Origin of the sequence: Azospirillum oryzae (assembly GCF_008364795.1) — a bacterium.
In the GTDB taxonomy this organism is placed as follows: Bacteria; Pseudomonadota; Alphaproteobacteria; order Azospirillales; family Azospirillaceae; genus Azospirillum; species Azospirillum oryzae.
Genome location: NZ_VTTM01000008.1, coordinates 1 through 57,671 on the forward strand (window position 1 = coordinate 1; position 57,671 = coordinate 57,671).

At 66.0% G+C, this 57,671-nt stretch carries 41 protein-coding genes (1 of these 41 running past the window's edge); 21 read left to right on the top strand and 20 right to left on the bottom strand.

All coding sequences use genetic code 11. The annotated features are described in order from the left end of the window. Positions 1 to 283: 283 nt before the first annotated feature. From FZ938_RS20385 to gmd (FZ938_RS20395), 3 genes are read right to left on the bottom strand one after another with little or no spacing between them, the layout of a single operon-like run. Positions 284 to 712, bottom strand: coding sequence for a hypothetical protein (locus FZ938_RS20385; RefSeq protein WP_149200278.1), 429 nt, complete (start codon positions 710 to 712; stop codon positions 284 to 286). A gap of 40 nt (positions 713 to 752) precedes the next feature. Continuing rightward, a complete protein-coding gene (locus FZ938_RS20390; protein WP_149200279.1) occupies positions 753 to 1,748 on the bottom strand; it encodes a GDP-mannose 4,6-dehydratase in 996 nt (331 codons plus the stop codon). Positions 1,749 to 1,793: 45 nt separating this feature from the next. Continuing rightward, positions 1,794 to 2,849, bottom strand: a complete 1,056-nt coding sequence (gmd, locus tag FZ938_RS20395; protein WP_149200280.1) for a GDP-mannose 4,6-dehydratase — start codon at positions 2,847 to 2,849, stop codon at positions 1,794 to 1,796. A gap of 326 nt (positions 2,850 to 3,175) precedes the next feature. Here gmd (FZ938_RS20395) and FZ938_RS20400 point away from each other — a divergent pair, with 326 nt between their 5' ends. The 3 genes from FZ938_RS20400 to FZ938_RS20410 are packed head-to-tail and all read left to right on the top strand — an operon-like array spanning position 3,176 to position 6,851. Beyond that, positions 3,176 to 5,125 carry a tetratricopeptide repeat protein gene (locus tag FZ938_RS20400; protein WP_149200281.1) on the top strand — a complete coding sequence of 650 codons (1,950 nt, stop codon included), beginning with the start codon at positions 3,176 to 3,178 and terminating at the stop codon, positions 5,123 to 5,125. Between the two features lie 54 nt (positions 5,126 to 5,179). Beyond that, the gene (locus FZ938_RS20405; protein ID WP_149200282.1) at positions 5,180 to 5,938 is read left to right on the top strand and encodes a class I SAM-dependent methyltransferase; all 759 of its coding nucleotides are present in this window, start codon (positions 5,180 to 5,182) and stop codon (positions 5,936 to 5,938) included. After that, positions 5,931 to 6,851, top strand: a complete 921-nt coding sequence (locus tag FZ938_RS20410; RefSeq protein WP_149200283.1) for a class I SAM-dependent methyltransferase — start codon at positions 5,931 to 5,933, stop codon at positions 6,849 to 6,851. Before FZ938_RS20405 ends, FZ938_RS20410 begins: the two co-directional genes overlap by 8 nt. 26 nt (positions 6,852 to 6,877) lie before the next feature. On the opposite strand, the gene FZ938_RS20415 is transcribed toward FZ938_RS20410, so the two are convergent. Beyond that, positions 6,878 to 8,497 carry a tetratricopeptide repeat-containing glycosyltransferase family protein gene (locus FZ938_RS20415; RefSeq protein ID WP_149200284.1) on the bottom strand — a complete coding sequence of 540 codons (1,620 nt, stop codon included), beginning with the start codon at positions 8,495 to 8,497 and terminating at the stop codon, positions 6,878 to 6,880. 227 nt (positions 8,498 to 8,724) lie between these two features. Between FZ938_RS20415 and FZ938_RS20420 the strand changes: the two genes are divergently transcribed. Next, positions 8,725 to 10,536, top strand: a complete 1,812-nt coding sequence (locus FZ938_RS20420; protein ID WP_246457188.1) for a tetratricopeptide repeat protein — start codon at positions 8,725 to 8,727, stop codon at positions 10,534 to 10,536. Positions 10,537 to 10,630: 94 nt separating this feature from the next. On the opposite strand, the gene FZ938_RS20425 is transcribed toward FZ938_RS20420, so the two are convergent. The 3 genes from FZ938_RS20425 to FZ938_RS20435 all read right to left on the bottom strand — a co-directional run bounded on the left by FZ938_RS20425 (position 10,631) and on the right by FZ938_RS20435 (position 14,608). After that, positions 10,631 to 11,317, bottom strand: coding sequence for a formyltransferase family protein (locus FZ938_RS20425; protein WP_149200286.1), 687 nt, complete (start codon positions 11,315 to 11,317; stop codon positions 10,631 to 10,633). Positions 11,318 to 11,342: 25 nt separating this feature from the next. Next, positions 11,343 to 12,539, bottom strand: coding sequence for a glycosyltransferase family 4 protein (locus FZ938_RS20430; RefSeq protein ID WP_149200287.1), 1,197 nt, complete (start codon positions 12,537 to 12,539; stop codon positions 11,343 to 11,345). A gap of 98 nt (positions 12,540 to 12,637) precedes the next feature. Continuing rightward, positions 12,638 to 14,608 carry an O-linked N-acetylglucosamine transferase, SPINDLY family protein gene (locus tag FZ938_RS20435; protein WP_149200288.1) on the bottom strand — a complete coding sequence of 657 codons (1,971 nt, stop codon included), beginning with the start codon at positions 14,606 to 14,608 and terminating at the stop codon, positions 12,638 to 12,640. A gap of 361 nt (positions 14,609 to 14,969) precedes the next feature. Here FZ938_RS20435 and FZ938_RS20440 point away from each other — a divergent pair, with 361 nt between their 5' ends. From FZ938_RS20440 to FZ938_RS20450, 3 genes are read left to right on the top strand one after another with little or no spacing between them, the layout of a single operon-like run. Then, entirely contained in the window at positions 14,970 to 17,126 is a 2,157-nt protein-coding gene (locus FZ938_RS20440) for a peptidase domain-containing ABC transporter (protein WP_149200289.1), read from the top strand. A 12-nt stretch (positions 17,127 to 17,138) separates the two neighbouring features. Beyond that, positions 17,139 to 18,572 carry an HlyD family type I secretion periplasmic adaptor subunit gene (locus FZ938_RS20445; RefSeq protein WP_149200290.1) on the top strand — a complete coding sequence of 478 codons (1,434 nt, stop codon included), beginning with the start codon at positions 17,139 to 17,141 and terminating at the stop codon, positions 18,570 to 18,572. Between the two features lie 2 nt (positions 18,573 to 18,574). Continuing rightward, on the top strand, positions 18,575 to 19,927 hold the full coding sequence (locus tag FZ938_RS20450) for an SEL1-like repeat protein (protein ID WP_149200291.1): 1,353 nt from the start codon (positions 18,575 to 18,577) through the stop codon (positions 19,925 to 19,927). Between the two features lie 502 nt (positions 19,928 to 20,429). Here the strand turns inward: FZ938_RS20450 and FZ938_RS20455 are convergent. Next, positions 20,430 to 21,878: a YncE family protein gene (locus tag FZ938_RS20455; protein WP_149200292.1), complete on the bottom strand. Its 1,449-nt coding sequence runs from the start codon at positions 21,876 to 21,878 to the stop codon at positions 20,430 to 20,432. Positions 21,879 to 21,901: 23 nt separating this feature from the next. Here FZ938_RS20455 and fcl point away from each other — a divergent pair, with 23 nt between their 5' ends. Continuing rightward, positions 21,902 to 22,921 (top strand): GDP-L-fucose synthase, encoded by a 1,020-nt coding sequence (fcl, locus tag FZ938_RS20460; protein ID WP_149200293.1) that lies wholly within the window; start codon positions 21,902 to 21,904, stop codon positions 22,919 to 22,921. 37 nt (positions 22,922 to 22,958) lie between these two features. Here the strand turns inward: fcl and FZ938_RS20465 are convergent, their stop codons facing one another. From FZ938_RS20465 to FZ938_RS20475, 3 genes are all read right to left on the bottom strand, one after another. Continuing rightward, positions 22,959 to 23,246: a hypothetical protein gene (locus FZ938_RS20465; protein ID WP_149200294.1), complete on the bottom strand. Its 288-nt coding sequence runs from the start codon at positions 23,244 to 23,246 to the stop codon at positions 22,959 to 22,961. Between the two features lie 44 nt (positions 23,247 to 23,290). Beyond that, a complete protein-coding gene (locus FZ938_RS20470) occupies positions 23,291 to 24,181 on the bottom strand; it encodes a hypothetical protein (RefSeq protein WP_149200295.1) in 891 nt (296 codons plus the stop codon). 119 nt (positions 24,182 to 24,300) lie between these two features. Beyond that, positions 24,301 to 24,606, bottom strand: coding sequence for a hypothetical protein (locus tag FZ938_RS20475; RefSeq protein ID WP_149200296.1), 306 nt, complete (start codon positions 24,604 to 24,606; stop codon positions 24,301 to 24,303). Between the two features lie 587 nt (positions 24,607 to 25,193). Here FZ938_RS20475 and FZ938_RS20480 point away from each other — a divergent pair. From FZ938_RS20480 to FZ938_RS20520, 9 genes are all read left to right on the top strand, one after another. Then, positions 25,194 to 26,132, top strand: a complete 939-nt coding sequence (locus tag FZ938_RS20480; protein WP_149200297.1) for a class I SAM-dependent methyltransferase — start codon at positions 25,194 to 25,196, stop codon at positions 26,130 to 26,132. 468 nt (positions 26,133 to 26,600) lie between these two features. After that, positions 26,601 to 28,082, top strand: coding sequence for a mannose-1-phosphate guanylyltransferase/mannose-6-phosphate isomerase (locus tag FZ938_RS20485; protein ID WP_149200298.1), 1,482 nt, complete (start codon positions 26,601 to 26,603; stop codon positions 28,080 to 28,082). 71 nt (positions 28,083 to 28,153) lie between these two features. Continuing rightward, complete coding sequence (locus FZ938_RS20490) at positions 28,154 to 29,395, top strand: class I SAM-dependent methyltransferase (RefSeq protein ID WP_149200299.1); 1,242 nt, start codon at positions 28,154 to 28,156, stop codon at positions 29,393 to 29,395. Between the two features lie 108 nt (positions 29,396 to 29,503). Next, the gene (locus tag FZ938_RS20495) at positions 29,504 to 30,502 is read left to right on the top strand and encodes a GDP-mannose 4,6-dehydratase (protein ID WP_246799078.1); all 999 of its coding nucleotides are present in this window, start codon (positions 29,504 to 29,506) and stop codon (positions 30,500 to 30,502) included. A 66-nt stretch (positions 30,503 to 30,568) separates the two neighbouring features. Further along, complete coding sequence (locus tag FZ938_RS20500) at positions 30,569 to 32,899, top strand: glycosyltransferase (RefSeq protein WP_149200301.1); 2,331 nt, start codon at positions 30,569 to 30,571, stop codon at positions 32,897 to 32,899. 40 nt (positions 32,900 to 32,939) lie between these two features. Beyond that, positions 32,940 to 35,096, top strand: coding sequence for a glycosyltransferase (locus FZ938_RS20505; RefSeq protein WP_174756945.1), 2,157 nt, complete (start codon positions 32,940 to 32,942; stop codon positions 35,094 to 35,096). 305 nt (positions 35,097 to 35,401) lie between these two features. Continuing rightward, positions 35,402 to 36,946 (top strand): sulfotransferase, encoded by a 1,545-nt coding sequence (locus tag FZ938_RS20510; protein WP_149200303.1) that lies wholly within the window; start codon positions 35,402 to 35,404, stop codon positions 36,944 to 36,946. A 258-nt stretch (positions 36,947 to 37,204) separates the two neighbouring features. After that, positions 37,205 to 38,284: a GDP-mannose 4,6-dehydratase gene (gene gmd / locus FZ938_RS20515; protein ID WP_149200304.1), complete on the top strand. Its 1,080-nt coding sequence runs from the start codon at positions 37,205 to 37,207 to the stop codon at positions 38,282 to 38,284. After that, positions 38,281 to 39,327, top strand: coding sequence for a GDP-mannose 4,6-dehydratase (locus FZ938_RS20520; RefSeq protein WP_149200305.1), 1,047 nt, complete (start codon positions 38,281 to 38,283; stop codon positions 39,325 to 39,327). Before gmd (FZ938_RS20515) ends, FZ938_RS20520 begins: the two co-directional genes overlap by 4 nt. A gap of 15 nt (positions 39,328 to 39,342) precedes the next feature. Here FZ938_RS20520 and FZ938_RS20525 read toward each other — a convergent pair whose 3' ends face one another. From FZ938_RS20525 to FZ938_RS20550, 6 genes are all read right to left on the bottom strand, one after another. Next, a complete protein-coding gene (locus tag FZ938_RS20525; protein ID WP_149200306.1) occupies positions 39,343 to 41,292 on the bottom strand; it encodes a glycosyltransferase family protein in 1,950 nt (649 codons plus the stop codon). Next, on the bottom strand, positions 41,289 to 43,958 hold the full coding sequence (locus tag FZ938_RS20530; RefSeq protein ID WP_149200307.1) for a glycosyltransferase family 2 protein: 2,670 nt from the start codon (positions 43,956 to 43,958) through the stop codon (positions 41,289 to 41,291). The genes FZ938_RS20525 and FZ938_RS20530 overlap by 4 nt, the downstream gene beginning before the upstream one ends. A gap of 35 nt (positions 43,959 to 43,993) precedes the next feature. Further along, positions 43,994 to 46,303, bottom strand: coding sequence for a glycosyltransferase family 4 protein (locus tag FZ938_RS20535; RefSeq protein ID WP_149200308.1), 2,310 nt, complete (start codon positions 46,301 to 46,303; stop codon positions 43,994 to 43,996). 370 nt (positions 46,304 to 46,673) lie between these two features. Further along, positions 46,674 to 48,659: an O-linked N-acetylglucosamine transferase, SPINDLY family protein gene (locus tag FZ938_RS20540; protein WP_149200309.1), complete on the bottom strand. Its 1,986-nt coding sequence runs from the start codon at positions 48,657 to 48,659 to the stop codon at positions 46,674 to 46,676. After that, positions 48,656 to 50,209: a tetratricopeptide repeat protein gene (locus tag FZ938_RS20545; RefSeq protein ID WP_149200310.1), complete on the bottom strand. Its 1,554-nt coding sequence runs from the start codon at positions 50,207 to 50,209 to the stop codon at positions 48,656 to 48,658. The genes FZ938_RS20540 and FZ938_RS20545 overlap by 4 nt, the downstream gene beginning before the upstream one ends. A 73-nt stretch (positions 50,210 to 50,282) precedes the next feature. Continuing rightward, complete coding sequence (locus FZ938_RS20550) at positions 50,283 to 51,107, bottom strand: class I SAM-dependent methyltransferase (protein ID WP_149200311.1); 825 nt, start codon at positions 51,105 to 51,107, stop codon at positions 50,283 to 50,285. 191 nt (positions 51,108 to 51,298) lie between these two features. Between FZ938_RS20550 and FZ938_RS20555 the strand changes: the two genes are divergently transcribed. Together FZ938_RS20555 and FZ938_RS20560 are read left to right on the top strand one after the other, a co-directional pair. Beyond that, complete coding sequence (locus FZ938_RS20555; protein ID WP_149200312.1) at positions 51,299 to 51,550, top strand: type II toxin-antitoxin system ParD family antitoxin; 252 nt, start codon at positions 51,299 to 51,301, stop codon at positions 51,548 to 51,550. 8 nt (positions 51,551 to 51,558) lie between these two features. After that, positions 51,559 to 51,957: a type II toxin-antitoxin system RelE/ParE family toxin gene (locus FZ938_RS20560; RefSeq protein ID WP_149200313.1), complete on the top strand. Its 399-nt coding sequence runs from the start codon at positions 51,559 to 51,561 to the stop codon at positions 51,955 to 51,957. Here the strand turns inward: FZ938_RS20560 and FZ938_RS20565 are convergent. Further along, positions 51,936 to 53,645: an O-linked N-acetylglucosamine transferase, SPINDLY family protein gene (locus tag FZ938_RS20565; RefSeq protein ID WP_149200314.1), complete on the bottom strand. Its 1,710-nt coding sequence runs from the start codon at positions 53,643 to 53,645 to the stop codon at positions 51,936 to 51,938. The two genes, FZ938_RS20560 and FZ938_RS20565, sit on opposite strands and share 22 nt — an antisense overlap. A gap of 8 nt (positions 53,646 to 53,653) precedes the next feature. Next, positions 53,654 to 54,241, bottom strand: coding sequence for a D-sedoheptulose-7-phosphate isomerase (locus tag FZ938_RS20570; RefSeq protein WP_149200315.1), 588 nt, complete (start codon positions 54,239 to 54,241; stop codon positions 53,654 to 53,656). Positions 54,242 to 54,459: 218 nt separating this feature from the next. On the opposite strand from FZ938_RS20570, the gene FZ938_RS20575 reads away from it, so the two are divergent. Next, positions 54,460 to 55,011 (top strand): hypothetical protein, encoded by a 552-nt coding sequence (locus FZ938_RS20575; protein ID WP_246457189.1) that lies wholly within the window; start codon positions 54,460 to 54,462, stop codon positions 55,009 to 55,011. Positions 55,012 to 55,045: 34 nt separating this feature from the next. Here FZ938_RS20575 and FZ938_RS20580 read toward each other — a convergent pair whose 3' ends face one another. Next, entirely contained in the window at positions 55,046 to 56,389 is a 1,344-nt protein-coding gene (locus FZ938_RS20580) for a tetratricopeptide repeat protein (protein ID WP_149200316.1), read from the bottom strand. 186 nt (positions 56,390 to 56,575) lie between these two features. Here FZ938_RS20580 and FZ938_RS20585 point away from each other — a divergent pair, with 186 nt between their 5' ends. Further along, a protein-coding gene (locus FZ938_RS20585) for a tetratricopeptide repeat-containing glycosyltransferase family protein (protein WP_149200317.1) crosses the window boundary here: on the top strand, positions 56,576 to 57,671 show its 5' portion. The gene runs 506 nt beyond the window's last position; the window shows 1,096 of its 1,602 coding nt (coding positions 1-1,096); the start codon lies at positions 56,576 to 56,578; the stop codon falls past the right edge of the window.

Sequence of the window (57,671 nt, forward strand, 5' to 3'; positions counted from 1 at the left end):
GTCCGAGGTTCGCCTGCTCGGCGTCTACAACAGCACGGTGCTCTCGCTCTCCGACATCAACCTCGGTTGATCCGGCGACAAAGCATCGCGGTAAAAGGGAAGGGCGCCCGAAAGGGCGCCCTTTTCCTTTTGAGGATGATGGGGGAATCGGTTCTTCGCCCCAGCCATGCCGGGCCTGTCGGGCCCGTTGGACAAAAGAAAAGGCGGCAACCGGGGAGACCGGTTGCCGCCTTTTTGCTTTACAGCTCCTCCCGCCGTCGCAAGGGGAGGGCGGGGGACGGGATCAGTGGGCGGGTTGGGCCGACAGCCGGTCCACCAGGCGCAGGATGCCTTGAGCCAGCCGGATTATGGCGGGCGAGCCGATGAACAGCTCGCGCAGGGCGTCACCTTCGCCGAAACGCAGGACGAAACCGTTCGGGTTGAACACCACGGCGACCTTCGCGGTCTCCGACAGGACATGCTGGGTCCGCCCCTGGAACACCGCGTCCAGGATCGACCGTGCCAGCTCGCGCGCGTCTTCCTCCGGCAGGGTGGCGATCTCCGGTCCCAGCCTGCTTTCGTTGAACAGGAAGACACCCTCCATCCGGACTGCGCCGTCCTGTGCCGACCCTTCTTCGGTCAGGGCGATATGGGACAGGAACTTGCCGTCGGGAAACAGGACGGTGCGGTCGTCGACCTCGACATTGATGACCAGCCTGCTTTTGGCCGACATGGGGTGTGTTCTCCGGAAGAAACGGGGTCGAAAATCAGGATCAGTCGGCGGCGCGGCGCGCCATCTCGGCGTCGGCCAGCCCGATGACCACCTCGGCCATCCGGCGTTCGGCGCGCCAGCCCAGCAGGCGCTCCGCCTTGGCGGGGTTGCCGACGCTGAAGGCGATGTCGGAGGGGCGCAGCAGAGCGGCATTGCCGTGGACATGCCGGCGCCAGTCCAGCCCGAAATAGGAGAAGGCCTGTTCGACGAAGTCTTCCAACCGGTGTGCCTCGCCGGTGGCGATGACGAAGTCTTCCGGCTGGTCATGGGCCAGCATGCGGGCCATGGCATCGACATATTCCGGCGCCCAGCCCCAGTCGCGGGCAATCGACAGCGTTCCCAGTTCCAGGCTGTCGGTCTTGCCTTCGGCGATGTCGGCGGCGCCGCGGATGATTTTCTGGGTGACGTAGCGGACCGGGCGCAACGGCGATTCATGATTGAACAGGATGCCGGAGCAGGCGAACAGCCCGTAGGCCTCGCGATAGTTGGCGACCGCCCAGTAGGCCGCCGCCTTGCCCACGCCATAGGGGCTGCGGGGATGGAAGGGAGTCGATTCGTCGGCCGGCGTGCCGGTGTTGCCGAAGCATTCGCTGGACGACGCATTGTAGAAACGCGCGTCGAGCTTGAGGAAGCGGATCGCTTCCAGGATGTTGATGGTGCTGTTGATGGTGCTGTTCAGCGTCTCGACCGGCTGGTCGAAGGACAACCCGACCGAGGCCTGGCTGGCGAGGTTGTAGATCTCGGCCGGGCGGACCCGGGCGATCACCTCGACCACGCTGCGGAAGTCGGTCAGCACGGCGGAATGAAGGATGACCCGGCCGAAGATGCCGAGCCGCCGCAGGTTGGCGAAGCTCGCCATCTCCCGGTCGCGCGAAGTGCCGTGGACCGTATAGCCCTTGTCCAGCAGAAGCTGGGCGAGATAGGCGCCGTCCTGACCCGAAACGCCGAAGACCAGCGCGGTCTTCGGTTCGCTCCGGGTCGTCGTTCCGATGATCATGAACAGCGCCCTATCGGTCGCGGTGCAGCGGTCGCGGAAGCGGGATCAATGGTGATCGTCGCCGTTGGCTGCCAGCCGCATGTCCGATTCGACCATGTCCCGCACCAGATCGCGGAAGGCGGTGGTGTGGGTCCAGCCCAGCTTCGCGCGCGCCTTGCTGGGGTCGCCCAGCAGCAGGTCGACCTCGGTCGGGCGGAAATAGCGCGGGTCGATGCGGACCACCACCTTGCCGGTCTTCTGGCAGATGCCTTCCTCGTCCACGCCCTCGCCGCGCCACTCGATCCCGCGGCCGATATGGCCGAAGGCCAGCTCGACGAACTCGCGCACCGAATGGGTCTCGCCGGTGGCCAGCACGTAGTCGTCGGCCTCGTCCTGCTGCAGGATGCGCCACATGCCCTCGACATAGTCGCGCGCATGGCCCCAGTCGCGCTTGGCGTCCAGGTTGCCCAGATACAGGCAATCCTGCCGGCCATGCTCGATCGCCGCCACCGCACGGGTGATCTTGCGGGTGACGAAGGTCTCGCCGCGGGTCGGGCCCTCGTGATTGAACAGGATGCCGTTGCTGGCATGCATGCCGTAGGCTTCGCGGTAGTTCACCGTGATCCAGTAGGCGTACAGCTTGGCGGCGGCATAGGGGCTGCGCGGGTAGAAGGGCGTGGTTTCGCGCTGCGGCGTCTCCTGCACCTTGCCGTACAGCTCCGATGTGGAGGCCTGATAGAAGCGCGCGGTCTTCTCCAGGCCCAGGATGCGGATGGCTTCCAAGAGGCGCAGCGTGCCGATGCCGTCGGCGTTGGCGGTGTATTCCGGCGTCTCGAAGCTCACATGGACGTGGCTCTGGGCGGCCAGATTGTAGATCTCGGTCGGTTGGATCTGCTGGACCAGACGGATCAGGTTGGTGCTGTCGGTCAGGTCGCCGTAATGCATGAAGAAGCTGACATCCTCTTCATGCGGGTCGCGGTAGAGATGCTCCACCCGCCCCGTGTTGAACGACGACGACCGGCGCTTGACGCCGTGGACGACATAGCCCTTCCCCAGCAGAAGCTCGGCAAGATACGCGCCATCCTGGCCGGTGGCGCCGGTGATGAGGGCAACTTTGCGCAAAGGACCGACCCTTGATCTGTACGGGGGTTGATGATCGGGCACTATCGTCAAGTCATCCAACGAAGGCAAGGCCCTTGGTTTTTCGCCTTTTGAGGGTTCCAAGGACAATATCGAGACCGATCGAAGATGTGCGTGACATGGCACGAACGCTGTTGATGCGCTCAACCTGGGGCGATAGGGTGCGCCCCGAACAGGCTGGGCCTTTCCCGCGGCGGTTCCATGGGAATGTTCCATGGGGATGTTCCCGGGTGGAGCGGTCGGGTTGAAACGGCTTCCCGGCCGCATCGTCCAGGCCGCATCGCCCCGGCCTCATCGCGTGGATCACCATGGCAACCGTCGCCGAAGCATTGCAGATCGCTGTTGGACTCCAGCGCTCCGACCGTCTGGGCGAAGCGCGCGCTCTGTATCTTCGGATACTGGAGGTCGATCCGCGCAACGCCACCGCCTTGCATCTGCTGGGGCTGATCGAACGGCGGGAGGGACGCCGGGACAAGGCGCTGGAGTTGATCCGCAGCGCGCTGGAGGTCGCGCCGCAGATGGCCGACGCCTGCTGCAATCTCGCCTCCACCCTGTCCGAACTGGGCCGGATCGACGAGGCGGCGGCGGCGCAGCGCCGGGCTCTGGCGATCGACCCGGCATTGGAACCGGCGCATCATGGCCTTGCCACCCTGCTGTGCGGACGCGGCGGTCCGCGCGACTGGGCGGTGTCGGCTGCGTCCTTCCGCCGCGCCCTGCGCCTTACCCCCCAGCGCCCCAACCTCTACCACGACCTGGGCATCGCGCTGCGCCAGGGCGGGGCGTCCGATGCCGGCGCCCTGGCTCTTGCCGTGGACAGCCAACGCAACGCGCTCGCCCTGCAGCCGGACTTCGCCGCCGCCCACATGAATCTCGGCAACCTGCTGGTCGAACTCGGCCGGCTGGACGAGGCGCTGGTCTGCTTCCGCCGCTCGCTCACGATCGAGCCGGAGCAGGGCGGCGCCCTCTACAACCATGGCAATGCCCAGCATGCCGCCGGCCTGGCCGATGCGGCGGTCGACAGCTATGTCCGTGCGGCGCGCGCCGGCGTCAACCTGTCGCTGACCCGGCTGGCCGACGTGCTGACCGGCCTGGGCCGCGAGGCCGAGGCGGAGCAGGTGCTGCGGCTGGCGCTGACCAGGCCGGGCAGCGACGTGGCCGGCGCCATCGACATGCTGTCGGCGCTGCTGGTCCGCCAGGGACGTTACGAGGAATCGCGGCGCTTCTTCGCCGACTACCGCTATCCCCACATCGCCGATCCCAACGCCTTCCGCATCGAATGCCTGACCGCCATCGCCGAAAGCTGGCTGGCCGCCGGCGAGGTCGACCGTGCGGTGGAGGTTCTGGCCGGCGTCCATGGCCACGGCAGCCGCTTCTTCACCGTGAAGTCGATCGCCGGGCTGCAACAGGTCCTGGCCCGGCAGGGAAAGCGGCTGGAGCGGCCTGCCAACCCCGATCCTTCCGCGCCGCGCATCTGCTCCTCCACGCTGGCCACCCACGGGCGCTTCGCCCACAACGTGCTGGAATATGTGCTGCTGCGGCTCTACGCCGAGAAGTTCGGCTACCGGCTGGAGACGCCGGACTGGGTCGGCGGCTATTACTTCGACCTCGACGATCCCAAGCCCAGCGGCGGGCTGAAGCCGATGCATTTCGCCCGGCGCATCCTGAACGATCTGGTGACCGGGCGGCGCGACGATCCGCGTCCGGACGTCGACATCCTCTCGCCGCTGTTCCTGTTCGAGCATCGCGAGGAGTGGCGCGAGCGGGTGCGGTCCTGGCTGCGGCCGCGGCCGGAATGGCTGCCCCATGTCGATCCGGTGATGCAGGCGCTGAAGGCCCGCGGCAACACGGTGGTGGCGCTGCACATCCGCCGCGGCGACTTCGTCTGGTTCCGCTACACCATCACCGAGACCGCCTGGTACGTCGACTGGCTGAAGGCGCTGTGGCCGACGCTGGACCGGCCGGTGCTCTACATCGCCACCGACGATCCGGCGACCATCGCCGACTTCGCGGAGTTCGCCCCGGTCTCGCTGGACGATTTGGCGAGGGACGGGGCGGTGCAGCCGTGGAAGGGGCTGGAGTTCCTGCAGGACTTCCACGTGCTGATGAACGCCGACGTGCTGGGCGTCAGCGCCCAGAGCGGCTACAGCCAGTTGGCGGCGTTGCTGAACCGCAACGCCCGCCTGTTCGTCGAGCCGGATGCGGCGGCGCGGCGGATCAGGCCCTATTCCCCCTGGACGAGTTCGTCCGGCACCCCTTAAAGACCACCATCATCACGACCAAAGGACGCCCTCAGCGGGCGGGAGGGCAGCCCCATGGATCTCGCGACCAAGGAATTCTACGACGACTTCTGGCCCCGTTTCGTGCCGATCTACGACGAGACCAAGAAGTACATGCTGGAGACGCTGACCGAGCGGCAGATCGGCCGGGCGCTCGACGCCGGCTGCGGCCACGGCATCTGCTCGGTCATCCTGTCGGAGATGGCGGAGCAGGTGGTGTCGGTCGACGTGTCGTCGGACAGCCTCGCCACCGCGCGCCAGCAGGCCCAGCGCTTCGGCCGAGACAACATCGAGTTCCATCACCAGGACCTGCAGGAGCTGGACACGAACCTCGGGCCGTTCGATCTGGTCTGGTGCTGGGGCGTGGCGATGATGGCGCCCGACCCGATGAAAGTGATGCGCAACCTGATGGCCGTCACCAAGCCGGGCGGCACCGTCTATCTCGGCCTCTACCTGAAGACCTGGCTGTCGCCGGTGCATGAGGGCGTGCGCCATTTCTGCCGCGCCTACATGGACACGCCGGCCCGGCGCAAGCTGGTCGGCGGCTTCTTCACCGGGCTGACCAAGGTCGCCTGCGTCCTCAAGGGGCAGGAGATCAACCGCCGCGCCGACAACGTGTCGATCCAGGCCCAGGTCGAGGACTGGTACTATCCGCCCTACAAGACCTTCTATTCGATCGAGGAGATCATTGCGCTGTTCGAGCGCAACGGCTTCAAGGCGGAGTGCATCCAGGACCGGCTGGGCCGGATGAAGAGCGCCACCATCTTCGTGATCCGGGCGACGAAGAATGCCTGAGGCGGCGGCGGGCCGGCAGGACGGGACGGCTCCCCCCGATTGGGAGGAGTTGGGCCGGCTGCTGTCCCGCGGCTACATCGACAGCGGCTTCATCGGCGGCGTCACCCGCGTGCCGGTGAAGGACGTCGTGCGCGACATGCTGTCGGAGGCGCGCGCCGACGAGCAGGTGGCGGAGCTGCGGCGCACCGCCGCGGCCGCCGGCGTCGATGCCGACAAGGCCCGCATCCTGGAGGTCGGGTCCGGCTGCGGCATGACCGTGGTGCGCGGACGCACCGCCCATGGGCTGGACATCCACGGCATCGAGCCCAGCATGGGCGAATACAGCTCCACGCTCGACGTCTGCCGCCGGCTGATCGACCATTACGGCCTGCCGGCCGACGCGGTGCAGGACGCCACCGGCGAGGCGATCCCCTTCGCGGATGCCAGCTTCGACATCGTCTATTCCTCCAACGTGCTGGAGCATGTCGGCGACCCGGCGGCGGTGTTGGACGAGGCGCTGCGCGTGCTGAAGCCGGGCGGGCTGCTGCTGATCGTCGTGCCGAACTACGGCTCCTGGTGGGAGGGGCATTACGGCATCCTGTGGCTGCCGCGGATGCCGGCCGGGATGGCGAAGCTCTATGTCCGGCTGTTCGGGCGCGACCCGTCCTATGTCGACACCCTCAACCTGATCGACCGCCCCTGGTTCGACCGCTGGCTCGGCCGCCATCCCGGCCGGCTGGAGGTGCTGGACTGGGGCTGGGGCGTGTTCGAGCAGCGCTTGCGCACTCTGGGCTTCGGCGACTGGGCGGCGTTGTCGGTCGCCAAGCGCATCGTCACCTTCGTCCACCGCTCCGGCCTGCTGGAGCCGGCGATCTGGCTCGCCCGGCGCCTGCACTGGGAAACCCCGATCATCTTCGCGGCGCGCAAGCGCTGAACGGGGCCGCCCGCCGGCTGCTCTCATCACCCCGCCGGCAGCAGGTCGGGGGCCAGCCCGGCGGCCTTCGCCTCGGCGGCGCGGGCGAGGTCGCGGGCGATGCGGGCCATCGAACCGGACCAGTCCCATTGGCGGTCCTGGCGGTAGATGCGCAGAGACGGGTACCAGATGCTCTTCTCGGCGTCGTTCATCCAGCGCCAGTCCATCCGGTAGGGCGCCGGCAGCCAGCTCGGGACGCCCAGCGCGCCGGCGACATGCAGGACGGAACTGTCGATGGCAATCACCAGATCCAGCGTCTTCATCACCGCTGCGGTGTCGAGGAAGGCGTCCGGCCCGGCGTCGAAATCCGGACCCAGCCGGTGAAGCAGCGCCTCGTCGGCGTCGGCCAAGCGCTTGGCGGCGTTGTCCTGCTTGTGCAGGTCCACCAGGGTGACGCCGGGGATGGCGGCCAGGGGGCGCACGAACTCGAAGGGGACGGAGCGCTTGGGGTCGGCGTCGCGGGTGGCGTCGCCGTTGCTCCAGCACAGCCCGACGCGCAGGCCGCCCAGCCCGGCCAGCCGGTCCGTCCACAGCCGCACCCGCTCGGGATCGGCCGACAGATAGGGGCGGTTCGGCACGGCGTCGGCGGTCGACCCCAGCAGATGGGGCAGGCTGAGGAACATCGACCGCGCCCGGATGGCGGGCATGCGCTCCGGGTTGAAGCGGATGTTGCCGGGGTTGGGCACGGTCGACAGCAGGCGCTGCAGCCGCGGCGGGCAGACCACCACCACCTCGCCGCAGATGCGGGCGACCTGCGGCACGAAGCGGACGAAATGGATCATGTCGCCCCAGCCGCCTTCGGCTGCCAGGGCCACCGTGTCGTCGGGCAGCGGCCGTCCGTCCCAGATCGGGATCGGGCTGCCGTCGGCCTGGAACCAGACATTGTTCTTGCGCGCTTCGAAATCGGCCATGCCGCCGACGAAATCGCCGAGCCGCAACCGGTTGATGCCGGCGATGTGGCGGGCGTCGGTCATGGTCGGCTGCACGCGCAGCGCCCGGCGGCAGGCCGCCAGGGACTCCGTCGCGTGGGCCATCTCCTCCTGCACCAGCGCGATCTGCAGATGGGCCACCGGGTTGCCGGGCCCCAGCATGACCGAGGCCCGGGCGTTGCGCAGCGACTCCTCGAACTCCGCCCCCTGCGAGGCGGGATCGAGCAGCAGCGCCTCGCTGAGGGCGATGCGGGTTTCCAGATGGTCCGGGCGCAGCATCGCGGCCCGGCGCAGCGGTCCGGCGGCCTCCTGCCGCCGCTCCTGCCGCAGCAGCGTGCCGCCCAGCTGGTACAGGGTCTCGGCGTCGTCGGGAAGTTCGGCCGCCAGCTGCCGAAGCAGGACCAGGGAGCCTGCATGGTCGCCGATCCCCTGCAATGTGCGGCACAGGTTCTGCCGGACCGCGGTGAAGCCGGGGGCCAGCCGCAGGGACCGGCGCATCAGCGCCACCGCCTCGCCGGTCCGAGCGAACCGCTTCTCCACCAGCCCCAGCAGTTGCAGCCCGTCATACTGGGCGGGATCGACGGCGAGCGCCTTGCGGTAGAGTTGCCGGGCTTCGTCCAGCCGGTCGGTCTGGTGGGCCTGGACGGCGGGGATGAGAAAGGGCTGCGGCTGGATCATGGACTGGCTCGCGAAGGGCAGGGCGCCTTTATGGCCGCTGGACGGCGCCGATTGCAATTCCGGAAGCCGTCCCAGGCAAGCGGGCCGCCGCCGGTTGACCCGAAAAAACATGCCGTGCTATGGCCGCGAACCGGAAGACCGTGCCGCCCGCCCGACTTCCGCCCGCCCGACTTCCGTTCGTCCGCCTTCCGGCCCTTTTCCCCGCAAAGCCAATGGATAGCCGCTTCATGGGTCAAGACATCGCGCGCGCCATAGAGCATTACCGGGCCGGTCGCCGCGACGACGCCCTGGCCCTGGCCGAACAGGTTCTGCGCGAGGGTCCCGGCGACAGCGGGGCGCTCAACCTTGCCGGCGTCATCCTGTACGAGCTGGGCCGGCTGGACGAGGCGGAGGAGCGGCTGTCGCGTCTGGTGGCGCTCGACCCCTTCTTCTTCCAGGCGCGCGTCAATCTGGCGGTGGTGCTCCAGGCGAAGGGTGCCCGGATGGACGCCGTCGCCCAGTTCCGCATGGTCGCGGCGCTGCTGCCGGACCAGCTGGAGGTGCAGGACCGGCTGGGCAGCCTGCTGCATGGTTTGGGCGATCATGACGGGGCGTTGCGCCATCTGCGCCGCGCCGTCCGGCTCGCCCCCGACGACCCCAACCGCCGGGTGCTGCTGGCGGTGTCGTTGATGTCGAACGGCGCTCATGCCGAGGCCGCCGCGATCCTGTCCGATGTGCTGGCGCAGCAGCCCGGCCATGCCGACGCCCGTGGCCATCTGGCCGCGGCCCGGCTGTCGTCCGGCCGGCCGGATCTGGCGGAGGCGGTGCTGGCGGAAGGCGGTGCCGTGACCGGCGAGGCGGCGAACACCCTGGCCCGCGCCCGGCTCTACCGCCGGATCGCCGAAGAGGCCGGCCGGCCGCAGCTTCCCCACGGGCTGCTGGTGCGCGCGCCCTTCTCGGTTCTGTCGGGCTACGGCGACTTCGCCCAGCATTTCGTGCGCAGCCTGATGGAACGCGGACAGACGCTGCGGCTGGCCGGGCTGATGGGCGAGGAGAGCTGGCGCCCTTCCTTCGCCGACCCGATCCTGCAGGCGGCGGCGCGGCGTCTGGATGCGCCGCTGCGGCCCCGTCTGGCGCTCAGCGTGCTGACCCCGCCGCTGGTCGAGCCGATTCCCGGCGTGCCGACCGTCAATTACACCATGTTCGAAGGGCCGCGGATTCCGCCCGTCTTCGCCGCCTGCAGCCGGGCGCATGATCTGGTGATCGTGCCGACCGAATCCTCCCGGCTGGCCTGGGTCGCCTCCGGTCACCCGGAGGACCGCATCCGCGTCTGTCCGCCCGGCATCGCCCCCAACCCGGCGGACGCCGGAGCGCGGCCGCTGCCCATCATGGGGCCGCGCGGCCGGGGGGTGATGGACTATCGGGTCCGTGTGCTCAACATCTCCGACTTCGTCGCGCGCAAGAACCTGGACGGGCTTCTGCGGGTCTGGCTGCGCGCCACCCGCGCCGACGACGACGCGATCCTGATCCTGAAGGTGGGCAAGGGCGGCTCGTCCCTGATCGGCGAGGTCCGCCGGCTGCTGGAGCAGGGCATGCACGCCACCGGCCGCCGGATGGAGGAGGCGGCCCCCATCGCGCTGCTCACCGACCGCTACAACGAGCAGGGCATCGCCTGCCTCTACGCCATGGCGACCCATTATTTCAGCCTGTCGCACGGCGAGGGCTGGGACCTGCCGATCACCCGGGCGGGCTGCCTGGGCGCCGGCCTGATCGCACCCAGGCACAGCGCCTATACCGCTTATCTGAACGACGAGGTCGCCCACCTGATCCCCTGCACCACCGGTCCGGCGCTGATGCCCTACAGCAGCGCCTACTACCCGGCTTTCCACGGGCTGGACTGGTGGCACCCGGACGAGGATGCGGCGGCGGAGATCCTGTCCCGTGTCGTCCGCAACCCCGAGGGCGAGCGCCGGGACGCCGCCCGCCACCTTACGGAAACCTTCACCTGGGATGCCGCCGCGTCCCGGCTGCTGGATGTCCTGGATGGGGTGGGAGGCTAATACCAGCGGTCATTGATCATGACCGCTGGTATCCGCGCCGACTGGCGCGGCGGCGGCACATGCCGCCGAAGCTTTTGATCCTGACAGGTCAGGATCAAAAGCCGTTTGTATAATTGTCCTCCAGCGCGAAGCGGCGGCCGTGCAGGGTCAGATGAGGGCGGATGCCCTCGTGCCGGACGCTGCGCAGCGCCCGGATGCGGCGCTCCATCTCCTCGCTCCCGATGTCCGGCGGCAGGGCGCGCAACGCATCCAGCGCCTTGCGCGTGCAGCGCCTGCTCTGGTCCCAGGCCAGACCTGTACGGGGCAGCGGCGTGCCGGTCAGCGCCAGCTGCGGCGCCAGCATCACGAACAGCTGGATCAGTGCCGTATAGGTCCGGTCGATCAGCCAGTCCGCATCCGGCAGTTCCGGCAGCGGGAAGGACAAAGCGCCGACGATGGGTCCGGCGTCCACCCGTTCCGTCATCTCGTGCGCGGTGACGCCATACTGCGCCGCCCCGTCATACAGCGCGAAGGCGAAGGGATGCCGGCCCGGATAGCCGGGCGGGCCGGGGTGGAAGTTGTAGGAGGGACCCGGAATCCGCTGCAGCAGGGCCGCCGGCACGATGCTGTTGGTCCGGAAGGCGACGATGCGGTCGACTCCTCCGGTTTCGGCCACCGCCCGCTCCAGCCCTGCCGCGTCGGCCGCCGTGACCACCACCAGATCCCGGTTGGCGGTGGCGAGGATGGCGCCGAGGTGGCGGGCATCTTCCTGCGGGCACAGCAGGGCCAGGGTGGCGGGCATGCGGCGGGGCTCTTCGTCGGATGCCTTACCGGGCGGCGGCGTCCTGGGTGGCATCGACGAACGCCTCGGCGAAGGCACGCCAGGTGCGCTCGGTGCGGATGAAGGCCTTGGCGCGGGCGGCACGGGCCTTGGCGGCGGCGCGGTCGGTATAGAGGCGCTCCAGCGCTTCCACCAGTTCGTCGACCGAGGATTCGCCCCAGCCGAAGCGGCTGCCGTCGCGGTCGGCGACCGGAACCTGCCGGTCCAGCGTCAGGCACAGGTCATCGCCCTGGGTCGGGCTCTTCAGCAGGTCGCGGTGGCCGGTGTTGTTGGACAGCACCACCGGAACGCCGCAGGCCATCGCCTCCATGGCGACGAGGTTGGTCGCCCCCTCGCAGCGGTTGGGGAAGACGGCGGCATGGCAGTCGGCCAGGATCCCCGCGATCTGGTGGCGGCCAAGGAAGCCCAGGTCGACGAAGCCCTCCTCGTCGGCGCCGTTCTCCAGCGCCCAGGTCTTCACGTCGACCATGTTGTTGGGCAGGACCCGCGGGGGCTTCGGCGCCAGGGGCGATTCCGCCATGGTCATGCCGACCTCCGGCCAGGCGTTCTGCCAGGCGGTGACGAGCAGCGCGTCGGGATGGCGCTGACGGAAGGCGCGGAAGGCGGCCAGCACGATGTCCTGACCCTTGCGGAACTCCAGCTTGCCGCCGGAGAAAATGACGAAGCGGTCGCCGAACCGGCCGCTCGGCTCCGTCTCCACCATCTCGGTCGGGTCGATGCCCTGGAAGGCGAGGCCGACATTGTCGAAGCCCCAGATCTCCAGAAGCTGCCTGTTGTAGGTCGAATGCACGACGATGCGGTCGTACTGGCGGGCGCGGGCCATCACCTCGGGCGTGAAGCGGGTTTCCTCATAGGCGATGACGCCGATGTTGCGCCGGCCGCGGAAGCGCCCCGACGGGCCGCCGGCGGTGAAGCCGTTGCCCAGCGCGTGCAGGACGTCGAACTCCTTCAGCAGCAGCATGTGGCCCTTGGCATTGTCGGCCATGGCGGCGACCTGCTGGTAGGGACCCTCCAACGATTGCAGCTTGGCGCGGTTCTCCGGACGCAGGGTCCCCATCAAAGGCTTTTCAAGCAGCAGCGGCGGCCGGCCCATGTCGGCGAGGTAGAGGGCGGTGTGGACACCCACCAGTCCCCAGCCGTGGACCTCCGTGAGCTGCCAGGTGAAAGCCAAGTTCGGAATCATGATGGGAAACCCTGTTCTGGCCGCCCGCATCGGCGGTCCCTGTCGGCAAGCGCCGGGACGGCTGCCGGGCGGACGATCCCGTGCCGGGCCGGCGCTTGTCAAGTCGAGGACTGCGAGGCTCCGCGTGCCACCCAGTCGCGCCACATCGCGCGGTAGGCTGTCTCGACCCCCCGGGCGAAGCCCTTGTAGTCGGTCAGCGGGGCGGCGTTCAGCCGGTCGCGCATGGTCCGGCGCAGCCCGCTCAAGCGCTCCGGGTCCCCGGCGAGCGCCACCGCGGTGGCGATGTAGCCCGCCTCGTCGGATGCCACCAGCTCGCTCAACCCGCAATGGGTCAGCAGGCTGGCGCCGACGCGGGCGACATGGCTGGCACCCGTCACCGTCACCACCGGCACGCCCATCCACAGCGCCTCGCAGGTGGTGGTGGTGCCGTTGTAGGGGAAGGGATCAAGGCCGATGTCGATGCGGTCGTAGGCGCGCAGATGCCCATCGGCGGCGTCGATGCGGGCCAGCAGCTCGACGCGGCCGGCATCGATCCCGAACTGGACGAAGGTGTTCAGGTAGCGCCGGCGCGTTTCCTCGTCGCCCATCTGGGCGCTCTTGACGATCAGGCGGGAGTTCGGGACCCGCTTCAGGATCTCCGACCAGACCCGCACCACATCCCCCGTCACCTTGGAGGTGTTGTTGAAGGACCCGAAGGTGACATGGCCGTTGGCGAGCAGAGGCGGTTCGGCCGGCGGGGCGACGTCCACCGGCGGGCGGTAACTGTGGAAGCCGTGCGGCAGCCGGACGATGCGCTCGGCGCTCAGCCGGTCGGCCTCGCCCGGCGGTTCGGCGACGGCGTCGCTGAAGCGCCAGTCGATGGCGCGCATGCCGGTGGTGTCGGGATAGCCCAGCCACGTCGCCTGGACCGGCGCCGGCTTGCGGGCGAACAGGGTCAGCCGGTTGTTGGCGGTGTGGCCGGTCAGATCGACCAGGATGTCGATGCCGTCCTGCTCGATCAGCGCGGCGGCGCGGGCGTCGTCCACCCCGACCAGCGACCGCCAGCCCTCGGCCAGCCCCTTCAGCCGTTCGGTGACCACATCCGACCTTGCGGCGGCATGGTAGCAGAACACCTCGAACTGCTTGCGGTCATGCTCGCGGATCAGCGGCTCGGCGAAGAAGGCGACGGAATGGGCGCAGAAATCGGGCGAGACGTAGCCGACGCGCAGGCGGCGTTCGGGATCGCGCGGGTTGGCGTGGCGCTTGCCGGCGGGCAGCAGCGGATCGGCATGGCGCTGCGCCCACGCCACATGCGCCTTGAAGATGGTCTGGGGTGGGACGGCCGGGGTGTAGTGCAGGGCCAGCAGCAGGTTGGAATGCATCAGGGCGTGGGTGGGGTGCGCCTCCAGCCCTTTTTGGAAGACGCCGATCGCCTCCTCGATGCGCCCCATCTCCTTCAGCGTCTCGCCCAGATTGTTCCAGGCCTCGGCCGACTTCGGATCGGCCTTCAGCGCGGCGACGAAGCACTCCACGGCCCGGGCCAGTTCGACCGCTCCCTTGTGCAGATCGCCCAGGTTGCACAGCGCGGCCGCCATGTCCGGCTTCAGGCGCAGCGCCTCGCCATAGGCGGCGCGTGCGCCCTCGCGGTCGCCGCGGTTGCGCAGGATGTTGGCGAGGTTGAAATGGGCCTCGGCATAGTCGGGCTTCAGCCGGATGGCGGTGCGCAGCGCCTCTTCCGCCTCCGCAGACCGGCCCATGTCCAGCAGCAGGCAGCCGTGGTTGCTGTGGACGAACGGATCGGCGGCGTTGCGGGCGAGCGCCCGGCGGTAGCAGCCCAGCGCCTCCTCCCAGTCGCCGCGGGCGCGCAGGATGATGGCGAGGTTGTTGTTGGCGTTGGGGTGGCCCGGATCGGCGGCCAGCACGGCGCGGTATCCGGCCTCCGCCTCGGCGGTCCGGCCTTCCCGGTGCAGGGTCAGCGCACGGGCGAAGCCGGCGTCCGCTGCCGCTGCGGCCGGCGCCGCATGTCGCAGGGAGGGGGCCGGAGAGGCCGGGTGTCTGGCCTTGGCCTGCTTGCGTGAAGGCTTTTTCATCGGGCTGACCGCCTGGCGTTAGATCTCTGTCGGCAAAGAACCGTCCTTGCTGGTCGATAGCAATGACCATGCGATATCCGCAAGCGGCATCTCATCCCTGGACGGATGTGCCGCAATGGACACATCGGACGGAGACATATGATGGATGGCGGATGCCCCCTGGGACAGATGGCTTGCTGCTGTTGGGCCTCTTCTGCTATTCCAGCGGAATCGCGTGGTTATGCATCGTCCGCAAGTGGCGGACGCACGCGCTTCGTCGCGCCCCGGGGCCAAGGAGCGCATGGTCGATCGAGACCGGGTGATCGAACGGTATGAAGACCTTGCTTTCGCGGCGTGTTTCACATTTTTCACGGCGGTTCCCATGACCCTTGCTGCGGAAGTCCCCTGCGCTCACACCGGGCTGCATTCCCTGGCCGCCGTCGCGCGCCAGCGTGGTCTCGACGTTTCAGCCGAGCGGCTTCAGCACAGCAACGTCATCGGGAACGAGGAACTGGACACCGCCCGCCTCCTGCGCGTTGCTAAGTCGATCGGCCTGAAGGCCGAAGCGACGACGCTGGACTGGGAGGATCTGGGCAAGCTCCACGACGCCTTCCCTGCCATCCTGCGCCTGCGCAACGGCAATTCGATGGTGGTGCTCGGCTTCGGCAAGCAGGGCGACACCGACGTCGCCATCCTGCAGGATCCGCTGGCCGGGCAGGAGGTCATCCTGCCGGTCGACCGCATCCGGTTGAGCCAGGCCTGGGCCGGCGAGATCGTGCTGCTGAAGCGGGATTACGGCCTGGCCGACACCGAGCAGCCCTTCGGCCTGAAGTGGTTCCTGGTGGAGATCCTGCGCCATCGCCGCATCTTCCGCGACATCGGCATCGCGGCGATCCTGATGAGCCTGTTCGCGCTTGCCGTGCCGATCTTCTTCCAGCTGGTGGTCGACCGTGTGCTGGTCCACCGCAGCTTGGGCACGCTCAGCGTGCTGATGATCGGCATGGTCGGCGTCATCCTGTTCGAGACCGCCTTCTCCTACCTGCGCCAGTACCTGATGCTCTACGCGACGAAGAAGATCGACGCGAAGATGAACGTTCAGGTTTTCAACAAGCTCGTCGGCCTGCCGATGCATTATTTCGAGCGGGTGTCGTCGGGCGAGATCGTCAAGAACGTCCAGCAGGCGGAGCGCATCCGCAACTTCCTGACCGGCCAGCTCTTCATGACGCTGATCGACATGGTCTCGCTGGTGATCTTCCTGCCGATCATGTTCATGTACAGCGTGCCGCTGACCTTCCTGGTCCTGGTCTTCGCCGTGCTGATGGCGATCAACATCGGCATCATGATCCCGCTGATCAAAGGCCGGTTGAAGGACCTCTATCAGGCGGAAATCCGCCAGCAGTCCTTCCTGATCGAAAACATCCATGGCATGCGGACCGTGAAGTCGCTGGCGCTCGATGCCCGCCAGAAGCAGGAGTGGGACCACCGCGTCGCCCGCGCCGCCGAACAGCGCTTCGACGTCGGCCGCATCATGATCATCGGCCAGACGGTCGCCATGCCGCTCAACCAGCTGATGATGGCCTGCCTGCTGGGCCTGGGCACCTATCTGGCGCTGAACGGCGATCTGATGATGGGCGCGCTGATCGCCTTCTACCTCCTGGCCGGCCGCGTCACCCAGCCGCTGCTGCAGATGGCGCAGCTGGTGCAGCAGTTCCAGGAAGTGTCGATCTCGGTCCAGATGCTGGGCTCGATCATGAACCATCCGCCGGAGGAAGGGCGCACCGGCCGCGGCCTGCGGACACCGCTGCGCGGCACGGTGGAGTTCCAGGACGTGCGCTTCCGCTATGCCGCCTCGGCCCCGCCGGCGCTCGACGGCGTCTCCTTCACCGCGGCCGAAGGCATCATCCTCGGTGTCATGGGCCGCAGCGGTTCGGGCAAGACCACGGTGACCCGGCTGCTGCAGGGTCTGCACCGGGCGCAGGAAGGGCTGATCCGCATCGACGGCCACGACCTGCGCGAATACGATCTCGACCACCTGCGCGCTTCGATCGGCGTGGTGCTGCAGGACAATTTCCTGTTCACCGGCACCATCCGCGAGAACGTCTCTGCCGCGAAGCCGGGAGCGACGACCGAAGAGATCCTGAAGGTCATCCATCTGGCCGGCGCCGACGAGTTCGTGGAGCGGCTGCCCAAGGGCCTGGACACGATGCTGGAGGAAGGCTCGTCCAACCTGTCCGGCGGTCAGCGCCAGCGTCTGGCCATCGCCCGCGCCCTGCTGACCAATCCGAAGATCCTGATCATGGACGAGGCGACCTCGGCGCTCGACGCCGAGAGCGAGGCGATCGTCCAGGCGAACCTGATGAACATCGCGCGCGGCCGTACCGTGATCATCATCTCGCACCGCCTGTCGTCGCTGGTGCCGTCCGATACCATCCTGGTGATGGACCGCGGCAAGGTGGTCGACAGCGGCAAGCACGATGAACTGCTGGAGCGTTGCGACATCTACCAGCATCTCTGGCACCAGCAGAACCGGCACATCTAGGAGCGCGCGCCCTTGTCCGCACAGAAGCCGACCGCACAGAAGCTCGCGAAAATTGAGACGGCACGCGTTCCCGCCAACGATGCGGTGCCGCGGGGACCGGCCCAGCCGCTCGACAAGCGGGCGAAGGCGCGGGGGAAGGCGGCCATCGGTGCCTTCCAGAAGGATACCGAGGCGATCCAGAACGCCCCCGATCCCTTTCTGGCGCGCATCACCCTGCATCTGCTGGCACTGTTCTTCATCGGCCTGATCGTTTGGATGACGCTGTCCTACCTGGACAAGATCGTCGTCGCCCAGGGCAAGATCATCTCGGTCGAATCCAACGTGATGGTCCAACCGCTGGAAATGGCGGTGATCAAGAAGGTGCTGGTGCGTCCGGGCGACGTCGTCCGCAAGGGCGAGGTCTTGGCGACACTGGACCCGACCTTCACCCAGGCCGACGTCCAGCAATTGGAATCCCGTCTTGCCAACGCCGACGCGGAGATCGCCCGGCTGGAGGCCGAGCATGACGGCAAGCCCTTCGTGCCGACTGCGGATCGCTATGGCTATGGCACGCTGCAGCAGTCGCTGTTGCGCGAGCGGCAGGCGCAGTACCAGTCCCAGATGCTGAATTACGAAGAGAAGCTCGCGCGTCTGCAGTCCAACGTCACCAAGTACGAGATGGACCGCGTCCACCTGAACGAGCGGCTGAAGGTGGTGCGCGAGATCGAGAACATGCGCTCCTCGCTGCTGGCCACCCAGGTCGGCAGCAAGCTGAACCTGCTCCAGGCCACCAGCGACCGCATCGACATCGAACGCAACCTGGTCCTGAACCAGAACGAGCTGCAGGGCAACCGCCACGACCTGCAGGCCCTGCTGGCCGAGCGCGACGTCTTCATCCAGCAATGGAACGGCAAGATCATCGAGGAGCTGACCACCCAGCGCAACGAGCGTGAGGCGCTGCGCGAGCAGCTGATCAAGGCGCGCAAGCGCCAGTCGCTAGTCCAACTCGACTCGCCGGTCGACGCCATCGTGCTGGAGGTCTCGCCCAAGGCCGCCGCCGGTTCCGTCGCCAAGGAAGCCGAGCCGCTCTTCACCCTGGTGCCGGTCGGTTCCGCGCTGGAGGTCGAGGCCAACATCGATGCGCGCGACCTCGCCTTCGTTCAGGTCGGCGACAAGGTGCGCGTCAAGCTGGAGGCCTATCCCTACATGCAGCACGGCGCGCTTGACGGAGAGGTGGAGACGATCAGCGAGGACTCCTTCTCCAACAAGGACAACGCGAACGGCGCACTCTTCTATCGGGCGCGCATCAAGCTGCTGACGACCACGCTGGACAATGTGCCGTCCAACTTCCGCCTGATCCCCGGCATGCCGCTGTCGGCCGACATCAAGGTCGGCGAGCGCCGCATCATCACCTATTTCCTGCGTCCCATCCTGCGTGGGGTCGACGAAAGCCTGCGGGAGCCTTGATCTTGTTCGGCAATCTGCTGAAGCGAAGCAAATCCACCACCTCCCGCAAGCCGGACTTCCAGCGCGGCCTCGCCGCCTTCGAGGCGGAGGACTATGCCGCCGCCGTCGCGGACTGGATGCCGCTGGCCGAACGCGGCCATGCCGAGGCGCAATACCGCATGGGCCAGCTCTACGCCCGCGGCCAGGGGGTGGTGCGCGATTTCGGCGACGCGGCCCACTGGTTCCGCAAGGCAGCCGAGCAGGGCCATGTCGAAGCCCAGTTCTCGCTTGGTCTGTGCTATGCGAACGGCGAAGGAGCGCCGCAGGACAGCGCCTTGCCGGTGCGCTGGTACAAGACCGTGGCCAAAACCAACCCGGCGGCGGCCGAGGCCAATCTGGCCCTGCTCTATCCCAATGGGCTGGGCATCGGTCCGGACATCTCCCAGGCGCTGCACTGGTACCGGCTGGCCGCCGAGGCCGGACATGCCGAAGCGCAGCATCACATGGGCCTGCTCAATGCCTTCGGGCAGGGGGTGCCGCAGGACCATGCTGCCGCCGCCTCCTGGTACAGGATGTCGGCCGAGCAGGGCTATGCCGTCGCCCAGCATGCCCTCGCCTCCCTCTACGCCAACGGCCAGGGGGTGGAGCGCGACATGATCCAAGCGGTCGCCTGGTACGGGCGGGCCGCCGAGCAGGGCTTCGTCAATTCCCAGCTGGCGCTCGCGATCATCTACGAGCATGGCTCCGGTGTGCAGGCCGATCCGGCCCGTGCCGCGGAGTTCTACCGTCAGGCCGCCGAACAGGGGCATCCGGTGGCCCAGGTCAATCTGGGCCTGCTTTACGCCCGTGGACACGGGGTGCCGCAGGACTACCGCGAAACCCTGAAATGGTGCCGGCTGTCGGCGGAGCAGGGGAACGTCAATGCCCAGTTCAACCTGGGCCTGATCCATTCCAACGGGCTGGTCGGCGCGCCCGACCATGCCGAAGCCGCGGTCTGGTACCGCAAGGCGGCGATGCAGGGCAATGTCGGCGCTCAGGTCAATCTCGGCCTGATGCTTGTCCATGGCTGGGGCGGCCGGCCCGAACTGGTCGAAGGCGTGGACTGGCTGCGCAAGGCCGCGGCCCAGGGCCACACCGGCGCCATGACCAATCTGGGCGCCCTTTACGCCAACCGTGACGGCAAGGCCTACAACCCGATCCAGGGCTATGTCTGGTACATCATGGCTGCCGCCACCACCCAACCCGGCCCCGACCGCGACGCGCTGGAGGCCAAAGCCCATGAATTGGGAGGCGTCTTGACCAGCGAGGACCGCCATAAGGCTCAGGTCATCATGGAAGACTGGAAGAAGAACCCCAAGCTGATGGCGACGGGCTGATCGACAGGACCGGTCGGGGCAGGGCGGTTTCGGCCCCCGTCCAGCTTTGCTTCAACCGGTGCTGGAGGCGCGGTCTTCCGGCGACCGGTCAAGATCCGTCGCCGGACAAAGTCGATCAGGGCGACGGTTGTTCCCGGGGTTGCCCGGCTTCAGCCGACGGTTCGGCAGACGTCACGATGCAGGGGTGGGAATGGTCGATGCCAAGCCATTGACGCCCCTCGACAACCAGATCGAAGATTACGCTCCAGTCGCCCGGAGAATCGGGCAGAACCACCCGCGCTTCGACCGTGCAGGATTCCCCTTGGGCAAGGCGGTTCGGCAAAGGCGAACGCGGGCCATCGAAGAGGACGATCCTCCCGTCGCTGTCGGCGAGGTGATAGGAGAGCAGAAGGGGCGGGGAACTGACGCTGGACAGCGGCCCCGGTCCCGTATTCTGAGAGAATACCGAAGTATTGGCGTTTTAACGCTAAGTAGGGTTGTTTTTCAAAAAGAAAATGATCTCTTAGATTTTGGTGCCGGCGGCCTCAGTCCAGACCTCCTCGACGAAGACGCCGAGGCCGCGGCTGTCCGCGCTTCCTGCGATCGTCTTGTCGGGGTGCCAGAGGCGATCGACCCGGATCTCCAGCGTGCATTCGCCGGTCAGGCCGGCGGGGATGGTGCAGCGTTGCGTCCTGCCGCCTGCCTGCCGGAAGGCGAAGGATGCGACCGGAATGTCCTGGAGAAGGATGGAAACCTTGATGCCGCGGATCGGCGTCGCCAGCCTTACGCACAGCCGGCGGCTGCCTGGATTGACCACGATCCTCATCCCGGCCCGGCGTGCCGCCGTCCAGCGGCCGTTTCCTTCGGCCCGGTGCCATTCGTTCCGGTTCAGCAGGCCGTCGGTCTGCGGTGAACCCAGTTCATAGGACGGAGCCGGAAAGCTGGAGCAGTACCCGCCCTTCACGAATTCGGCGCCGGGGAGTTCCGGCAGATGGGCGGTGTGGATCGGGAATCCGTCCAGCGGTGCGATCTGGAAGATCATGCCCACGTCCGGTAATCGGATGTTCCCGACCAGGGTCCAGTCTGCATTGAAGATCCGGACCGTTGCCGACTGGTCCTTTCTCGCCTGCCTGGGTGCGAAGGTGGAGATGCCGACATAGAAGCGCCCGTCGTGGAAGGCGAAGCCGCGCGGGTAATGGCCGGTAAAGACTTTCGCTGTCCTGTTCGCCAGGACCGTCCCGTCGAACGAACTCAGGCAATGGAGGTCCCCGTCCCGGATCAGCAGGTCGTGGGTGTGTACGCCCATGTCCGTCGCCTGAAGAAGGTCGAGGCCGGGATAATGGTATTCCAGCAGACTGGAGGGGCCGCGATTGTGGGCGACCAGCAGGAGACGGCCATCGAACGGTTGCAGCGTGTTGAAATGATGGACGTCCCGGTGCCGGTCCTCGGGGTTGGGGGCGGGATACCAGCGGTCCCACGTTCCGGTCCGCAGGTCGTGGACCGCGACCATGTTGTCGTAGGAGCAGACCACCCACAGCTTCCCGTCGAACAGGGTCGCCGCATGCATGTCGCGCAGGGGAAAATCAGGCGCCAGATTGGCGATCACCGCCATCCGGTCGTTCAAGACCAGCATGCTGCCCCGTTCGCCGGCCCTGGACACCTCGTCATAGGGACCGGAGGCGGAATTCCGGGCGCCGACATACAGGACCCCTGCCTTCGTATCGGCGCAAAGACCGTAGTAGATGCCTGCCCGGCTGTTGGCAATGCGCACCGTAAAGGTTTCAGTATCGAGGACGAGAAGATGCTTCGACGTGGTGATTGCAAGGTTCATGCGACACTCCCCCAGTGCATCTTCTCTGTCAGCCATGTCATGAACCAAGGGCTTAACCCAATTCGTTTCGTGCATCGCCGATGGTGAGGTGATGTATAGATCGGAGGATCCATATCCACAATGGTAGTTGGGGATCGACACCTACTGGACCGGCGGCGTGCCCAATGCTAGGAAGCGGCGGTAATGAATCAGAAGCGAGAACCGGTGTGAGCGACGAGTCCCTCCTGTTCCCCTTGCGTGGCAAGCGCGTCTGGGTGGCTGGCCACCGCGGCATGGCCGGGTCTGCGATCGTGCGTCGTTTGAACCGCGAGGGATGCGACATTCTCACCGTCGGCCGCGACCAGGTGGACATGCGCCGGCAGGCGGAGGTGGAGGCCTGGATGGCCGAGGCACGTCCCGACGCCGTCTTCATGGCCGCGGCGACGGTGGGCGGCATCCATGCCAATTCCACCCGCCCGGCCGAATTTCTCTACGACAACCTGGCGATCGAAACGAACATCATCCACGGCGCCTACAAATCCGGCGTGAAGAAGCTGGTCTTTCTCGGTTCCTCCTGCATCTATCCGCGGCTCGCCGAGCAGCCGATGCGCGAGGAGGCGCTGCTGACCGGGCCGCTGGAGCCGACCAACGAATGGTACGCGGTTGCCAAGATCGCCGGCATCAAGCTGTGCCAGGCCTATCGCCGCCAATATGGCTGCGACTTCATCGCGGCGATGCCGACCAACCTCTATGGTCCCGGCGACAACTTCGACCTCCAGCAGGGCCATGTCGCGGCGGCGCTGATCGCCAAGATCCATCGTGCCAAGGAGACCGGTGCCGACACGGTGGAACTGTGGGGCAGCGGCAAGCCGCTGCGCGAGTTCCTGTTCGTGGACGATCTTGCCGACGCCCTGGTCTTCCTCGCCGAACGTTACTCCGGCGAGGAACACGTCAATGTCGGGACCGGCGCGGAGATCAGCATCCGTGGGCTGGCCGAGCTGATCGCTGAGGTCGTCGGCTGGAGCGGCCATTTGCAGTTCGACCCCGGCAAGCCGGACGGTTCCCCCCGCAAGCTGATGGACAACAGCCGCATCGCCACCATGGGCTGGACGGCGCCCACCAGCCTGCGCGACGGCTTTGCCCAGGCTTATCGCTGGTATGCGGAGAACCTGAAGGCGGGCAGGCTGCGCGGCGCCGGACTCTGATCCGGCGCGCGGCCCCCAGGATCGGGCCTTTCCGGCGTCAGGCTGTCGCCGGGCTGTCCGCCCCGGACGCCGTCAGTTCCGCGAGACGCTCGGCCAGGGCGTCCCGCTCGGCCAATGCCGCGGCTTGCAGGGGGGACAGGATGTCGGTCAGCGGAAAGCCGGCCGACCCTGCGACCGCGACCGGCTCCGCCGCGCCGATGAACTCGCCGATCATGGTGCCGTCATCGGCGGTGGTGATATAGCGGAACTGCGCATGCGCGCCGCAGAGCCGGCCCGTATGGTCCCAGCGGACCAGGAATTCATAGGGTTGCCTGGTGGTCTGCATCTTCATGCTCCTTCTCGGGGAATAAGGGGGCGGTATGTGAGGGATCAGGACGCGATGGCCCCGTCGGGCCACCGCCAGTTCGTTCCGTCGCTGACCGCCAGCCGTTTGCCGCCGGCCCCGTCGGACACATAGATCAAGCCGCGCGCCGCAGCGCTCGGCAGGGTGGCGACCGTGTAGCTGGGCAGCATGGGGATGGCGCCGAAGGACAGCCGGCCGGCGGTGGTGGCGATCACCGGGTCACCACCGCTGCTGCCCGCGACGGTGACGGCGCGGTTCGACCCCGCCGCCGGCAGCACCCGCAGGCTTTCCGTACCCGGCGCGCCGCCGAACGTGAGGGTGCCGTCCGCCCCGACCCTGGCCCGTTCGGTGGCGAAGGAGGTGCCGCCCTGGGCGGTGGCGATGCGGACCTCCTGGCTGCAGTAGGTGCCGTTGTGGGTGTTGTGGACGAAGACGCCCGACGCCCCGCCGCCGTCCGCAACCACCAGCCCGATCGACGAGACGTTGCCGGCCAGATGCGGCGTGGCCGGGACGATCCCCAGATAGCTGCTGCCGCCGGGCCGGAGCTGGAGCGTCCCGTCGGGGGCGATGCGCAGGCGTTCGATGCCCGCGGTGGCCAACGCCGCCGTATTGGCGGCCGGAAAGAACAGGCCGGTGTCGCCGTCACCCGCCGGGGAGACGGCCGGGGCCGCGGCGCTGCCGGCCGGCACGGTGACGGCACCCGTGAAGGCCGGGGTGCTGAGCGGCGCCTTGGCATCCAGCGCCGTCTGCAATCCGGCCACGTCGCTCACGGCATGCCCGTGTCCGGTGGCGGCCAGTCCCTGGCGGATGGCGGCGACCGTCGTGCGCAAGGTGGCGGTGCCGTCGTCGACGGGCAGGATTTCGCCGCCGGTCAGCGGATTGGCGGCGGGGAGTTGATGAATCGCGATGTCGGACATGGGTCACCTCCCGATGATGCGGTCGCCCGAGCGCGTGGTGAGCGCATCTCCGGAACGGGTGGCGAGTGTGGCGACGAAACGCCGCACCGCCGCGAGCAGACGGCCGACGCGGGCCAGCATCACTGCATCTCCGACAGGTACAGGATGCCGTCGCCGACGGCCCGGATCGCCGCCAGGGCTTCGCCCGGCACCACCCGGAAATATTCCGGCGCCCCGGCGGGCAGATAATGCCCGGCCGTACCGGCGGCCGGCGCTTTGCCCAGGGCGAGGAAGCAGGGGGCGGTGGCGACGGCCCGGATCACCGTGGTGGCGTCGTTGAAGGGGGCGGAGGCGTGCGACGCGGCGCCGATGGGCACCGTCTGCGCAATGCCCGGCCGCAGCGCCTGAATGCGTTGGCCGGTGTCGTCCGTGGGCAGGAGCGGCATACCGTTTCTCTCCTCGTCGTTCGGGGTTGGTTCAGCAGGGCGGAAGGCCCATGCGAAAAGCCCCGCCGTGGCGGCAGCCAGGCGGGGCAATCGGGACGGAATCTTGCGTGTTTATGGTTCGTTCTATCTTCGTGGGAAATGGACTGTCAAGCGCTGTCTAAAAAAGAGGAACATGGGGGATCGGTGAGAATGGATTACGACCCGTGAAGGAAGCACCCATGGACCATCGAGTTGCCAATATTTTTGAAGTCGTCATCGCTTTGGCCGGCGTTTGCCCTCACCACGCGAAAAGATGCGCATCAGACATTAGACTAAATAATATAAACACTTATTTATAGGCGGCGCTGATTTATAAGTTGCGCTGCGCGGAAGTTGCCGCTTCAGGCGTTTTATGTGAAGTTGATATTCATGCTGTGACGCATTTGAGAGTGTCTGTCAAAATCCCGGCCGGCCACTCCGAACCCGCCGATCCGCCCCACCCGCAGCCGAAAATGGAAATGCGGATTTTCTCAATTCGTGATTTTACATTGCGTCGTTGATTTTACGTTGGGGAGTGTTTCCTTGTGGTTTCGACTGACGATGTGAGGATGGCCTACCGCCTGATCCTGGGGCGGGAGCCGGAGAACGAGACGGTGCTGCGCGATGCGGCGAACGCATGCGGGACTCTGGACGATCTGCGCGGTGCCTTCCTGAACTCCGCCGAATTCCGCGGCAAGCTGGAGGAGGACATATCTGGTCCGACCCGCTGGTCCGGCATGGAGCCGCCGATGGAGGTGGAGGACCGGGTGGACGAGGCGACCCTGGCCCGCCTGCTGGAACGCGTCGGTCTCTGCTGGACCGGGCTTGCCGAGGTCGAACCCCACTGGGCCGTCCTGACCAACGACAACTTCACCCGGTCGAACATCGCCGCGCACCAGGACGCCTTCTATGCCAGCGGCCGGAACGACGTGGACCGGCTCGCCGCTTTTCTGGCCCGCAGCAGCCTGTCGCTGCCGGCGGACGCCCGCTGCCTGGAGATCGGCTGCGGGGTCGGCCGGGTCACCGGCTGGCTGGCTGGCCGTGTCGGCCATGTCACCGCCGTCGACATCGCCCCTCCCATGCTGCGGCTCGCCGGGGAGCATCTGGGCCGGCTGGGGGTGGGCAACGTCTCGCTCGCCCACCTGGATTCCATCGCCCGCCTCGGCACGCTCGGCGCCTTCGACATCCTGTTCAGCGTGCTGGTCATCCAGCACAATCCGCCGCCGGTGATGGGCCATCTCCTGCGCACGGCGCTCGACACCCTCGCCCCCGGCGGCATCGCCTATTTCCAGCTGCCGACCTACGCGCCCGACTACCGGTTCCGCGCCGCGGACTATCTGGCCCAGGATCCTCGCAGCCATAAGATGGAGATGCACGCCCTGCCTCAGCATACGGTCTTCGCCCTGCTCGAAGAGGCCGGGTTGCGCGTTCTGGAAGTGGCGGAAGACGAGCTGGTCGGGAACCGGCTCTGGCGCTCCAACACCATCCTGGCCAGGAAATCCACCTGAAGGCGCGATGCCGGAGCATCCCCAGGTGCCGCCGCCTTAGATTGCAGCCTCCGTTCGGTCACCAAGATTTCGTAGGTCCGTCAAGAGGGCAAAAAGACACATAAATATGTTGTTGCATACGCATGGTTGCCCCATTAGACGTATGAACAATGGTGTGATGCCATTGCGCAGAGAACTTTTCTCGAACCAAGACCCTATCAAGGGTATGCAGGGGATAATTTTCTTCCTCCGATTTAATACGCGAGACTGAATATTAAGTGTCTCCAGTTCGTCGTGGGCCTGCTGAGCCGATTATGTGGAACTCTCCATGCTAGAAAAACTGATGCGGGCTCATGCTTTCGGCACGTTCGGCTCTTGTGGGGGCAGGCATGATTTTCTTCTGCTCCCTGCACCGGCCGGTCTGAAGGACCTGCCCCGAACCGGTCGTTCGCCCCTTTGTGCCGCAGCAGGAAACAGGAGTGTGCGCGCATGACCGGGAACCACGGCAAGACGGCTTCCACGGCGGCTCCAACGGGCACGGCTGCGACGATCACCCCTGTCATTCTGTCCGGCGGCATGGGAAGCCGGCTGTGGCCGTTGTCGCGCTCCCTCTATCCGAAGCAGTTCCTGCCGCTGGCAAGCGAACTGACGATGATCCAGGAAACCGCATTGCGGGTGGTCGGGGATCGTTTCGCCCCCCCGCTGGTCGTCTGCAACGAGGAGCATCGCTTCCTGGTGGCCGAACAGCTGCGCGCTGCGGCGGTTCGGCCGGCGGAAATCATCCTGGAACCCGTCGGCCGCAACACCGCCCCCGCAGTCTGCGTCGCTGCCCTGCGGCTTCTTGCCGCTGGTACCGACGGCCTGATGCTGGTGATGCCGTCGGATCATGTCATCGCATCGTCCGAGCGGTTCCTGCAGGCGGTGGACACCGCAGCCGAAGCGGCCGCGGACGGCGCGCTGGTGACCTTCGGGATCACGCCCTCCGCCCCCGAAACCGGCTATGGCTACATCAGGGCGGGGTCCGGTCCCGACGGCTGCGACGGTGTGCGCAAGGTCGAGCAGTTCGTCGAGAAGCCGGACCTCGCGACCGCGGAAGCCTATCTGCGGGACGGGTCCTATCTCTGGAACAGCGGCATCTTCCTGTTCTCCGCCAAGGCCTATGTCGCGGAACTCGAACGCACCGGCCCGCGCATCGTCGAGGCCTGCCGCCGTGCCCTCGCCGGGGCTGAACGGGATCTGACCTTCTGCCGCCTGACATCGGCGGCGTTCGCCGCTTCGCCGTCCGATTCCATCGACTGCGCGGTGATGGAGAAGACGGACCGGGCGGCCGTGGTGCCCGTCGACATGGGATGGAACGACGTCGGCGCATGGTCCGCCCTGTGGGACATCGGCGAAAAGGACAGCGACGGCAACGTGGCCCAGGGCAACGTCCTGCTTCACGACGCGCAGGATACCTACGTCCGATCCGAACATCCGCTGGTCGCCGTGGCCGGGCTCCGGAACGTGGTGGTGGTGGCGACCGACGATGCGGTGCTGGTCGCCGACCGCAGCCGGGTCCAGGACGTGAAGCACATCGTCGAGCGGCTGCGAACCGGCGAGCGCAGCGAGCACAGCCATCACACGACGGTCTACCGTCCCTGGGGATCGTACCGGAGCGTCGACCGGGGCCATCGCTTCCAGGTCAAGCGGATCATCGTCAATCCCGGCGAGAAGCTGTCGTTGCAGATGCACCACCATCGCGCGGAGCATTGGGTCGTCGTCGAAGGCGTGGCCCTGGTGACCTGCGGCAAGGAAAGTTTTCTGGTTCACGAGAACCAATCCACCTTCATCGCGGCCGGCCAGACGCACCGGCTGGAAAATCCGGGAAAGGTTCCGCTGCATCTCATCGAGGTGCAGTCCGGCGGCTATCTCGGTGAAGACGATATCATCCGCTTCGAAGATGGATATGGGCGCAGTCTGCAATCATCCTGATCGCTCTTCATCGCTGACGAAGGTTTGACTGTATCGGTTCCGGACGCAATCGACTAACAAAGGCGGCTTTTGTGGAAAAAGTTGGATATCAGAAGATAACCAAGTGCCGGATCAGCGGAAGCGATCATCTGGTTTCCGTTCTGGACCTGGGTCACCAGGAACTGACTGGTGTCTTCCCGCGCTCCAAGGAAACCCCGATAACCCGGGGACCACTGGAACTCGTCTGGTGTCCGGACAGCGGACTGCTTCAGCTTGCCCATTCCTACGATGCCGGCGAGATGTACGGCGAGAACTACGGCTACCGGTCCGGTCTCAACCAGTCGATGGTCCGGCACCTGACGCAGAAGATCCAGACCCTGGAGGCCATGGCCGGCGTCTCCGCCGGCGACGTGGTGCTCGACATCGGCTCCAACGACGCCACGTCGCTGAAGGCCTACAGGACTGCCGGACTGAAGCGCATCGGCATCGACCCCACCGGGCTGAAGTTCAAGGCCTTCTATCCCGACGACATCACCCTGGTGCCGGACTTCTTCACGGCCGCGGCGTTCCGCCGAGCCACCGACCGGCAGGCCAAGGTCATCACCTCGATCGCCATGTTCTACGACCTGGACGATCCCATCCGCTTCGCCCGCGAGGTGCACGACTCCCTGGCCGACGACGGGCTGTGGCATTTCGAGCAGAGCTACATGCCCTCGATGCTGCGGACGGTCTCGTACGACACCATCTGCCACGAGCATCTCGAATACTACTCGCTGGCGACGGTCGAATACATCCTGCGCCAGGCCGACATGCGGGTGGTCGACGTCCAGATGAACGGCGTCAACGGCGGCAGCTTCGCCGTCACCGCGGCCAAGCGCAGCAATCCGATCCGCAGCAACCGCGCGGTCATCAACTGGCTGCTGGAGCAGGAAGAGCGCATGGGCCTGAACACGCCCGTGCCCTACCGCGACTTCGAGGCCCGGGTGTTCCGCCACCGCGCGGATCTGACCCGCCTGCTCCAGTCCCTGGCCGCCGACGGCAAGAAGGTGCTGGGCTATGGCGCCTCCACCAAGGGGAACGTGGTCCTGCAGTTCTGCGGACTGACGGAAAAGGAACTGATCGCCATCGCCGAGGTGAATCCCGACAAGTTCGGCGCCTACACCCCCGGCACCCACATTCCGATCATTTCCGAGGCCGAGGCCCGGGCCATGCAGCCTGACTACTTCCTTCTGCTGCCCTGGCACTTCAAGGAAGGCGTCGTCCAGCGTGAACAGGAGTTCTTCGCCCGCGGCGGCAAGATGATCATTCCCTTCCCGGAAATCGAGATCATCTGAGGCGACCGGCCCGGGACGGAAAGCTCGGAAAAGCCTGGGCCGGAAAAGCCTGGGCCGGAAAAGCCTGGGCCGGAAAAGGATGCCGAGAAAGGGTAAGGAGCACAGGGTTTGGACGGATTCTGGTCATCGGCGGAGGGAGACCCTCCCCGGATCATGGTGACGGGGGCCGCCGGCTTCGTCGGCCGGCTCCTGGTACAGGAACTGTCCCAGCATCTCCCGGCGGGCGGGCGGATCCTCGCCTGCAGCCGGACCGGAAGCCTGAACGGCTTGCCGGCATGCGCCGATGCCGTCGCCTTCGACATGGCCGATGCGGCCGGAATAGAGGATGCGGTGCGTCGGACCATGCCGACGCACATCGTGCATCTCGCCGGCATTTCGACCCTGGCCGAAGTGGCGGCGCAGCCCGATCTTGCCTGGCAGGTGAACCTGTTCGGCTCCTTGCGCCTTGCCGAGGCCCTGGCCCGGCACCGTCCCGGCGGCAATTTCGTGTTCGTCGGCAGTTCCGAGGTCTATGGCCGCTCCTTCCAGGGCGGCGTGGCGCTGGACGAGGAAGCGCTTCTTCAGCCGACGAACCTCTATGCCTGCACCAAGGCGGCGGCCGACCAGACCTTGGGGCAGATGGCATCCGATGCCCTGAAGATCGTCCGGGTGCGCCCCTTCAATCACATCGGCCCCGGACAGGCGGAGCGTTTCGCCCTGTCCGCCTTCGCCGCCCAGATCGCCCGGATCGAACACGGCCTCCAGCCGCCCGTCATCCGCGTCGGAAATTTGGAGAGCCAGCGGGACTTCCTGGATGTCCGGGACGTGGTCGATGCCTACCGGATGATCGTCGAGCGCGCCGGCCGGTTGCCGAACGGCATCGTCTTGAACATCGCCTCCGGCGTTCCCCGGCGCATCCGGGACGGGCTGGAGGGGCTGCTCCAACTGGCGGACACCCCGATCGAGGTGGCGGTCGACGAGCGGTACATGCGCCCCAGCGACACGCCACTAGTCCTGGGCGACGCCGGCCGTGCGCGGACCCTGCTCGGCTGGGAACCGGTCCACCGGTGGGAGGACACGTTGAAGGACATACTGGAGCATTGGCGACACCAGAGGCCGCCCAAATAAAATCAGGCAGCCGCCGCGCTAACCCTTCCCTTGCGATCCCCACGATAAGGCCAACAGGAATTCAAAGTGGAAAAACATAAGATTTTCTTTGATGCCCGCTGCCTTCAGGATCCCAATTACAAGTACCGTGGGGTCGGCCGTCATTCCTCCAACATGTGCATCAGGCCGTCGGCCGATGACAAATATGTTCTGGTCGCCTGCTGTTCACGCAGCCTGCCCCCCCTGCCCCCCGAATACGAGGCACTCTTCGATCAGGTCCTGTACGGGTTCCCACGGAATCTGAACCGCACGGCGTCAATCGTATCGCTGTCTCCGATGACCGACAGCACCGATTTTGCGACCAAACCGGACGTCGGAAATCCGCTGGTGAGCGCATCGCTGATCTATGACTTCATTCCTTGGGATCATTACGGATATCTGGGCAGCAAGGAAGCGATCGACGGTTATTGCAAGCAGGTTTCCGCGCTCAACAATTTTGAGCTGTTCTTCCCGATTTCGGATTATTCGGGTAGGCGGCTGGCTGAGATTTGCAAGGTCCCGGCAAAGTCGATCGTGATGACCGGCGTGGGCGTCCACGACGACTTCTATGAAGCCGACAGCCTGCCGGCCGACACGGTGAATGCCGTCCTGCGCAAGTTCGGCCTGAAGAAAGAGCAATACCTTGCCTTCGTCGGTGGGGGAGACCCCCGCAAGAACGCGGATCTGGTCGTCGAATTGGCCGGCCGGTATTCGGCCAGGACCGGAGGCGCCGTTCCCCTGGTGATTGGCGGGCAGTATCCATACGCCATGCGTGACGCCCTGACGGAACGCTACCGGGACTGCGGCGGACGGGCCGACGGGATCACGTTCCTGCCCCATGTGTCCGACACGGAGCTTGCTGCGCTTTACCGCGGAAGCCTTGCGACGGTGGTCGCCTCCCTGATCGAGGGCTTCTCGCTGCCCGTTGTCGAGGCGATCGCCGCCGGTTCGATCGCGCTCGTGTCGGACTGCGATGCGCATCTGGAACTGGTCTCCACCCAAGAAGCAATTTTCAAGCGCACCGACGCCGATGACGCATTGGCGAAGCTGACGGCGATCGCCGGGCTGGATGCAGCGGGGCGGACCCGTCTGAAGGCTCGGCAGCAGGAGGGCGTCGACCGCTTCCGCATGTCGGCCGTGCGTGACCGGTTCTGGGCGGCCATGGACAAGGCCATCTCGGCCAAGCAGGCGGTTCCGGCCCCGGCCCCACTGCGCCGCAAGCGTCCGCGCCTCGCCATCTCGACGCCTTGGCCGCCGCAGAAGAGCGGCGTCGCCACCTACTCCTTCAACACCATCAAGGCGCTTTCCCGGCATGCGGAGGTGGACGTCTATTGCGACGTCGCGCCGGCGGATGCTCCGCCGCTGCCCGGCGTCCGGCTGCTGCCGACGAGCGAGCGGATAGGGCGCGGTTACGACCGAACCTATTTCGTGATCGGGAATTCTCATTTCCACACGCCCATGATCAACCGTCTGCTGGAGTGCGGCGGGACGGCGATCATCCACGACTCCCGTCTGTTCGAATATTACTTCACAACGATGGGAGGACTGACGCCGCAGTTCAACGCCCTCGCGACCCGGATGATCGGACGCGAGATCGCCGAACAGGACGTGCAGCTCTGGCTCAGGGATCAGCGCACCCTTCCCAACCTTTTCCTTGAGGATGTCATCGGGGCGGCCAGCGACATCATTGTTCATCACCCTGGTTTCGCGCGAGAGATCGTCAACCGGTACCGGCGCCAGCCTCAATATATTCCCTTCGCCATCCCGCCGCTGTTCGAAGACGCCGATCTGGATCCGGAACTGCGGCAGAAGATCCGATCCGAGCTGAACCTGTCTGCGAACGCGCTGTCGATTGCCACCTTCGGTTATGTGGCTCCGGTCAAGGGGCCGACCGAATGCATCTTCGCTCTCGGCGAACTGCAGGACTGGAAGATTCCGGCGAACCTGTATTTCGTCGGTGGCATCGATCCGGACTATAAGGAGAAACTGCTGAACGACGCGCGGTTCTGCGGCGTCGAGCATGCGGTTCACTTCTTCGGTGACTACGCGTCGGACGATATCTACCGGAAATTCCTTCTGGCCGCGGACTGCGGCATCCAGCTCCGGAAGATCGGCTTCGGTCAAGGAAGTGGCGCCATCGCCGAATGTGCCGCTGCCGGCATCGCCACAATCGCCAACAACAGCATTGCAGAATCCGTGGAGTCCCCCGCCTATGTCCGGCGCGTTCCCGATGTCCTCAGTCCTCCGCTGATTGCGGAGCAGATTCTGAATATTCACGAGAAAGGACTTGATTACGCGCGAGTGTCCGAAGAGCGTGGTCGTTATGTCAACAAGCATAGCTTCGATCATTATGCGATAGCGCTAATGGAATCTGTTTAACTTTCGCTTTGAGAAAATCGGCGTTTGCGCGGAGATGGGAATGTCAGCGTTCATTATAAAAGATGCGGTTCTGTTCGATCTGACCTGGTTCCTTTCATGGCCCGCGCGCACCGGGATTCAAAGGTATGTGTTCGAGCTGGCTCGGAATTGGCCGAAAGACCGGGTTCTTCTGCCAGTCATTGTCGATGATCAGGCAAGGCTCAATATCATTACGTTCGATATCTTCTCCCTCCTGGAAGAGTTCTTTCTCTGTGATCAGGAAGAAGAGCTTCTGATTATTTCGAATAAGATAAAATCTTGTGTCGATAAGCGTATGGGTCTTATCGATATCGAAGATATACCGCTTTCCGCCGGCCTGTTCCTCCCGGAGACGACCTATAACTGGACACAGGTCTGGTTCTACTCGATCATCGTTGGAAAGTTCCCGGACAAAGTCTACGTCATGACGTATGACTTTATATCCTGGCTGTCTCCTGACTGCTTCCCGCATCTCGACTGTTCCCATTACGGCATCACAGGATACCTGCGTCTTCTGCGCACCGTTCCAAACCTAGGCTTCCTCTCCAACCAGACCAAGGCAACCTTCGAGACCCGTATCCTTCGCAGGGCAGTGCAGAATCCGATCGTCCTCGGTGGGGGATCGGAGGTCTTCAAAGATACCGTGAACAGGCCGGACAATGCGCGTCCGGAGTTTGTCTTCATCGGTACCGTCCAGTTGCGCAAGCAGCATTTCCTCGTTCTTGACGTATTCGAAAAGTTGTGGGCTTCGGGCTGCAAAGTCCGTCTGACCTTTGTCGGTCAGGCCGGCAATATCAGCGAGGACGAGGCTGATCGCTTGCAGCAGCTCGCAGAAAACCAGCCCCTGTTCTCGTGGGAAAGGGGAGCGGCCGACAACGAGGTCCGCGAAGTCCTGAGCTATGCGACGGCGCTGCTCTATCCAAGTACGGAAGAGGGGCTGGGGCTTCCGCTGCTGGAGGGGCTGCGGGCCGGTATTCCGGCAATCGTTTCGCAGAACCTGCCGGCCCTGGAATTCGCAAGCGGCGGATATCTGGCTATTGATGTGAATTTCGACAATCTTGAGAAGGCCGTCTGCGCCTTCCTCGATCCCGCTTTCGCCGAAGCAAAGCGCCGCGAAATTGTTCCGTCGGCACTGCCGACGTGGAAGGGTGTCGCCCAGAGAGCCGCGGATTGGATTTACGAGGCCTATGGGTATGTTGCCCTGGAAGGGGAAGAGGGCTCGACAGTCGGTTTCAGCGAGCGTTTCGTAATTGCGAAGGCGCTCCATCGTCTCGAAAAGAGCGAAGGTGCTGCTCTCGTCTATGATTGCTTCAAAGAGCTGTTCGGGAGAGCCCCGATCGGCTCGGAAGTGGTCTCCTGGATGAGGAAATGGGAGAGGAGTTCGCCCTCCAAGCTGGATCTTGTTCTCCTTATGGTTTCTAGCCGAGAATTCATCAATGCTTATGGTGTCGATGGACTCCAGAAATGGGTCAGCGGCATGGTGTTCTACAAGAACTGCCCAGAGGTAACCTATGACTCTCGGGACGCCTCCGAAGAATATGCGGGTGTGGATTGCCGCAAGGACAAAAATGTCCTGATAGAGACCAGCATTTCGGCGATGCGCTCTCTTCTTGATGCGAGCAACGAGAACTTCATAGAGCTTTGCTACAAAATCGTTCTTGATCGTTCTCCCGACGATGGTGGTTCAAAGGGGTATAGAGATTGGCTTGCGGAAAAAAAATCCATCGAGGCGAGAAAGTTTATCATCAGTGAATTCGTTAATTCTGATGAAGCAAAAAAGAGGAATCCTGAAGATTGGCGTAGATGTATGCTAGAAATGTTAGATTTTGATGTATTTAATGAGAAAAAGATAAGCTTCCTTAAGAGGGTAACATCGGAGAGCGCTTCTCGTTCTCTTCTGAAGGAGTTGATGGATTTTGATGGAGCGGACTTTATCTCCTTTGCTCTGCGCGTCAATTTTGGGAAGCGCAAGGAGGAGCCGTCGGTTGTCGCGCCGGAGGAGCTTAGAAGTGTTGTTGAAAAAGCAAAATATTTACTTTATCTCAGCAAGTTGAGCAACGCCAGCTCGCTGAGCAATGGTTTGCAGAATTGGCTTGAACGTCTCGCTTTCCCATTGGTGACAGTGCTGCCGGAGCTTGATAGGGCTAAACAGGCTGCCTTGGTGGCAGAGCAGCTTTAGGCAAGCTTGGTCTTCAAAAAGGAAAGCGTGTTTGAGCTGTCGGCCCGGAATGTCAGACAGGCAAATTTCGGGCCGATCACTCACTGGCATGCAATTTTTCTTGAAAAAGAGTTTGCGCAAGCGTTATAAACCTAAAGTAGAAAGCTACTTTGCTTGCGAAGCAAGAGCTTATGATAACATTACTGGTATAGACATGAAGAGCGGGTGCCTCTCTGATAATCATGCGTCGGGCAAAAGAGATCGCTTTTTCTCGCGGCTTCTTTCTTTCAAGAAAAATGTAGGTCGAACTGTCCCGGGGGGCGAGCGTGCCTGAGCAATCCCCTGCGAGCGATCACTCCGACGTTGGTTATGACAGCGAAGGCGTGACTTATTTGGTTCTAACCGGCGTTGCTCGCAGTGGAACCACGGTTATGACCGATATTCTCAATGAGTCGTCTGAGATTGTGGTATTCGCCGAATATCCGATGCATGAACTGGTTGGAAAGGTCGATGGGATATTTGACTATCACCGTCTGCTGACGGATTACGTGGAGCGGATTCAACCGGAACATCAACCGGAACATCAACCGGAAAAGCCGTTGGACGAAAAACTGGTGGACGATGGCGCTGCTTCGTCCCCGGAACCGGTTGACAGCAATCCATCAGAGCCTGCCAGTGATCAGCCTCACCATATCGAAGCTCTTTCAAGCCAGAAGCCTTTGTCCGATGGCGTGGATACCTTCCGCGCCACCAGAGAGCTTGCAATACAGTTGAAGCACCGTGAGCGAGCGCCTACAGAGGAATTGCTCAAGCCCATCCTCAACCATACGTTCGCACTTGCATCTGGTAAGAGAAACCTAAAAATTATGGGGTGTAAAACTCCGAACTATTTCGATTTGACTAATATAGATTACATCAAAGATAAGCTTGGAAATCTGAAAATTATTATAATGGTCAGAAATCCCATCGATGTTGTAAATTCCTCCATTGCTAGGAGGAATAAGGCAATGGTGGGTGCTGACGTCTGGCCGATCCGCAATATCGATGAGGAGTGTGAGGAGACGTCAAGGCTCTTCATGGACCTTCGTTCTGTTGCCGAGCGGTTCGATAATGATATTTTCTTAATAAAGTATGAGGACATACAGAATAGCCGCGATAAAATCAGCAAAGGCATCGTGGATTTTCTTGGATTAGAAGAGCCATTGCGTATGGATATGTTCGAATCCATTCCAGAAAGTCTACGTCGATATGCCCTTTCGAGCGAGGAGCAGACCGTCTCCCACTCTTGGTTCGGGCATATCGAAGCGGTTTGGCCAACGTTGGATCTGACTGGGCCCGCCTCTTCCAAGCGGATCGAGGCGCTATCCGTCTTCGCCCCACTGGTCAGGTGTGGCGATGGTCAGGATATGTCGTCGCCGTCGAGCCGCCGTTTTCTGCTGAATGGCTGGAGCGTCATCGAGCCGTGGGGCATTTGGTCCGACAGTGAAGCGGCTGAACTCGTCTTCTCCGCTCAACCCGGTTCGGAACCATCGGAGGTGACGGTAACGCTGATCCTTTCACCCTGCAGAATTAGTGATTTCGCCGTGCGTGTTTGGCGTAATGGCGAAGATTTAGGATGGTTGACCTTCTCAAGCGATGATGAACCAGAATATCTGACAATTGTCCGTAGTGAGCAAGTCCTGCCGCTTGGGCATCTGGAGGCTCAAAACTCGATGACGCTTGAAATTCCATTGTCCTATTTGGAAGGGTATGGACTATGGAATTGCCGAATTACGTTCGATATCCAGAATGCGGTCTCATTGGCGGATAACGGCCATTCGGCCGACACCAGAAAACTGGGTGTCGGTCTCACTCACTTGGCTTTCTCATGAAGGCCGGAGCGGGGTGACAGTGGCGCACAAATGTGGCCGTCCAAAGATGGTTTTCTTTGGAGATAACCAAAGGAATCTGACTTGGAATATAAAGGACATCGAATGGATCGGGAGGCAAATTGTAAGAATACATCATGTGCTTCGGGCGTGATGGACAGGAAGAGATTTATAATGTATTATGTTATATGCAAATGCATTGCGGCATAAATCATAAGGCTGGCTCTAATTTTGTTTAGGGTTTCGCCAATTACTAGAGGAATGAACGTTGTGTCCAAGGTCGCTTTGATCACCGGCGTGACCGGTCAGGACGGTGCCTATCTCTCGGAACTGCTGCTGTCCAAGGGCTACACGGTGCATGGGCTGAAGCGACGGTCGTCGTCGTTCAACACGGGGCGGGTGGAGCATCTCTACCGCGACCCGCATGAAGAGGACGTGCGCTTCTTCATGCATTACGGCGACCTGACGGACAGCACCAACCTGATCCGCCTGGTCCAGCAGATCCAACCGACCGAGATCTACAATCTGGCCGCCCAGAGCCACGTCCATGTGAGCTTCGAGACGCCGGAATACACCGCCAACGCCGACGGCATCGGCACGCTGCGCCTCTTGGAAGCCATCCGCATCCTGGGCCTGGAGAAGACCGCGCGCTTCTATCAGGCCTCCACCTCGGAGCTGTACGGCAAGGTGCAGGAGACGCCGCAGCGCGAAACCACGCCCTTCTACCCGCGCAGCCCCTATGCCGCCGCCAAGCTGTACGCCTACTGGATCACGGTGAACTACCGCGAAGCCTACGGCATGCATGCCAGCAACGGCATCCTGTTCAACCATGAAAGCCCGCTCCGCGGCGAGACCTTCGTCACCCGCAAGATCACCCGCGCCGTCGCCGCCATCGAGCATGGCCGGCAGGATTGCCTGTATCTGGGCAACCTGGACGCCAAGCGCGACTGGGGCCATGCGCGCGACTATGTCGAGGGCATGTGGCGCATCCTGCAGCAGGACGAGGCCGACGACTACGTGCTGGCCACCGGCGAGACCCACAGCGTGCGCAGCTTCGTCGAGCTGGCCTTCGGCCATATCGGCCGCGGCATCGAGTGGCGCGGCGAGGGGGTGGACGAGGAAGGCATCTGCCAGAAGACCGGCAAGGTGGTGGTCCGCATCGACCCGGCCTATTTCCGCCCGACCGAGGTCGACCTGCTGCTGGGCGATCCCAGCAAGGCGCGCGAGAAGCTGGGCTGGACCCACACCACCGCCTTCCGCGATCTGGTGCGGGACATGGTCGATGCCGACATGGCCGCCATCGCCGGTGCCGGACTCCAGCTGGTCGAGCCTGCCGAATGAGCCGCGGGCGGACCGCCCTTATCTTCGGAATCGGCGGCCAGGACGGGTCCTGGCTTGCCGACCTGCTGGTCCGGCGCGGCTATGCCGTTCACGGCACCTCGCGTGACCGCGAGGCGTCCTCCTTCGCCAACCTGCGGCGGCTCGGCCTGTTCGGCCGGGTGCACCTGCACTCCGCCGGCCTGAACGACTTCCGCAGCGTCGCGCAGGTCATCAAGGAGGTCCGGCCGACCGAGATCTACAATCTGGCCGGCCAGTCCTCGGTCGGGCTGTCCTTCGACCAGCCGGTGGAAACGCTGGACAGCATCGTCCACGGTACGGTCAACATCCTGGAAGCCATCCGCTTCCTGGGGATCGACACCCGGTTCTACAACGCGTCGTCCAGCGAGTGTTTCGGCAATACGGAGCATGGACCGGCCGGCGAAACCCATTCCTTCCATCCCCGCAGCCCCTATGGCGTGGGCAAGGCGGCGGCCTACTGGGCGGTCGCCAACTACCGGGAGGCCTATGGGCTGTTCGCCTGCTCCGGCATCCTGTTCAACCATGAATCGCCGCTGCGTCCGGCCCGCTACGTCACCCAGAAGATCGTCCGCGGCGCCGCCGACATCGCCGAAGGCCGCGCCGACCAGCTGTGTCTGGGCGACCTCTCCGTTGCACGGGACTGGGGCTGGGCACCGGAATATGTCGACGCCATGGCCCGCATGCTGGCCCATGACCAGCCGGAAGACTTCGTCATCGCCACCGGCCGGCTGCACACGCTGGAGGAGTTCGTCCGGCTCGTCTTCGACTGCTTCGGGCTGGACTGGCGCCGGTATGTGGAGATCGATCCCGGTCTGCGGCGTCCCGCCGACATAACGCACAGCGTCGGCGATCCCGGCAAGGCCAACCGCCTGTTGGGGTGGAGCGCGGAAACGACCATGCCGGGCGTCGTCGCCAAGCTGGTCGAGGCCGAACGGATCCGCCGGCGGGATGGAAGCCCGGCGGGCAATCCTGCTGGCAGTCCGGCTGAAAATCTGATGTCAATTCCGCTGGCCGTTCCGGCCTGAATCGGAGCCCCCGCTTCAGAACCTTCCCCGCACGAATGTCCGGTCGAAAAGGGCCGCATAGACGGCACCGACCGTCACCGGTGCATAGGTCGCCGTCACCAGCGCCTGCCCCTGGTCGGCAAGCCGGCGCCGAAGCCAGGAATCCTCGGCCAGCCGGCGCATCCACCAGGCGGCATGCCCGACGTCCGGCTCAGCCCACGACAACCCGTCGCCGAACGGGTATTCGCCGGGTGCCAGGGGGCGGACCACATGGTCGACCAGGGCGGCGGTGCCGGGCGTGGTGAAGTCCATGTTCCCGGAAAAGCCGGTGGCGATGGCCGGCTTGCCCAGCATCATCGTCTCGGCGATGTTGCGCCCGAATCCTTCGGCGCGATGCAGCGACACGAAACTGTCGCACACCCGGTAGAGGTCCAGAACGGCGCCCCGGCTCAGGGTGCGGTCGATGATGGAAATCCGGGGATCGGCCGCCGCCGCCGCAAGGACCTCCTGCCAGACCGGCTGTTCCGGAGTGGCGCGCATCGCCTTGACCACCAGCCCGACCGGTTCGCTGCCAAGCGGGAAGGCCTGTTGGAACGCATGCACGCAGGCCAGCGGGTTCTTGCGGGACAGGTGCGACAGGGTGTCGAACGCGAACACGAACAGCAGGCGGTTTTCCGGCAGCCCGAAGTCGCGCCGCGTCAGCCCGGCCGTGGCATCGACGGTGACCGCCATCGGCATGTGGCGAACCGGCTTGGGGCTGCTTTTCGTGAAGGCTTCATAGGTATAGCGGCTCGACGCCCAGACTTCGTCCACGAGGTCGTAGGCATGCCGCCAGACGGCGGGCCATTCCGGCAGTTCCCAGGGCCAATAGCCGATGGTCCGGCGCCCGTCGAACAGGCGCCGGCCCTCCACTGCGGCCAGCCGGGCGGTCTCGATCCCGGTGGTGCACAGCATGTTGACGGCATAGGGCAGGCCGTCGGCGATCAGCCCCTCGACGCTGTCGTCGCCCTGGCAGACGTCGGCGCCGGGTTCCACATTGTAGATGCTGAAGGGAACGCCGGCGGCCTGCAGCGCGCGTGCCGCCATGCGGACATCCTCACCGATCCCGAACTGGCCGCGGGCATAGCCGATCAGGTTGATGCCGGGCCGCAGCTCGGCGGGGCGCCTGATCGCCGGAGCGGCGGGGGTGTCCGTGGCGGCAACCAGCCGGATCAGCGGATGCGTCTTCGGGCCTTCGGTCGTGGCCCATTGCGTGAAGGCCGGGTTCTCGATGGTGCCGAAGCGCTTCTGCAGATCCGGATCGATCGACAGCAGCATCGCCCACGCCATCGGCACACCGGAGACCGGCCGCTTCAGGACCTGCATCTGGCGGTCGTCCACCAGCTCTTCCAGCCGCAACTGCGTCAGGCCGGTCGTGAAGTACCAGAGCACGAAGGTCGCGCGCGATTGCGGCGTGTCCAGGGGGAAGGCGTCCTGGAGAAACGGGTGCCGGAGCCACAGCCACCGCATCAGACGGGTGACGGGCAGCAGCGCGCCATCGCCGGACCGGTCCAGGTCGTCGGCCGGGTCGTTCACGAACCGCTTCTGCTCGGCGGTGACGAAGCGGGCCAGCCCCATCTCCGACATGCCATAGGTGAAGTACCACCAGACGAAGCGTTGCTGTCCGTCCTGGGTTCCAAGGTCGAAATTCGTCTGCAGGTCGGGCCGCAGGGTCCAGATCTGCTTCATCAGGCCGGTCAGCACCGGCTGCACCCCCGGCAAGGCTTCCGGCGCCGGTTCGCTCAGCAGGGCGGTCGGGAAGCGGTGGCCGGCCTCGGCGAGCGCCCGGTATTCATGGGTGCCGCCCAGGAGCAGCCATGTCTCGAACCGCGCCCGGTCCTCGCCGTACAGCTGGCGCAGGTCCGGTCTGGTCAGCCAGATGGTTTCCTTGATGCCGGAGAGCCATGCATCGTCCGCCGCAGTGGCATCGGAATTATGTCCAGTCACAGCATCATCCTCGTAAACGGTGCGGCCATGCGGTTGAAGGCCCGGTTATGGAAGGGGTCGTCGAGAAGGGCGCCCCATTCGGCCCGCAACCGGTCCAGGTCGCTCCGGTGGGTACCGCTGCCAGCCTGCCCGAAGAAATAGCCGCGGGTTCTCGATTCCAGGTGATAGAGGCAGGCGGACGGATCATAGACCACCCGCCAGCCTGCCCGCCGCGCAGCCAGGCAGTAGATGACGTCGTTCCAATTGGTGGGCCAGTTCGCATCGAAACCGCCGACCGTCTCGAACAGCGTGCGGCGGGTGATCAGGCATGCTCCCGTCACGGCGGCGGCGGAACGCAGGATGAGATTGCGTCCCAGATATCCGCTCCCGGTCCCGGCGGCACCGCCCGTCTCGTGGATGGCGCCCTGCTCGACGCTGGTGACGATCCCGGCATGCTGGATGCTGCCGTCGCCGTAGAGCAGGCGTGCGCCGACGATGCCGACGCCGGGCAGGCCCAGGGTCGCCACCGCCCGGCTCAGCCAGCGGGGATCGGCCGCCATGGTGTCGTCGTTGAGGAAGACCAGGACCTCGCCCGTCGCCCTGGCGGCGGCGAGATTGTTCATGTCCGCCCAATTGAAGGGGCCGTGATAGGGCATGACGTCGACATTGCGCTGGTCCCGCATGGCGGCGATCAGGGCGACGCTGTCGGGGTCCTCGTTCTGATGATCGATCACCAGGATCTGCATCGGCCCCGGATAGGCCTGCCGGACCCGGAGCAGCGAATCCAGGCAGTTGCGCAGCAGCACCGGGGCGTTGCGCGTCGGCACGATCACGCTGACCGTCGGGAATGCGGCGGGACGCGGATCGATCCCGCAGGGCTCGACCAGCGTCTGGCCGTCATCGCCGGCCAGCGGCACCGTCCGCACGGTCATCGCCAGACCCCGGCGTCCGGCCCAGGCCTCCACCGCCGCCGGGTCGCCGGCCAGAATACGGGGCAGGCCGTCGGGGCTGCGCGGGTCGGCGGCCTGCTCCAGGCTGTACAGCACCGACGGGATGTGGCGGACCCTGTCCGGCGGGATGCAGTCGGACAGGCGCAGCATCAGGTCGTGCAGGCTGGACGGCGGCTCCCCATCGGCGATGGCGAAGGCTTTCAGCAGGGCTTCCGGCGTCACCATGACCATCGGGCCGGCATAGTCGCAGGCCAGGAGCATGATCGGATCGAAGTCTGGCTTGAACAGCGGAATGGTCTGCCGGGGGGTTCCGTTGCGCGGATCGACCATGGTGTCGTGGTCGCTGTAGGCGACGGCGGCCTGCTGCGCGGTGCCGGGCTCCAGCGCCGCGAGGAAGGTGGCGATCGCGTCCTCCCGCAGGGTGCCGGCGCATCCGACCACCAGATGGGCGCCGGCGGCGAGGGCCGGGTGACCGGCGACGAGGCGCGGCAGCGCTGCGGGGGCGGCCACCACCGCCCGGCCTTGCGCCTCCAGCGGATGGATCAGGGCGCCGATCTCGTCGCCGAGCGATGCGGCCGCCCCGTCATTCGCGCTGCCGTCTGCCCCGTCCTCTCCGCCTGCGGCAAGCACGGTGAGGGTCCAGCGGTCCTGCCGCTGGCTCTCCAGCGAGGCGAGCAGCCGGCGCACCGGCGCCGCGGCAAGCGCCGTTTCCAGCAGGATCACGTTGACGGCGGTGCCGGTGTCGGTGCCGGTGTCCATGGTCGCGTCCCGCCCGATGGCCGGGCGGTTGCAGGACAGGATCGCTTGCGCCTTCAACTCTCCATAGGCGGAGGGGGGCGGGCTGACTTGCCGGATCGCGTGGGGAAGATGCTGCTCCAGATTGGCGAGCAGGTCCTTGACCGACTGGATGGCGGACAGCATGCGGCCAAGGTCGTCCAGGGCCCCCGGCAGGTTCGCCTTGACGTAGATGTCGCCGCCGAACCGGGCCTTGGAATGGGCGTCGCAGGCCTGCAAGGTCGCTCCACGGGCGGCAAGCTCCGCATGCTCCCGGGGAATGTCATAGACGAAGCCATGCTCGCCGCTGCCGCCGATCCGCTCCCCCAGGCCGGGAACGAAGCGGTCGCAACGGACCGCACCGACGAAACGGCCGCCCAGCGACAGTTCCAGCACCACCCGTTCGGAGAAATCCTGCGTATTGGCGCACCATCCCGATATGGTGCCGGCGCTGCTGTGGGAGACCTCGCCGACGAGCTGGCGGGTCGGCGCCAGTTCGACGGCGGCGACCCGGTCGCGCAGGCCGCTGCGCAGGAACCAGTCGGCCACCGCGGCGGGCAGCATGGCGTGGAAGGTCTCGTCGCGCAGGATGGTCAGCAGCCAGAACCGCCAGGAACGGCTTGCCGACAGGCGTTCCCGGCCATCGGCCGACAGCGGCAGCCGGTCCGTCGCCCAGCGGGCCAGGGCATCGTCCGGGGCCGGGGCCAGGGTGACATGCGGCAGGACCTGATGGCCGGTCAGGCCGTCGGCGACACTGCCCAGAAACTCCCCCCGCATCAGATACTGGCCGAAGAACTCCGGAAGCGTGCAATCGACGGCGGCCATCGCCTCCCGGGCGTTGCGCGGGTGCCGGCCCAGAAACAGGCGGTAGCCGTTGAAGACGTCGTCAAGGCTGGTGCGTGGCGGGACGGCATGGCCTTGTGACGGTGCGGGACCCCATGCTTCGTTCAGACTGCGGTTCATCTCCGGTCTTTTCCCACAACGCTCCGTGCGCCGTCTCAGTAGGCCGAATTCAAGACAGCGTCCATCCGTTTGGCATAGAGCGCCTGCAGCGCCGGCCGGGAGAAGCGGCTGCGGACGAGGGCCGTCCCGGCGGCCGCGCGCCTTGCGGCCTCCTCCGGGTTGTCCCGGACCTGCCGCATTGCCGCCGCCGCCGCCTTCACATCGGGATCGAACCAGCGCGAACCGGGGGTCACGTCGAGGTATTCGTCATGCCCGACATGCTGCTCCCGGCCGTCGACCAGGAAAGCCGTCTCGTCGGTCATGTAGTCGAGGTTGGCCGAATAGCGCGATGCGATCACCGGCTTGCCCATCATCATCGCCTCGACCATCGTATAGCCGAAGCCTTCCGCCCGGTGCAGCGAGACGTAGCAGTCGCAGGACCGCATCTCCGCCAGGGAGGCGGCGTAGGACAGCTCGCGGTCGTGCACGATGATCCTGGGATCGTGAGCGACGATCCGGTCGAGAGCCAGCTTGTGCGCGAGGTCGCTGATGCTTCTGCTGGTCTGCCGGTAGCGGATGCGCAGGACCAGCCTCACCCCATTCCCGGCTGGGAAGGCCTTCCGGAAGGCGCGGGCCACCGCTACCGGGTTCTTTCGCGTGTACCAGCTGCGGGCGTCGAAGCAGAAATAGAAGGTGAAGGGCTCGCCGGCTGGCCGCACCCTTTCCGCCGCCTTCAGCACCCGCTCGTCGACGCAGTTGGGGACGACATGGATCGGCCCGGCGAAATGCCTGCCCAGAGCTTCCGCGCAGAAGGACGACATCGTCCACACCTCGTCCATCAACCCCAACGTCAGGTGGGCGGAGCGCGGCAGGGCGCTGGTCTCCCACAGGAAGAAGCCGATGTTGTACGCGCCGGTGAAACGCTCCAGCCCATGATTGATCATGTTGCCCGGAGCGCCGATCAGACCGAAATGGATCAGGTTGATCGGGTAGAGTTCCTCGCCGGCATGGTGGCCGGGCAGCGACATCATCGGCATCGTCACGCCATATCCGGCATCCTGCAGGATATCGCGGGAGAACAGGGCGTTGCGGCTGATGCCGGTGCTGCCGTCGAAATAGCCGAACAGGTTGACGCCCTTTGCCCGGGCGGTCCGCGGGAGATGGCGCACCAGATGCGCGCGCTGCCGCTGGCACAATGCGGAAAGGCTCAGCGTCTCCGCTCCCGGCACGCCCAGGCGGGTGTAGAAATAGGCAAGCCCGTTCATCACCTTGCCGTCATGCCGGACAGGAGCGTTCAGCAGCGCGCGCACAGGCTCGCTCAGGAACAGGTCGTCGAGGTTCCAGCGGATCAGCCACAGCGAGATCGCCAGCAGCAGCGGGAACAGCGCCCGCTCGTCACGCAGGTCGAGCGCCGAAGCCAGGGCAGGGTCGCGGGCGTGCATCCCGGCATAGAAGCGCGAGATCAGCCCGGGCTCGTCGATTCCGGCCGGAGCGTTCAAATCCTCCACATGCCGGGCGGCGAGCGCATCCTTGGGCAGGCGGGCCTTGCCGAACATCCAATGCGTCAGATCGCACAGGAGATCGGTCTCTTTTCCGGCGGTCTCTTTTCCGGCCGTCTCGCCGGACTTGAGCCGATAGGCCGACAGCAGGCGCGAATGGAAGACGCCGGAGGCGTCCTCCTCCCCCGCCGCCAGATAGGCGGTGACGTCGGCCGGCAGAGGGCACCAGGCATGTTCGGCGAGATCGAAGCGTTCGGCGCACGAAACCAGGAAATGCGCCACGTCGGCGGCGCTGTGCAGGTGAAAGTTCTGCGTCTCCCGCAGACGATAGAGCTGGTGCGCCAGGAAGGCGCCGATGGTCAGCTCCGCTCCCTCGAAACCCTCGGCGGGCTGCGTCAGGCGCGGATCCATCTTCCGCCCCCGGCAGCGCCGGGTGTGGTTCATCGTTTCCGACAGCGCCTTCACGCACATGGCGTGGCGCTCCGCCGTCATCCCGGACAGGGCGGTGTCGATCACCGTCCGGTTGACGTCGGTCACGATGGGCGAGCCCGGGATCGATGTCGCCGTCCCGTGGATCCGGACGTCCATGGTGCAGCTCTCCGCCGACAGCAGGGCGGCGGGCAGGGGAATGCTGAATCCCAGGAAGCCGTTCCGCTCCGGCAGTTCCTTCAACGCCTCGTGATGCTCGTTGCAGGCATGCGTGCCGAGGAAACGGCCGTCGACATAGAGATCGACCAGACATTCCTGCGCCGGATTGCTCTGGTTGAGAAGCCAGCCGTAAACCTTGTTGAGGGTTATGAACTCCAGCCGGCCCTGATAGGTGGCGGCCGCGTTGGCGGGAGCCCTGATCTGGCTGATGGCGTTCATCGTTCCTCTCCCGGGACAGCGGTCGTGCCACACCAGGAGCGGTCTTTGACCGGGGAAGGCACGCAGGGGGGAATCCCACAGCAAATCGGTGGGGCAAAGACAGACTCTAAAAGATTAGAAAGCAAAGAAAGTATTGACATCTAATTGGCTGTACCAGCAAAGGGATACCCCTAATGTGCATGGTAGCAAAAAGCATAGGAACCGGGTTAGGCCTTTCGTTGTGTATTGCAGGTTTGAAACAGGCGTGAGAAAAGCTCGCGCATACTTGAATATGCATAGCGAAGCGGAAGTGGGGACGGGGGACGGGTGAGACTTCTCATTCCCGGCCCTCCTTCACTCCCGGCACTCCCGGTTCCTTCAGCCGGCCTCTTCAGCCGGCGGGAACGATGAAGCCCTGGGGCGGGCGGCCGGCACTGTGCAGCGACCACATGACCTGATAGGCGCGCTCCAGGTTGCGGGTGAAGCGGCGGCTGTCGAACAGCGGCGCCGTCATCCGCCCGTCCTCCAGCCGCTTGCGGAAGCCGGCCCGGCGGGCGGGGTCGCCGGCGAGCGCCACCGCCAGATCCTCGTACTCCGCCAGCGAGCGGGTGATGGTGTCGGGCAGCCCCGCCGCGCTCAGCAGGCTTGCCGCCACCCGCGAGGCGAAGGTCCCGCCCAGGCAGGTCACCACCGGGCAGCCGGCCCACAGCGCGTCGCTGGTGGTGGTGTGGCCGGTGTAGGGCAGGGTGTCGAGCGCCAGGTCTGCGACGCGGTAGCGGGCGATGTGGTCGGCCAGCGGACGGGGTGGGGCGAAGACCAGCCGGGCCGGGTCGACGCCCTGGGCCGATGCCGCGGCCTTCAGATTGCCGGCGGCCAGCGGGTTGGCCTCGAACAGCCACAGCACCGATCCCGGCACGCGCTTCAGGATGCGCATCCACAGGGCGAACATGGCCGGGCTGATCTTGTAGGCGGTGTTGAAGGCGGCGAAGACGACGCCGTCCTCCGGCAGGCCGCAGTCGGCACGGGACGGCACCTGCTCCGGCAGCGGGCGGTGGCGGTCGTTGATCTGGTAGGCGTCGGGCAGCAGCACCAGCCGCTCGGCATAGAAGGGCTGGTGCTCCGGCGGGGTGACGAAGCGGTCGCCGATCACATAGTCCATGTGCGGACAGCCGATGGTGCCGGGATAGCCCAGGTAACTGACCTCGACCGGTGCCAGCCGGCGCGACAGCAGGTCGAGCCGGGTCTGCTTCGTGTAGCCCTTCAGGTCGACCATGATGTCGACCCCGTCGTCGGCCATGCAGCGGGCGACGGCGTCCAGCGGCACGCTGCGGATGTCGCGGAAGCGGTCGAAGGCCTTCACCAGCCGTCCGCGCATGGCGCTGCCGTCGTCGGGGCCGTAGGAATAGGCCAGCACCTCGAACCGGTCGCGGTCATGCAGCTCGAACAGTTCGGCCGCCAGGAAGGCGGTGGCATGCTCGTGGAAGTCGGCGGAGACATAGGCGATGCGCAGCCGCCCGCCGGGCGACGGAGCCCGCGCCTGCAAGGGGGCTGCTGCGGCGCGCTTGACCACCCGCTCGAAGAACAGGCGGGCGGAGCGGTCCTGCTGGGCCGGGGTGGTGTCGATCGACAGGGTGGCCAACGGGATGACGATGCCGCCGTCCTGGTCGATGATCTCCGACACCCGGGCGCAGAGCCGGTCGTAATCGTCCCAGTCGCACAGCGTCTGCATCAGGTACAGGTGGTAGCACAGCGCCTCGGTCTTGGCCGGCGACAGCGCCACCGCGCGGGTGTAGGCGGTCTTCGCCGCCGCCAGCCGCCCCAGCTCGCGCAGGGTGTGGGCATAGCCCAGCATCGCCTCGGCATGGCCGGGATCGGCGACCAGCGCCCGGCGCAACGCGCGGTCCGCCTCCGCCACCCGATGGCTTTCGCGCAGGGCGACGCCGAGATTGGCGGCGGCGAGCGCATCGACGGGCCGCAGCCGCAGCGCGCGGGCGAAGTCGGTCGCCGCCCCGTTGCGGTCGCCCAGCGTCAGCCGGGCGGAACCGCGGTTGACATAGGCTTCCGGCGTGGTGGGCGACAGCTGGACGCAGCGGTCGTGCGCCGCCAACGCCTCGCCCATGCGGCCCAGCGACTGCAGCACGGTGCCGAGATTGCCGTGGCTGTCGGCCAGATCCGGCCGCATGGCGATCGACTGGCGCAGGATCGCCTCCGCCTCCTGCGGACGGTTCTGCATCATCACCGTCACGCCCAGCAGCTGGGCGACCTCCCCCATGCCGGGGGCCGCCTGCAGGATGGCCCGGCACAGCCCCTCGGCCTCCGCCATCCGGCCGGCCCGGAAATGCTCCAGCGCCAGCCGCACCGCCTCGTTCAGCGTCATCGCGCGGTCCTCCCGGCGGACTTTGCGGCAACGTCCGCCATCACGTCCGCCGTCACCCTGGCCATCACCTCGGCCCAGTCGCCTTGCTTGGCCTGACGGAACAGGCGCATGGTCGGATACCAGGGGCTGTCGAGCCGGTCGCGCATCCAGCGCCAATCGGCGAACCATTTCAGCACCACCCAGGTCGGCCGTCCCATGGCGCCGGCAAGGTGGCAGACCGAGGTGTCGCAGGTGATGACCAGATCCAGGTTGGCCATCACCGCCGCGGTGTCGAGGAAGGCGTCCGGCCCGGCATCGAAATCGGCCCCCAGCTCCGTCACCGCCACGCGGTCGCGCAGCCGCTCCAGATGGTCCAGGCCCGACACCTTCTGCAGGCTGTAGAGCCGGACGCCGGGCAGCCGGCCCATCGCCTCGAAGCACTCCAGCGGGATCGACTTGCCGGTCTCGTTGCCGTGCCAGTTGATGCCGACGCGCAAGGCCGGGCGCTCGCCGCCCTCCAGCCGGTCCAGCCGCTCCGCCCAGCGGGCCGCCAGTTCCGGTTCGGCCCGGATATAGGGCACGCCGCCGGGGACGTTGTCCGGCGTGGTGCCCAGCCGGTGCATCAGGCTCATCAGCGAGATGTAGTAATCATAGGCCGGCAGCGGCTCGCCGAAGGCGAACAGCCCGTCCAGGTCGGGGGCGGTCGACAGCACGCGCTTCAGCGCCGGCTGGCATTCGTAGAGCACCCGCGCGCCCATGCGCTTCAGCACGCCGGCATAGCGGATGTACTGGAAGGAATCGCCCAGCCCCTGTTCGAAATGGACCAGCAGCGTCTTGCCCGCCAGCGGCTGGCCCTGCCACAGGACGCCCGGCATGTTGCGCTTGCGCCAGACCGGCTGTTCCAGCCGGCCCTCATAGGCGACGGTGCCGTTGGGATAGTCGCCGGCCATCAGCAGGCAGGTGCCGAGATTCTTGCGGTATTCCGGCTTGCCGACATCGATGGCGAGCGCGCGCCGGTAGTTCAGCGCCGCGTCCGGCGGATGGCCGAGGCTGAGGCTGACCGCACCCAGATTGTTGTAGTTGACCGCCACGTCCGGCTCGACGCTCAGCGCCAGCCGGTAGACGGCGCGTGCCTTTTCCCCGTCGCCGGTGAACATGAACAGGTTGCCGAGCGTCAGCAGCGCGCCCGGATAATCCGGCTTCAGCCGCGCCAGTTCGCGGAAGGCGACCAGCGCATGGTCGAGGTTGCGCTGGTCGAGGAGAATGCCGCCCAGCGCGTTCAGCGCGTCCGGATAGGCGGGGCGCAGGCGCAGCGCCTGGCGCAGCGGCTCCATCGCCTCCTGCGGCCGGCCGGCGGCGCGCAGCGACAGGCCGAGGTTGCCGTGCAGGTTGGCGATGTCGGGACGTTCATCGGCCAGCCGGCGGAAGGTTTCGGCCGCCTCGTCGAAGCGGCCGGCCTGGAACAGGACGGCGCCGCCGTTGAAGGCCTCGACGAAGGCCGGTGAGAACTCGGAAATGGCAACCCCCAACGCTTCGCCCGACTGCCTGCCGCACGGATGGATCCGCCGCATGGAACCGCGGCTTCTTACCCCAAGAGCCCGGTTGGCGGCAATAAAGGGCTGCCTTCTTCGGTCCCCCGGCGCGTCACCCCTGCGGCTTGCGGCCGATGGCCGCCCAGGAGATCTCGTTGACCCAGGCAAGCTGGACGTCTTCCAGACCGGCCTGCTTCATCAGCGCCTCCACCTCGTCGCGGCGCCAGTAATTGGCGATCTTCGGCAGCATCTGGTCGAAGACGATGGAGCGCAGATGGGCGAAATCGAAGCGGCGGATCAGGCGGAAATATTCCAGCCGGTCCAGCCCCAGCCGCAGCGCCAGCCACAGAAGCGCGGTCGGCGGCAGGGACAGCGCATGCACCAGCCCGATCGGCAGGCGGCTGAACAGCGCCTTGCGCAGCGGGTCGGCGAAGCGGACGATCCAGCCGTTGTTCTCGCGGCCATAGACCCAGATCATCACCCGGCCGCCGGGCTTCACCGCGCGCACCATGTTGGCGAGCGCCGTTTCCGGATGAGCCAGATGGTGGATGACGCCGATGGAGAAGGCGAGATCGAAGCGTTCGACCTCGTTCAGCTCATAGGCGCTCTGGCGGCGCACCTCCATCGCCGGATGCGGCGCCAGCGTCGTACGGGCCGACGCCAGGCTGCGCTCGTCGATGTCGATGGCCAGCCCGCCGGCCGCACCGTAGCTCATCGGCCAGTGGCTGTTGCGTCCCATGCCGCAGCCGACGTCGACGAAGGTCAGGCCGCGCCAGTCCTCCGGCGCCATGAAGGGCGTCCAGCGGCGGAACTGCTCCTGATAGATGTCCTTCAGCTCGGCATAGCGGCCCCATTCATAGCCGAAGCGGTCGGCCGACCCGCTGTGCACCGCGGATGCGGTGTCGGGGGCGGGGGAAGAGGGCGGCGCTTCGCTCATCGCGGCGGTCCGGTGTGGTGATGGGGAAAACGGCGCTATCGGTAGAAGCCGGGGGGCGCGCTTGTCAAGCAGGGGGGCAAAGGGCCAATGGAGAGCGGCTTGGCAAGAAGACACCCATGTTGACAAATTTTGCCAAACATATCAGCCTGCCAAATGCGCCGGCCTGAATGATGAAGAGCTGGAGAGCTTCCATGCCCACCATGAACGTCAGCCTTACTGAGACCCTTGCCAGCTTCGTCGAGCGTCAGGTCGCCGACGGCGGATATGCATCGCAAAGCGAGGTCGTCAGGGATGCGTTGCGCCTGCTGCACCGTGAAAAGGCGGCGGAACAGGAAAAGCTGGAGATGCTTCGGCGGGCCGTCACGGTCGGCTTCGACGATTGGAGGCAGGGCCGCCTGGACGACCGGCCCATAAACGACATCCTCGACGGGATCGACGTGTGAGGCCGGGGATGGCCTACCGTGTAACCGACGCGGCGAAGCAGGATTTCAGGACGGTGTTGAGGGAAACGCTGGAGCGGTTCGGAACGCACCAGCGCGAAGCCTATAAACGCCTGATCGCGAAGGCGGTGACGATGGTCGCCGAGGATCCCGGCCGCGGTGGCTCACGTGACCGGGGGACCGTCGTCCCGGGGCTTCGGGCCTTCCATCTCGAAACGGCGGCGGGCCGGCGGGGTGCCGCCTCCCATTTCCTGTACTATGCCGTCGAACGTCCGTCGGACGGACCGGCCAGGGTCATCATCCTGCGGCTGCTGCATGAAAGCATGGAGCCAGCCCGCCATTTGGCCGAGGCCCCCGATCCCGCCGCAGGTTCCGCCCTGGAAACGGATCAGCTGTCCGACCGCCGCTGATCGCACCAGCGCCGCCACATCAGCCGGTAGGCGGTCTCCAGGTTGCGCATGAAGCGCGCCTCGTCGCACAGCGCCGATGCCCGCACCCGCTCGCGCATGCCCATGCGCAGCCGCATCAGGCGGGTGAGGTCGCCGGCCAGTTCCGCGGCGATGGCGGCGTAGCGGTCGGGCGTGGCGGCGACCAGCTCGGGCAGGCCGATGGCGGTCATCAGGCTGGCGCCGACGCGGGCGGCATGGCGCCCGCCCGCCAGCGTCACCAGCGGCGCCCCCATCCACAGCGTGTCGCAGGTGGTGATGGTGCCGTTGTAGGGGTGCGGGTCCAGCGCGATGTCGATGCGGTTGTAGGCGGCCAGATGCCCGGCGCCATCCTTGATGAAGCCGACGAGGTCGAGCCGGGCCGGGTCGATGCCGGCGGCGGCGAAGCGCGCCCGCAGCATGGCGGCGGTGCCGGCATCGGACAGCGGCCGGTCCTTCAGCAGCAGGCGCGCGTCGGGCACCCGATGCAGAACCTCGGCCCACAGCGCAACGGTGCCATCGGTGATCTTCGACAGCTTGTTGAAGGACCCGAAGGTGACGGCTCCGGTCGCGCCTGCCGGCAGCGGCACCACCGGCGGGGCGGAGGCCGGCGGGTGGAAGCACAGGAAGGGGGCGGGCAGCCGGACCAGCGTTTCCACCGCATGGCCGTCGGTGGGGCCGATCGGGTCGCTGACCGGATCGACGATGCGGTAATCGACCGAGGCCATGCCGGTGCCGTTGGGATAGCCCAGCCACGTCACCTGCACCGGCGCCGGGCGCAGCGCCAGCATCGGCAGCCGGTTCAGCCCTGAATGGCCGGCGAGGTCGACCAGGATGTCGATGCCGTCGGCGCGGATCTGCGCCGCCAGCCCCTCGTCGTCCAGATGGCCGACATTGCGCCAGCCGTCCGCCTGCGCCTTGAAGCGGGCGGTGTAGGCGTCGGCGTGGACGTCCGGCAGAATCGAATAGCAGACGATGTCGAACCGGCCGCGGTCGGCCGCCTCGAACAGGGGCGTCAGGAAATAGGCGCCCAGATGTTCGCGGAACTCGACCGACAGATAGCCGATCCGCAGCCGCTTTTCCGGATCGGGACGGTTGGCATGCGGGATGGAGGACGGCCGGTCATCGTCGGCCCTGTTGCCGAAACGGTCATCGAAGCGCCGGTGTTCGGCCAGCAGGCGCTCGCCGGACAGGTCGAGGTAGTTGAGGCACAGCAGCCGCTGGCTGGCGACGCGCGGGTCGTCGGGCATCAGCGCCTCGGCCCGGCCGAAGACGGCGGCGGCTTCGGCCGCCTCGCCGCGCATCTGCCGGACCACGCCCAGGTTGAACCACAGCCCGGCGCCCTGCCGCGGCTCCAGCCGGATCGCCCGGGTCCAGCAGCGCACCGTCTCCTCCAGCCGGTCGCCGCCGAAGGCTTCGCTGCCCAGCCCGACCCAGGGCTTGTCGTAATCCGGCCGCAGCGCCAGGGCGATGCGCAGCGCCGCCGCCGCCTCGGCAGGGCGTTTCAGCTCGGACAGGAGGACGCCCAGGTTGTTCCACAGGTCGGCGGCCGTGCCGTCCTCCGCCAGCAGGTCGCGGTAGAGAGCCACGGCCTCCTCCAGCCGCCCGGCGGTGAAGGCCTCCAGCGCGCGGCGCTTCAGCGCATCCAGGGTTGCCAGGGTAGACGGGTCCATGGACGGGTTCAGGCCAGCCGGGCTTCGACCTGTTCGCACAGGTAATGGTAGAGGCAGATGTGGACCTGCTGGATCAGCGGGGTGGAGCGCGACGGCACGTCGAGCAGGATGTCGCTCAGGGCCGCCATCTTGCCGCCGCCCTCGCCGGTCATGGCGATGGTGGTCATGCCCAGCCGCTTCGCCACCTCGAAGGCGGCGATGACGTTGCGCGAGTTGCCGCTGGTGGAGATGCCCAGCAGGACGCCGCCCGGCTCGCCATAGGCCTCGGTCTGGCGGGCGAAGACGCTGTCATAGGAGTAGTCGTTGCTCCAGGCGGTCAGGACGGCCGCGTTGGAGCTGAGGCAGATCGCCTTCAGTCCGCGCCGCTCCTTCAGGAAGCGGCCGACCAGCTCGCCGGTGATGTGCTGGGCGTCCGACGCCGATCCGCCGTTGCCGCAGACCAGCAGCGCCTTGTTGGCGCCGAGCGCCGCCGTGACCGCCGCGACCGCCGCCTCGACCCGGGCCGGGTCGAGACTGTCCATGGTGCGCCGCAGGACGTCGATGGCGGCGGTGAGGCAGCCGTGCAGCGAGGGGGCGGAGGTGTCCTGGGTGGCCATGGGCGGAATACCTTTGCGTGACCGATGGTGCGCGGCGGTAGAGAAAGCGGCGGCGGAAGCGGAGAGGCGCTGCGCGCCGTATGCAGCGGGCAGTGCATCCTATGGATCGCGGGGGCCTGTCAACTGCCAGCCGCGCAATGACCGCTTTCCCATACCGCGCGGAACGCTTATTTTCGGTTCCGTGCCCCGGCGGCGGGGCGGAATGCCAAGGGTGGCCAATGACGACGCGGACGGTCCGGCTGGGCCCCCTCAGCGTGAAGATGTACTGCGCGATCGGCATGATCGCCGTGTCCTGGGCACAGCTCGAGGACATGGTGTCGCTGTGCATCTCCCGGCTGCTCGGCACCGATCACACCGAATTCCTGCCCATCGCCTCCAACATGCAGGTCAAGGCCCGTTTCGACGCGCTGAAGGCCATCGCCGGCCTGCGGCTTCCCCCGGACGAGGCCAAGGCCCTGGTCGCCCGCTGCGACGAGGCGCTGGAACTGGGGCGCGAGCGCAACAAGATCCTGCACGGTTCCTGGATCCAGGGTGAGACCGACGACGTCGCCATCCGCCTGAATTACCGCGCCCACGGCCGCATCTCCGCCGACGCCCCGGTCATCTCGGCCCGCGAGATCGCCGAGATCAGCGACCGCATCACCATGCTGACCGAAGGCTTCGCCCAGACGCTCCAGCGCCTTGGCCTGTTCGATCCCAAGAACCCGATGCGCAACCCGACGCGGGGGACGGGCAACGAGACCGCCAAGCCGCCGGAAACGGCGGAGTAAGGCGCGGCGCTTTATCTCCCTGCCGCCACGCCCCCTACCGCCAAGCCTCGAACGGCACCAGCCCGCGGTTGCCCTCGGCCGGGTGGAGCAGCAGGCGGGGAGAGGGGTTCAATGCGGCGGCGGTGGCGGCGAAGGACCCCGTGCTGATCGCCAGGATGTCGGCCCGCGTCATCACGTGGAAATCCTGCAGATACTCCAGCCCCTCCCAGCGCACCGGGAAGTCGACCGGGGTGGTCGGGTTGAAACGGGCGAATTCGGGGACCACGCCCGGCTCGTCGGTGGCGACGAACAGCACCGGGTCCTCCAGCGTCGGCCACAGCCCGTCCAGCCAGTCCAGATAGAGCGACAGCGGCGTGTAGTCCTGGTTCCACCAGTCGGTCTGGCGGATGTGCACGGCGACCAGCGTGCGGCCGCGGCGGCGCAGGGCCTCCACCGGCGGTTCCAGGAAACGGTCCCAGCAGGGGCGCGGGGTCAGCCAGGACAGAATGTCGGCCTGCCGCTCCTTCAGCATCGGGTTGACCGGAGAGCCGCCCAGGAACAGGTCGCGGTCGCGGAAGGGATCGGCCGCCGGTTCGTCGAAGCCGCGGGCGAAATCCTTGCGTTGCTGCAGCCATCCCTGGAATTCCGGCAGCACCGACGGGTCCAGCCGCGGATCGTCGAGCGAGAAGAAGGCATGCCCGACCCAGTCGGGAGTCAGGAACTCCATCCCGTATTTCTCGGCATAGAGGCGGACGGCGACATATTCGTTCACCGTCTGGGCGAAGCGCCCATAGGAGCCGAGCGAGGCCATGGTCAGGCAGGGGCGGTCGCGCCGGGCCTCCCGCCGCCGGTTCCAGCCGGGCCCGTCCCCCGGCGGCAGCGAGCGGTCGAAGCGCATCAGCGAATAGGCGATGTAGGAGGGTGAATAGTTGCCCTTCAACGCGATCGAGCGCTGCAGCAGTTCATAGGCGCCGTCGGCGTCGCCCCTGGCCCGGCGCACCTCGGCCAGACCGGCCATCGCCTCGGCATAGTCGGAGCGCGCCTGGATGGCGCAGTCGAAGGCCACTTCCGCCCGGTCGAAATGCCCGCACAGCAGCAATGCCTGCCCCAGATGATAGAGCGTGTCGACCGAGCCCGGATCGCGGCGCAGCGCCTCCGCCAGGATCGGCACGGCTCTCGCCGGCTCGCGGTTCTTGCAGGTCGCTATGCCCTGGATCAGAAGGGCGTGGGCGTTTCCGGGATCGGCGGCCAGGATGCGCTCGCAGATCATGGTGCTGATGTCGAGCCAACCCGAATTGCAATAGGTGAGCGCCTGCTGGACGGCATCGGGTACCGCCATCCGCTGTCCAGGCAGGGTTTCGATCTGGATGGGGGTGGCGATTTCGGCGGAGGCGGCCATAAAAGGGTACCCGGAAAGGAGGGCGCGGTTGCCCTGACTTGCACCCGCATCAGCCGGAGGGTCAAGCTGCCTTGTTGCAAGCCTCAGCGATTTCACCGATCTTCCTCCGCCTTCCGGCTCCCCCGATCCGGATGCCCGACCCGCCTCCCGCCCGTCTATTCTCCGGTTCCGGAACAGCACCCGCGCATGACCTCGATACAAGACATCCTGATCCGGGCCGCCGCTCTGCATCAGGCCGGCGACGTCGATTTGGCGGCGAGGCTCTATCGCCTCATCCTGGTCATCGATCCGGCCCATATGGATGCCCTTCATCTGCTGGGACTGCTGAAGCGCCGCTCCGACCAGCGGCATGGGGCGACGATCGTGGCCCGCGCGCTGCGGCTGCAGCCGGACCACCCCAGCGCCTTGATCAACCAAGCCGGCACCTTGATGGCCATGGGCCGGCTGGACGAGGCCATGGCGCATTTCCGCCGCAAGCTGGTGTCGGAGCCGGCCTGTCTCCCCACCCTGACGCGCCTGGGGACCGACGCGCTCGCGTGCGGGCGGATCGACGAGGCCGAGCGGCTGCTGCGCCGGGCGACCGCGATGGAATCCGGCGGCGGTGCCTCTGCGGTAAAGCTGCGTTGTGCCCTGGAGCGCTGCGCCACCGCCCGCAGCATCCGCGACGATGCGGCCGACCCATCCCTGCCGCCGGGGCTGGTCGTCCGCGGGGTGTTCCGCGACAGCAGCGGCTATGCCTATCTCGTGCGCCGCTTCGTCCAGGAACTGGTGGCGGCCGGGATCACCGTCCGGCTGGTCGACCTGAACTATGGCCACGGGGACAATCTTCCGGACGACGCGATCGACCCGCTGCTGCTCTCCCTCGACCGTCCGGTGCGGGCAAAGGCGGTGCTGTCCATCACCACACCGCCGGCGGTGGAGTGTATTCCCGGGCTGAAAACCATCAACTTCAGCATGTTCGAGGGAGTCGACATCCCGCCTCTGTGGACGGCGCTCGGCCGGCGCCACGACCATGTCCTGGTCGCCACCGACTCCTCGCGTACGGCCTGGCTGCGTGGCGGCCACCCGCATGACCGCATCCACATCTGCCCCGCCGGGGTGGATGACGTCGATCCCGGCGGCATCACTCCCACCGTCATCACCGACCATATGGGCCGCCGCTTCGCCGATTACCCGGTCCGCATCCTGAACGTCTCCGACTTCAACGACCGCAAGAACCTGGACGGGCTTCTTCGCGTTTGGGTGCGGGCGACGCGACGGGAGGATCCGGCCGCCCTGCTGT

Bases quoted from the DNA above. Each gene is read 5' to 3' on its own strand.
- FZ938_RS20385 (WP_149200278.1), bottom strand. From the start codon at position 712: ATGTCGGCCAAAAGCAGGCTGGTCATCAATGTCGAGGTCGACGACCGC.
- FZ938_RS20390 (WP_149200279.1), bottom strand. From the start codon at position 1,748: ATGATCATCGGAACGACGACCCGGAGCGAACCGAAGACCGCGCTGGTC.
- FZ938_RS20400 (WP_149200281.1), top strand. From the start codon at position 3,176: ATGGCAACCGTCGCCGAAGCATTGCAGATCGCTGTTGGACTCCAGCGC.
- FZ938_RS20405 (WP_149200282.1), top strand. From the start codon at position 5,180: ATGGATCTCGCGACCAAGGAATTCTACGACGACTTCTGGCCCCGTTTC.
- FZ938_RS20410 (WP_149200283.1), top strand. From the start codon at position 5,931: ATGCCTGAGGCGGCGGCGGGCCGGCAGGACGGGACGGCTCCCCCCGAT.
- FZ938_RS20415 (WP_149200284.1), bottom strand. From the start codon at position 8,497: ATGATCCAGCCGCAGCCCTTTCTCATCCCCGCCGTCCAGGCCCACCAG.
- FZ938_RS20420 (WP_246457188.1), top strand. From the start codon at position 8,725: ATGGGTCAAGACATCGCGCGCGCCATAGAGCATTACCGGGCCGGTCGC.
- FZ938_RS20425 (WP_149200286.1), bottom strand. From the start codon at position 11,317: ATGCCCGCCACCCTGGCCCTGCTGTGCCCGCAGGAAGATGCCCGCCAC.
- FZ938_RS20430 (WP_149200287.1), bottom strand. From the start codon at position 12,539: ATGATTCCGAACTTGGCTTTCACCTGGCAGCTCACGGAGGTCCACGGC.
- FZ938_RS20435 (WP_149200288.1), bottom strand. From the start codon at position 14,608: ATGAAAAAGCCTTCACGCAAGCAGGCCAAGGCCAGACACCCGGCCTCT.
- FZ938_RS20440 (WP_149200289.1), top strand. From the start codon at position 14,970: ATGACCCTTGCTGCGGAAGTCCCCTGCGCTCACACCGGGCTGCATTCC.
- fcl (WP_149200293.1), top strand. From the start codon at position 21,902: ATGCTAGGAAGCGGCGGTAATGAATCAGAAGCGAGAACCGGTGTGAGC.
- FZ938_RS20465 (WP_149200294.1), bottom strand. From the start codon at position 23,246: ATGCAGACCACCAGGCAACCCTATGAATTCCTGGTCCGCTGGGACCAT.
- FZ938_RS20470 (WP_149200295.1), bottom strand. From the start codon at position 24,181: ATGTCCGACATCGCGATTCATCAACTCCCCGCCGCCAATCCGCTGACC.
- FZ938_RS20475 (WP_149200296.1), bottom strand. From the start codon at position 24,606: ATGCCGCTCCTGCCCACGGACGACACCGGCCAACGCATTCAGGCGCTG.
- FZ938_RS20480 (WP_149200297.1), top strand. From the start codon at position 25,194: ATGGCCTACCGCCTGATCCTGGGGCGGGAGCCGGAGAACGAGACGGTG.
- FZ938_RS20485 (WP_149200298.1), top strand. From the start codon at position 26,601: ATGACCGGGAACCACGGCAAGACGGCTTCCACGGCGGCTCCAACGGGC.
- FZ938_RS20505 (WP_174756945.1), top strand. From the start codon at position 32,940: ATGTCAGCGTTCATTATAAAAGATGCGGTTCTGTTCGATCTGACCTGG.
- gmd (WP_149200304.1), top strand. From the start codon at position 37,205: ATGAACGTTGTGTCCAAGGTCGCTTTGATCACCGGCGTGACCGGTCAG.
- FZ938_RS20520 (WP_149200305.1), top strand. From the start codon at position 38,281: ATGAGCCGCGGGCGGACCGCCCTTATCTTCGGAATCGGCGGCCAGGAC.
- FZ938_RS20530 (WP_149200307.1), bottom strand. From the start codon at position 43,958: ATGAACCGCAGTCTGAACGAAGCATGGGGTCCCGCACCGTCACAAGGC.
- FZ938_RS20535 (WP_149200308.1), bottom strand. From the start codon at position 46,303: ATGAACGCCATCAGCCAGATCAGGGCTCCCGCCAACGCGGCCGCCACC.
- FZ938_RS20540 (WP_149200309.1), bottom strand. From the start codon at position 48,659: ATGACGCTGAACGAGGCGGTGCGGCTGGCGCTGGAGCATTTCCGGGCC.
- FZ938_RS20545 (WP_149200310.1), bottom strand. From the start codon at position 50,209: ATGCGGCGGATCCATCCGTGCGGCAGGCAGTCGGGCGAAGCGTTGGGG.
- FZ938_RS20550 (WP_149200311.1), bottom strand. From the start codon at position 51,107: ATGAGCGAAGCGCCGCCCTCTTCCCCCGCCCCCGACACCGCATCCGCG.
- FZ938_RS20555 (WP_149200312.1), top strand. From the start codon at position 51,299: ATGCCCACCATGAACGTCAGCCTTACTGAGACCCTTGCCAGCTTCGTC.
- FZ938_RS20560 (WP_149200313.1), top strand. From the start codon at position 51,559: ATGGCCTACCGTGTAACCGACGCGGCGAAGCAGGATTTCAGGACGGTG.
- FZ938_RS20565 (WP_149200314.1), bottom strand. From the start codon at position 53,645: ATGGACCCGTCTACCCTGGCAACCCTGGATGCGCTGAAGCGCCGCGCG.
- FZ938_RS20570 (WP_149200315.1), bottom strand. From the start codon at position 54,241: ATGGCCACCCAGGACACCTCCGCCCCCTCGCTGCACGGCTGCCTCACC.
- FZ938_RS20575 (WP_246457189.1), top strand. From the start codon at position 54,460: ATGACGACGCGGACGGTCCGGCTGGGCCCCCTCAGCGTGAAGATGTAC.
- FZ938_RS20580 (WP_149200316.1), bottom strand. From the start codon at position 56,389: ATGGCCGCCTCCGCCGAAATCGCCACCCCCATCCAGATCGAAACCCTG.